This window comes from Pelagimonas sp. (genome assembly GCF_058892305.1).
In genome coordinates, this window is the sequence record NZ_JBZXVN010000037.1 from 1 (window position 1) to 52,071 (window position 52,071).

A 52,071-nucleotide genomic window follows, 5' to 3' on the forward strand; every position below is an offset into this window, starting at 1 on the left:
CGCTATCAATATCTTGCTGAAGCCTGGCATTTGCGCGCTCCTGTTTTGTTTGAATTTGAGAGGGCCTAACCGGAGCTTCCGGTCAGGAGGTCACGTATAGTTTTTGTTGCGCGACATTTTCCCGATTCCGGGATTTAGGCTATTGGTCGGATCAACCGACTGATAAAATGCCGCCAGATCGGGCTTGGCTGGATAGAGATGCCCAACATTGTGTTCCGCGGGGTATTCCGCCCCGCGCTTGTCCAAAATCTCCAACATCGCCGCCTTGATCGCCTTGGGATCACTGCCTTTTTTGACGATGTAGTCCTGATGCAGAACATGGCACATGAAATGCCCGTAATAGAGCTTGCTGACCAGCTGATCGGCGATCTCGGCGGGCAGGTCCTCGAACCAATCCTCGTCATTGCGGCGTAGCGCGATATCCAGCGCAATGATGTCTTCGACCTCGCTGCGATGCACATTCATATACCGCACCGCCGCACCGGCGGCGGCAAAGCGCAACAACCCGGCCATTTTGGCCTCACGTTCATCGCATTCAAAGAAATCGAGCTGCCCTGCCCCAGCCATATCCGACAAAAGCGCCCGCGCTTCATCAATACCGCCATCACGCATTTTCAGGATCAGATGATGGGGAAAGGCATCACGATAGTCTCGCATCCGCGCCGGAACCACATCGGGCCAGAGACGCGCGGCAAATTGCATGAATTTGTCAGTGAAATTCGCCATGCCCGGCACCCGAGACAGCCGCGCATCCACCGAACCTTTGAGCGCAAAGAACATCGGCAAGCGATCGGTGCCAAGCTTGTCGATCATCACCATCGTGTCTTTGCCATAGACGTCCGACAGGTCAAACACATCCTCATGCAGGTACTCGGCGCTTACCGGAAGGGTGTCGAACCCCGCCAAAATCCGCCGTCGCAATGCGCCAAGCGCCGCCGTATCGCGTGAACCGATATAAAAGGTGCGCTCCTCGTCATTCTTGGCATAGGTGTCCAAGCGCACCGCAAATACCGCAAGCTTCCCGGCACAGCCCGCACTTTCATAGAGACGAGATTTGTCGGCATTGAACCGCGCCGGGGTGTCGGCCTCGATATTGCGCACACGCCGGGCGTAATCCGTGTCTGATGCACGGCGATTGCTATCTTCAACCGCGGCCGGATCATAGTCCCCGGATTGCAACCGCATTAGGATGTCTTCGGGTGTCTCGCCCAGATTGATCCCCAAATGATTGACCAGTTCAAGCCGCCCCTCGGCAGTGATCTGCGCATAGAGGGACAGTTCGGTATAGCTTGGCCCCCGTTCCACCAACGCCCCGCCGGAATTGTTGCACACGCCACCAACAACCGACGCCCCGATACAGGACGATCCGATCACCGAATGCGGTTGCCGCCCAAGCGGGGCAAGGATCTTTTCAAGGCGGAATAGGGTCGATCCGGGAAAGGAAATCACCTGATCCCCGCCTTTGATAACCTGAATATCATCCATGCGCCGGGTGTTGATCAAAACCACATCGCGGTCATAGCTGCCCTTTGGGGTCGACCCTTCGGTCAACCCGGTGTTGGCCGCCTGCATGATGACGATTTTATCCGCCGCCACACAGGCCTCAAGCACCTGCCATTGCTCCAACAAAGACCCCGGTTGCACCACCGCCAGCGCCTCACCTTCGCCAGATCGAAAGCCTTTGCGAAACCGCAGGGTCGCCTTGGCGTCGGTCATCACATGTTTGGTGCCGCAAATCTGAGTGAACCGTTTGATAAGGTCTTGATCTGTCATGGCGTCACCCTCCCCTAGTATGCGACCGAGGGCAACCATGTCGCCAGTGCAGGCCACAGGAAGACAAAGGCGAGGCCGGTGAGCTGAAGAAGCACAAAGGGAATGATGCCTTTGTAGATGTCAGTGAGCTTGATCTGCGGCGGGCACACCCCTTTGAGGTAGAAGAGCGCAAATCCAACCGGCGGGGTGAGGAACGAGGTTTGTAAGGTCACCGCCACAAGGATCACGAACCAGATCAACGCCGGTTCATCCATCGCACCAAAGCCCGGAATGTCGAGGCCGAGGCTGTTGATGATCGGACGCATCAGCGGCAGCACGATCAGGGTGATTTCGATCCAGTCGAGCACAAAGCCCAGCAAGAAGACGATGAACAGGATGATCAAAACGGTGCCATTGGGGCCAAGTCCGGTGCCAAGGATCATTTCCTCGATCAAGGCGTCGCCGCCGAGTTCGCGCAGCACATAGCTAAAGACCGTCGCCCCAAGGAAGATCGCAAAGATATAGGCGGTGGTGTTGAAGGTGGATTTCAGCACGTTGACCAGTTTTTGGAAGGTCAGCTTGCGGTATCCCAGCGCCAACAATGTTGCGCCCAAGGCCCCTACCCCACTGGCTTCGGTTGGTGTGGCCAAGCCGCCGAAAATCGACCCTAACACGGCCAAAATCAAGGCCAGAGTTGGCAGAACCGCGACCATCACGTCTTTGATCGCCGCCCAATCGGGGCGTTTTGCGCCTTCGGGAACCGGGGCGACGTCGCGTTTCACCAGGGCGATGACAAAGATATAGGTCAGGTAGAGCACACCGATGATCACACCGGGGAACACGGCGGCCATGAAAAGGTCACCGACACTAAGCGCCATCTGGTCCGCCATGATCACCAACATGATCGACGGAGGGATCAAGATGCCCAAGGTCCCCGATGCCGACACCACACCCGCCGCGAGGCTGGGCGAATATTTTTGCTCCATCATCGAGGGCAGACTCAGCACGCCCAACAAAACCACCGACGCACCGATAATCCCGGTCGACGCCGCAAGGATAATCCCGATCAATGTCACTGTGATCGCCAGACCACCGCGCACCGTGCCAAACAACCGCTGCATCGCGCTCATCAGACGTTCGGCAACCCCGGATTCATCAAGCATCAGCCCCATGAAAATGAACATCGGGAGCGCGACAAGAACCGCGTTCGACATCGTCGAATAGACCCGGTTCACCACCGCGCCAAGCGTAAGGTAATCCAAACCGGTCAGGGTCTCTTCCAACCCGGTCCAATTCATCATGCCGTTGTCAAAGAGATAGGCCAAACCGCAATAGGCCACGCCAACTCCGGCCAATGTCCAAGCCACTGGAAACCCGGTGAACAGCAGTGCGATAAAGGTCAGGAACATCGCGATGACAAGCTTTTCCTCGGTCGTATGCACAAGGAAGGTCAGCGCCGTCGCCACCACGCCAAAGCCAATCAACGCCCAAAGGATCAAGCGCAGATCCTTGCCCTGACGTTCGTCTTCGTAATTCGTCATAATCGCATGCCCGTCATGGATCAGGCGCGCCAATGCCGCCACAGCCAGCAACACAAAGCTCGCTGGAATAACCGCCTTGAGCGCCCAGCGACCCGGCAATCCGGTCGGGCTATCACTGCGTTCATTCACCCGCCAGCTTTCGTAGAAATAATCCCAACCCTGATCGACCATCAGATAGATAAACGGCACCAAAAGCGCCAAAATCCCAATGATTTCAATAACACGCTGCGCCCGGCGGCTTAGCTGCATATGCAGGATATCAACACGCACATGGCTGTCGGTGACCATCGCATAAGAAATGCCGATCATCGTGACCAGCCCGTAGAAATGCCACTGAATCTCATCCAGCTTCGGATAGTTCTGGTTGAACAGGTAGCGCATCGCCACCTGACCAACGATCGCAGCGATCAACAATACATTGGCCCACATGACCACATTGCCGATGCCTTTGACCGTCTTGTCCAGCGCCACGGCAATCTCTTGCGTGTCACGCTCCTCGTGTTCGAGGATATGCTCATAAACATCGACCGGATCGGTCATGTCCACAGCGTTCTGATGCGTATCTTGGGCCATCGTCTCCTCCTCAGAAGTTGGCAAAATGACAAAGGGGGGCAGGAAGGGAGGTGAGCGACCTTTAAGATCGCTCTAAAAATGGGGCGGCGGCCAAAAGCAAGGGAGCCGCCCCAGTGTTGCGCAAGTCGTCGAGAAACTTACTTGCGCGGGAGGAAGGCGTTTTCTTTCCAGACGGCGTAACCGCCACGGAATTCATTCATGTCCGCCAGAACCTTGGCAAAAAACGCATCGCCATCGGCTTCTTCTTTGGCCACGTCTTCCCAAGTTGTGCGGAAGGTCGACAGCATTTCATCGTTCCACTGTTTGATCTGAACACCGTTGTTTTCAACGTTGTCGATCAAAGCCGCGTGTTGGATCGCTTCACCTTCGGCAAAGCTGTCGGTCATGGATGCTTTACAGGCGTTTTCGATGATTGCTTTGTGCTGATCGCTTGCGCCGTTCCATACGTCTTTGTTGACCATAAGTTCAAACACGGTCGCCTGCTGGTGCCAGCCGGGGAAGTAGTTGAACTTGACCAGTTTGTGGAAGCCAAGACGCGCATCAATCGCCGGCATCGAGAATTCGGTCGCGTCAATCGCGCCTTTTTCCAACGCAGGGAAGATTTCACCACCGGGCAAAAGCGATGTCGCAACACCCAGCTTCTGCATGACTTTGCCACCAAGGCCAAAGAAGCGCATTTTCAAACCGTCGAGGTCTTCGGGGGTGTTGATCTCTTTTGCGAACCAACCCGAGGTTTCCGGTGCGATGATCGCGCAGGGCATGACCTTCACGTTGTAACCGGCTTGGTCGTACATCTCTTGATAAAGCGTCATGCCGTTGCCGTAGTAGAGCCATGCCATGTATTCGCCCGCCTCTGGGCCAAATGGTACCGCGCTGAACAACGGAGCCGCCGGGATTTTGCCCGCCCAGTAACCCGCAGTGGTGTAACCGGAATTGATCTTGCCCGACGACACGGCGTCAAGGATCTCGAACGGCTTTACCAGTTTGCCGGGCTCATAGACTTTCATCTTCAATGTGCCGCCGGACATCAGGTCCAGCTGTTCGGCAACGCGTGGGATGGGCGATCCGAGACCGGGCAGTGAGGTCGAGAATGCGATGGGTGTTTTCAACAATAGCTTGTCGGCAGCCATAGCGGCCGGTGCGGTCAAGATCGACGCGGCGACGGCCAGCGTGGTCAGGGTCTTTTTCATGATGTCTCCTCCAGAATGTCTCATGTCCGCTGTTCAACACTCGGTACACAGCGGCATGCATCGGTAAATATTATTGACCATCGAACCTGGTCAACAACTTTCTTTACCACTGCGAGCGGTTGCTGGCCGGGTTGACTGGCATGTCCCCCCTGCCCTTTTGTCAGTGGGTTTTTCACCTAGAAATGCGAATAGTGAGCAAAAACAGCGATCTATACCGCTAACAGCGTCTCCGTAGTTTTGGGTATTTCGCCCTTGCCAAAATGGGGGTCAGTGGTAAAGAATACAGACAACTACTTTTTTGTGTTAACCCTCAAATCCGAGTGTCGAGATGTCAGATACAAGCCCGTTTGACCCCGTTGGCCACGAATCAATCGCCGATGCGGTGGTCGACCAGATCGAATCAATGATCGTTGACGGCATCCTCAAAGAGGGGCGCAAACTGCCATCTGAACGAGAGTTGGCCGAAGCGATGGGCGTGTCGCGGCCAAAACTGCGCGAGGCATTGCAAACGCTGGAATCACGGGGATTGGTCACGGTTCGTCATGGTGAAGGGAGCTTTATCGCGTCTCTCACGGGGCGGGCCATGTCCCCTGCCCTTCTGGCGCTTTATGCCCGTCATGGCCGCGCCTTTTACGACTATCTCGAATACCGCCGCGAACAAGAAGGCTTTGCCGCCCGCATCGCAGCCCAGCGTGCCACATCTTCGGACAAGGAACGCCTGACTGAAATTATCACCGAGATGCAATCGGCTTGGGAAAACGACGACCTCGACGCCAGCCAAGAAGCCGATCTTCGGTTACATGTCGCTGTCGTTGACGCGAGTCAGAACACGACCTTGATCCATATGATGGCCTCTGTTTACGACCTGACTCGCCAGGGTGTGTTTTACAATCGCAAGTTCCTGCGCACCATGGACGGCACTGGTGAGCGGTTGTTGCAGCAACACAAAGACATTGTCGACGCGATCTTGGACGGAGATGCGGAACGAGCCGAGCAGGCTGCGCGCGTTCATATGGATTTCGTCGAAGAAAGCTTTCGCATTGGCGAGGATCAAAAAGCCCGTGAAGAGCGCGCCGCAAAACGTCGGAAGCTATCGGGTTAAAATCCCCCTCTCTGGCCGGTCGGGTTGGTAGGGCGTTCTTCATTCTTCCCCAAGGGGCCGCTTTCTTGAGCTTGAGTCTTGGTCCCGAGTATGGCGCTGCTCTTTCTGGTTCGTGCTCAGACCCATTTCCAACGAAACCGCTGAGAGCCTCAAAAAGTTGACAGCTGTCAACTTTCCTAACTCAGAACCGTAAGCCTCTAAAAAGTTGACAGCTGTCAACTTTTTGCAAAGCCGTCGCGATTGAGCAAAGACATCACCATCGGCCCCGGCGAGAATTTCCCAAGGGCTGCTTTTTGAGTCAAACTCCGAAGATACCCGCCGGGATTTTTGATCTCGTCAATGCGCTGCAACATACCGGCCACCACGGTCGCCGCACAGTCCGGACCCATTGCTCTTGTCGCGTCTGACCAGGTGGAATTATTGATCCCCATCATACCCCGCACCACTTGCGCCACGTCATATAGTCCGTTCCAGTGGCGAATTGGATCGCGTGCGTAAGGATGAATATCAGGGCAGGCTTTCAGAACCAACGACAGAGGAATTCTTAAATCTGCGACTGGTTTCTGTTCTTGCGTGTTTTGGTTTTGCGATTTGGTTGCAATATCTCCCATTTCATTGGTCTGTTCAGATTCAAGAGTATTAGGTTTTGAACTCTGTATGTGCCGCTCATTTTGACTGTCATAGCCGCTCATTTCTTGCGTTTCCGAAAGCACATCCTGGACTTTGATCAGAAGGTTTTCCACGTCCTGATGCAGCACCCCAAGCAATGACAGGTCAAGTTTGCGACGGCCGCGGCGTTGCAGCAAAGCAAGCCGATCAAAGATTTCATCCCAATTCGCGTCGATTCCTTCGGCACGACCAAATTCAGCGAGTTTAAGAGCGTCACGTTTTTTTAAAACAATCAATTCGCGCAATTCTTTCCGACGAGCGGCATCTTCCTCAGCAGCACGACAAGCGCCGCTGATCTCGGCGGCGCGGACGAGCAGGGGGCGTAGATCAAACCCAAAGGCTTGGGCAATGTCGCCACTCTGGTTGCGTCTCACGTATCGTTTGCCGTTGGGGCTATCACGGCGAACAATCAAACCCGCTTTGACCAAGGATGCCACATGCCGGCGCAATGTGCTTTCGGCCATGCCATGGGCGCGGTCAGCCAGCGTCCGGTTTGATGGAAAAACCGTTGTTTGATCCGCCTCGTCCAGCGTTTTTCCCGGGAGAAATGTGAGGAGGGCGTTGAGAACGGTTAAGTCACGGTCGCTGACATTGAACGCCAACCGCGCTGTGCAGAGCTGTCGAAACAATTGCCATTTGTCAGTTCGCGGAATTGCTGCAGGTTGACGGGCCGCCTGCGCGGATTTGATCAAGCCAGCCGTGACCGGCCGCTGCCCAAAGGGCGTCGTTGAATGATAGGTCATAAATTTTCACAAAGCGCAAAAATCTGGCCGCCCAAGGGCGTTCGGCAGTTGACAGCCGTACTAAGAAAGACCTAGATTCGTAATTGTCTAGAGAACGAATGGGCCTTCTGGGATTTATCTCCTGGGGGGCTCTTTCTTTTTAGGGCGCTACCTGTGCCTCCTGTGATTTATCTTTTCTGCTCAGTACCTTAGCCAATTTTATTCGGCTTTATCTTCCGCGGATTGGCTTACCCAACCTTGGTAGATGTCTTGGAGTTGATCGACCAACCAGTCACCGAACTTGTCGTCGCCGGTGCGCGGTAAAGTCAGAACCACCTCGGATTCTTTGTGCAATGCCTTGGCAATCTCAAAGCCATTGGCGCTTGTGATATGGGTTGTTTTCCCGCGCGGGGTAGGGGGCTTTTTGACCTCTGTCCCGAGACCGACACCACAGGCCTTAAGCGCCGCCTCAAACCGTTCCGGGGAAGGGCGATCACCGGCAAGGGTGACAACGGCGCTGGCGACCTGCTTGGGGTCGATAAAGATCTCTTCCATTTGATCGGCCAAAACCGCCCAACGGTCCCGCCCAACTCCGGGCGCGGACCCGACCACTTGGATCACATCAAGGCCAACGCGGTCGACAATAGAAAACATGCGGGAAATCAACGTCTTGTCGATCGAAAGGGCGTCACAGATCACCTTGCGTTTGTACCCGGCCTCGCGCATTTGAAAGGCAAAGTTGCACTTTTCAATAAAGGTCAGATCACGCCGGGCCGAGTTCTCCTGACCCTGGGCCATGACCAAGGCGTCGTCATCGAGATCACGGACCAAAGCTTTGACCGGTAAACCCAAATCACGCAGGGCCAAGACCCGGCGACGGCCGTAGACAATTTGGTAGGAATTCTCTTTTTCGGGATGGGGGCGCACGAGAACCGGCACCTGTTGGCCGTATTCCCGCATACTTTCCATCAAAGCCTGATGCTCATCCTCTTGATGTTCAAGCCGGTCTTTCAGACCGCCATCCTTGATGTCGAAGGGGTCAATTTCGATAACCGAGCGGCTTTTAAGCTGAGCTATAGATTGGCTTACAGCCCCAATCGCCCCGGTCGAACGACGGGGGCGGGCGGGATCAAATTGATCAGTGTCTTTACCGCCATCACGCGCAGACGGGGGCGGGGAGGGGGCAGGCGACTGTGGGGGGTCGGATTTCGCCGCCTCTTCCATCAACCCTTGAAGTAGGTTTTTACGTGCCATCTTTGCGCCCCCATGCCTCTTGCATCAGACCAGCGATTTCATCATTCACCGCATTGATCGATTCAATCGCACGCTCATAAGTGGTGCGGGTGAATTGCGATTTTTCGACCTCGTACAGGGTTTGTTTGGTGATGCCCGCATCGGAAATAGCCGTGGATTTCAACACGGTATTGTTCAGAACATGTTCCCCGAACATCGAGCGCATGAAAGAGACCATCTGATTTTGCGGCCCATCCCCCGGCTCGTAACGGGTGACAACATAGCGAAGCCAATCGTAGGACATATCCCCGCCGGCTTCGGCGACGACGCCAAGCAGGTTTGAGGTCATCAAAAGGAATTGGCACATCGACATCACATCGAGCATTTGCGGATGCACGGTGACCAATACCGCGGTCGCGGCGGACAAGGCCGACATGGTGAGAAAGCCGAGTTGAGGCGGGCAATCCATGACAACAACGTCATAGTCATCTTCGACCGAAGCGAGCGCTTCGCCAACGCGGGTGAAGAACAGGTTGCCTTGATGGGTGACAATGGCGCGCGGCGTTTCGTGTTCAAATTCCATCAGGTCGAGATTGCCAGGGACAATATCGAGATTGGTGAAATAGGTCTTTTGGATGATGTCGCGCATCGGCACGGGATCATCATAGCGGATCGCATCATAAAGCGTCCCGCCATCAACCAGGTCAAATTCCGGTTGGAACCCATGCAGCGCCGAAAAGCTGGCTTGGGGGTCGAGGTCGATCGCCAAGACGCGATAGCCATCAAGCGCCAGTTTCTGGGCCAGATGCGCCGAGGTTGTGGTTTTGCCGGAGCCACCCTTGAAGTTGATGACGGTGATCACCTGAAGCTTGTCGCTTGCGCGGCGACCGGGAAGATAGGTGCCGGGTGATTTCGCCCCTTGTTCGAGCAACACGCGCAGCGCCTGAATATCATCAGGGGAATAATAGCGCCGCCCACCGGCCCGGATTTCCGGTTGGGGGCCACGCCCTTCGAGATGTAACTTGCGCAAATAGGCGTCTTTGACCCCGAGCAGCGTCGCGACCTCACCGGAGGTGAAGGTTCGCAGCGTTCGCTGCGCGTTTGGGGGGAAAAGCTGTGCCCGATGCGCCTGCAAGCGTTCGGATAGTTTTTGCGCATGATCCCCGACAAGAGTATCAATACGACGGGTTTCGTCCTTCATCTGCCCACCACCTTGCCCCAGTTTTTTGGGGTCTCGTTAGGAGCCTCGCGGCGGTTTCATCCGGGGTTAACCAGATCAAAGTTACGCTGCTTGGCGTTTAATTCACTTTTCTCCGTAAATATGTCGCGCAAAATTACGATTCTGGCAAGAGGTTTTCCACAGGCAGGTGGTGCGGCTGTTTTGGGGTGGCCTATGCCGATGGTGGCGGTTCACGCGGTGGGGACGATGGAGATCGTCGCAGCGATGACCGGATATTGTACCAGTTTTCAGGTGATTTAGGGTCTATTTCTGTCGGAAACCTGGAGGCAGGAGCCAAAATGTACAATTTGAAACTTTCATGACGGGCTCTGAAACAATTTGACCAAAAGATAAAACCGCCGCAAACTGGCCCCCTAAGATCATTAGAAATCTTAACAGGGATGCAAAACATGAAACAACACGTGGTTATGCTGTCGACTGCCGCTGTGATCGCCATTTCGGCGGGGGCGGCCTCTGCTGATACATTGCGGCTTTTGACATGGGGTGGCTATGCGCCCGAGGATGTCGTCGCCAAATTTGAAGAACAGACCGGTCACACCGTTGAAGTGACCAAATCCAACAACGAAGAAATGATCGCCAAGCTGCGCGCCACCGGCGGCGGCGGGTTTGACCTTGCGCAGCCGAGCCAAGACCGGATTGCCGGTCCGCAGGCCGAGTTTGGCATTTACAAGCCAATGGATTTGTCCAAGCTCAACGCCGATCTGTTTATCCCGTCTCTGATGCTGGCCACTCAGGCCAACACCACCGTGGACGGTGAGGTTTACGGCGTGCCGCATGTCTGGGGCACAAGCGGTTTGGTTGTCGACACCAAGATGGCGCCGATGGTCAAGGATTACACCGATCTGTGTAGCCCCGACGTGGCGGGCAAGGTGTCTTATCGTCTGAAACGTCCGACGCTGATCGGCTTTGCCTATTCGATGGGTCTTGATCCCTTTGCCGCTTATGGCGACGAAGCCGCTTATACCGAGATCATGGGTCAGGTTGAGGCCAAGTTGATCGAATGTAAGGCCGGCGTCAAAACCTATTGGGGTGGTGGCGATGAGCTGATGGGCCTGCTGCGCTCGGGTGAAGTTGTGGCGTCGATGGCTTGGGATACCGGCGGTTGGAAGCTTAACGCCGACAAGCCGGACATCACATTTGTTGCGCCTGCGGCTGGGGCCTTGGGTTGGGTCGACACATTTGTCTTGCCCGCCAAAGGCAAAGCGGATGACGCGGCCTATGAGTGGATCAACTTTGTGATGCAGCCGGAAATCTCGGCGATGATCACCGCCGCCGCCGGTAACTTTACTGCGTCGCAAGGCGCCGATGAGTTTGCCTCGGACGATCTCAAAGCCCGCTATCAGGCCAGCTTCCCACAGGAAGCCATCGACAACATCAAATGGTATCCACCGGTTCCTGCCGGTCTAGAAGCCATCGAAGGTGGTGTTTTGGATCGCGTTAAAGCGGCCAAATAAACCCATATGTTGTGAACAATGCGCCCGTCACCCTTGGCGGGCGCGTTTGTATTGCCCGAACGACAAACCCGAAAGACCGGAATGACCCCTGACTTGCACTGCTCCGCGCTAACCAAACGGTTTGGCGACACCACCGCTGTTGATGATGTGTCCTTTTCGGTGCCGCCGGGATCGTTCTTTTCCATCCTAGGGCCGTCGGGCTGTGGCAAGACCACGATCATGCGGATGATTGCCGGATTTCTTGAGCCAAGCGACGGCGATATTCAGATCAAGGGCAAGTCGGTTTTAAACGTGCCGCCCAACAAACGGCCGGTGAATATGGTGTTTCAACACCTCGCTCTCTTCCCGATGATGAATATCGAAGAGAATATCGGCTATGGTCTGCGCCGTGCAGGCCTTCCCAAAGGTGAAATCACCACCAAGGTTGGTGAGGCGTTGGAGCGGATCGGCCTTCCGGGGATCGGCAAGCGCAAGGTAGATGAGCTTTCGGGCGGGCAAAAACAGCGGGTGGCGATTGCCCGGTGTATGGTTCTTGAGCCGGATGTTTTGCTTTTGGACGAACCGCTTGGCGCGCTTGATCTGAAACTGCGCGAGCGGATGAAGGTCGAACTCAAGTCACTCCAAGCCGCCTTTGACACCACCTTTGTGTATATCACCCACGACCAATCCGAAGCGCTTGTGATGTCGGACAATATTGCCGTCATGAACGAGGGCCGCTTTGAACAAATGGGCAGCGCACGCGACTTGTATTATCGCCCCGACACCGCCTTTGTGGCCGGGTTTGTTGGCGACAGCAATCGCTGGCAAGGGCGGGTAACGCGGATCGAAGGCGGTCACGTCGAAGTTCAAAGCGAAACCGGCCTGACCCTGCGCGGCGCAAGCCATGGCCGGGCCTTGCAAACCGGGGACATGGCCCAAGCCTTTGTACGCCCCGAAGCCATTCGTATCGCCCATGGCACCGATGAATTGGCCAGTTTTGACACCACAATCACCGGGCAGGTCACATCGCTTTTGTTCAACGGCGCCGCCAGCCGCGTCTTGGTGCAAGGCGAAGCGGGCCACGAAGCTATCGAAGTCAACCTTCCGCAATCGGGAGAGTTTGCCAATCTCGCCAAGGGCGACACGGTGCATATCGGGTGGTCGAGCGATCAGGCCAATGTCTTTGCCGCGGGGGGGCTTTGAATGCGGCGCGAGGCGAAACTTGGGCTTGCTCTCTTGCTGACACCTTTGGCGCTGTGGCTGTCATTGTTGATTTTCATCCCGCATATCGACCTATTCCTCGTGTCGCTGCGCGAACGGGTCGGGGTTGGCAAATACGAGCTGAGCTTTGCTAACTATCTGACATTTTTCAATGAACCGCTCTATCTTTGGACGTTCATGCGCACCGCCGTCATGTCGATCCTTGCCACGATGCTGACGCTTCTGATCGCTTTTCCGGTGAGCTATTACATTGCCAAAATGGTCAAAGGCCGGATGCAAGCGGCGCTTTTCCTGCTGTGTCTTGTGCCGTTTTGGGTGTCGGAATTGGTGCGGACCTTTGGCTGGATGATCTTGTTGCGCGAAACCGGGATTATTTCCAACGTTTTGCAATACACGGGCCTCGCCTCTGGTCCGGTTGAGATGCTCTATAACGATGCGGCGATCATGGTTGGGCTGGTTTATACGTCGATGTTGTTCATGGTGGTGCCGCTTGTCACAACGCTTGAAAGCCTCTCGGATGAGGTGGTCGAAGCGGGTTATGACCTTGGCGGCAATGGGGTGAGCGTTTTGCGCGAAATCATCATTCCCCATGCGATGCCGGGCATCGTGTCGGGCTGTATTGTTGTGTTCATGCTTTGCCTTGGCAACTACCTGACGCCGACCATGTTGGGCGGCAAGGAAAGCCTCTGGTTCACCGAGCTGATCTATTCACAATTCATCGTGCGGTTTAACTGGGAACTTGGCGCGGCCTTTGGGTTCATGCTTTTGATCCTGTCGTCGCTGATCGTCTGGGGGATGCTGCGGCTCACCGGGCAATCGCTTGAAAAGACAATGGGTTAAGGGGAGGCCGATATGATACCATCTATTCCGCAGCCCAAGGTTTTGACCATCGGCTATGCCGCCTATGTCACTCTATTCTTTGTGTTTCTGGCGCTGCCGCTGATTGTTGTGGCGAGCTTTGCCTTTAACGATAGCCAATTTCCGTCGCTGCCCTGGGAAGGGTTTACGTGGAACTGGTTCTTTGGCGATGAGCGTCCGATGATCGGCGTGTTCCACGAACGATCTATCCTGCGCGCGATTGGCACATCGGTCTTTGTGGCGGTGGGTGTGTCGGCGCTGTCGGTGGCGGTTGGCCTATCGAATGCCTTTCTGTTTAACCGCTATACGTTTCGCGGGCAGGGGGTTTTGTATGTGCTGATGCTGTTGCCGCTGGTTATTCCGGGCATCGTGTTGGGAATTTCCATTCTTGTGGCCTCAAGCCGGGTGGCCAATGGGCTATGGGACGGGTTTCGTTGGGATGTTGAGGCGCTCCGACCCGGTTTGACGCTGGTTATTCTGGGGCAGTTTTCCTTTATCACCACCATTGCGACGCTGGTGATCGGCGCGCGGTTGCAGAAATTCGACCGGACCTTGGAAGAGGCGGCGTTGAATTTGGGCGCGGGCAAGTTAACGGCCATTCGCACCATCACTTTGCCCTATCTGGCCCCGGCGATGATCGGTGCTTTTGTGGTGGCGTTTTTGATGAGCTTTGAGAATTTCAACACCACGTTGATGTTGGTTGGCTCGGACGCGCCGTTGACCATTGCGATGTTCGATCGTCTCAAAGAGGGCTCAACGCCGCTTTTGAATGCGGTGTCACTTTTGTTGATGTTGGGGTCGAGCTGTCTGGCGCTGGTGATGATCTTTTTCCAGAAACGCGGACGCTAGGTTTTGTGACAAATCTCGGCCATCGGTGTTGCGTTTGCGGGTGGCGGAGTCAGACCCCGTGGCGGTGTAAGCGCTCGAAGCTCATAGAAATATGGGCGCTTTGCAGTTGCGCGACGGCGTTTAAATCCCTGGCCTGAAGGGCGAGGCGCACGGCCTCCAGCTCGTGTTGGAAGATCTTGTATTCTTGATCAAGGTCCAAGCGGGCGGCGATGGCGGCCTGATGCCAGATGCGTTTGGTCTGAAAATACAGCCGTTCCAAAGTGTCGCGCAGCGGAGCGTTGGCGGTCAACCCGAGCAAAAGCTGAAACACATCCATGTCAAAGCGGGTGAAATCGGCGGCGGTGCCCGATTTGATGATGGCCTCACCACGCGTGATCATTGCGTCTAAGTCGGCCATAAAGGCGGTATCGGGCATGACCGGATCAAGTCGCCCGATCATCGCGGTCAGTTCGACCCGAAGGCGATAGACCTGAGCCAATTCGCGGGCATTGGCATCGGTGACAAGGGTGCCAACACCATGTTGGGATTGAACAAGTCCTTCGTCCTCAAGCCGAGCCAGAACCCGGCGCAATGGTGTGCGGCTGGTGCCAAATTCTTCGGCCAAGGCCGTTTCCGAAAGCCGCATGCCGGGCGGATAGGCCAACAGGCAAATCCGTTGCCGGATTTCACGGTGCATGGCCGCGTGTCGTTGGCCAAGAGGCGATGGGTCAGCCGTCATTCAATTTGGGTCCCAAACGATCCAACATGGTGAGGCATTGCGCCAATTGATCTTCGGCGAGAAATTCGTCAGCCTTGTGGGCCTGCTCGATCGAGCCGGGGCCACAGACCACAACATCCATGCCGAGGGCCTGAAAAATACCGGCTTCTGTACCGAACGCAACCAAGTCTGCCCCGTTGGCCCCGGTGAGCTCTTGCACGATCTGACGGGCTTCGTTGCTTTGCGTCGGGACAAGACCGGCAACCTCACCGATGGTTTCAAGCTCTATCCGCGCGTCTGGAAAAACGGCGCGCATTTGGGGGAGAAGGTCGTTTTCACACAGGCTTTTCAGGGCGGTTTTGACGAAATCCGCGTCCGAAGTTTGGACGGGCCGCATTTCCCAATCGACCTGCGCGCGCGAGGCAATGACATTATGCGCCGATCCACCATGTAACGCACCGGTGTTGAGGGTCGTCCAAGGCGGTTCAAACCGGCTTGTGGAGGGGGCCATGGCGCGCAGCTGGTCTTTGAGTTCCAAAAGTCGCGCCACGTAGCGCACCGCCATTTCCACCGCATTCACCCCAAGGTCTGGGGCAGAGCCATGCCCCTCAAGCCCATGAAAATGCGTTGAATATTCATAACACCCCTTGTGGCCTTCGATGATGCGCATCTGGGTGGGTTCTCCAATGATCGCAGCGCTTGGGGTGAGGCCCCGCGCGGTCAATGTCTCGGCCAGATGTTTGGCCCCGAAACAGCCGATTTCTTCGTCATAGGTAAAGGCGAAATGCAGGGGGCGGGTCGTGGTCTGAGCGGCAAACTGTGGGGCCAAAGCCAAGGTCGCGGCGATAAATCCCTTCATATCGCAGGTGCCACGCCCAAAAAGCCGCCCGTCTTTTTCGACCATCTCAAACGGATTCGTCGACCAGTTTTGATCGGTGACGGGCACCACATCGGAATGCCCGGACAAAACAATTCCGCCATCCTGATCCGGCCCAAGCGTGGCAAAAAGATTGGCCTTGCCGCCACAGGGCGCAGTGATCACATCAACCCGCGCGCCGGCGTCGCGCAATAGGATGGCCATATAGTCGATCATCGCCAGATTGCTGTCGGTGGACACCGTGGGAAAGGCGATTAAATCGCGTAGGATCGCCTTGGTCCGCGCCAGCGCCCCGGTCATGGTTTCACAAAGAGCTTGCGGTCAATGTTGCATAGGGGTTCCGCCGCCCCGGTTTCGGTGATCAAGATGGTTTCCGTGGTTTCCAAGCCCCATGTGTCCATCCACAGGGCTGGCATGAAGTGAAACACCATGCCCGGTTGCAAAACGGTGGTATCTTCGCTGCGGATCGAGGCGCTGCGCTCGCCCCAGTCGGGCGGGTAGCTTAGCCCGATGGGATAGCCACATCGACCTTCGCGTTTGATCCCGTGTTTTTCCAATGTGCCAATAAAGGCATTGGCAATGTCACAGGTGCGGTTTCCGGCGCGAGCGGCTTCAAGCCCGGCGGAGATGCCTTCGAGTTGGGCCGCCTCGGCGTCCAACATCTCTTGGGGCGGGGTGCCAAGGTAGATGGTTCGACACAATGGCGCGTGATAGCGGCGATAACAGCCCGAAAGCTCGAAAAATGTCGCCTCACCACTGCGCATCGGGGTGCCATCCCATGTGAGATGCGCCGCCGTGGCATCAAGGCCGGATGGGGTCAGCGGCACAATCGCCGGATAATCGCCCCAAATGTCATCGACCCCGGTGATCCCGGCGTGGAAAATATCGGCGACAAGGTCGTTTTTACGTACCCCCGGTTCGGCCCGCTCAAGCGCAACCTGCATAACCTTTTCCGAGATGCGCGCCGCTTTGCGGATAAAGTCGATCTCGGGTGCGGATTTGACAAGACGTTGCCAATTGACCAAGGCGGTGGCGTCTTTGAAGGTGGCATTGGGGAGTTCATGGGTGAGCACCGCATGGGCCTTGGCGGAGTAGTAATAATTCTCCATCTCAACGCCGATGCGCGCGCCGTATTGGCCCAAGGCACTGATATGTCCGGCTAAATCCTGCATCGGGTGGCGGTCTGTGGATTGCACGTAATTGTCCGCATAGCCGTGAATATTGTCGGGGCTGATCCAGCAGGTCCGCCCGGCACCAATACTATCCATATGGCGCCCCCACCAGATCGGTTCCCCCTCAAGGCCGAGTAAAACGCCCTGATGCACATAAAAGGACCAGCCGTCGTAGCCCGTTAACCAGGCTTGGTTGGAGGGGTCAGTAACAAACAAAAGGTCAAGGCCGGCTTTGATCATCGCGGTGCGGGTGAGGGCGATCCGACGGTCATATTCGGCGCGGTCAAATGGGGCGTTTGAGTTGGTCATGAACGTGTTTTCCCAAGGTATGACAGGTTGTGATGTGTACAACGAGGAATTTCTATTGGCGTATGCCAGAAAATTGTGACCAATATCGCCGGTAAATCAAGTGATTCACCGACTTGTTGTGTACAAATACGACAGGCGCGCCAAAAATAGGACGACATGATGCTTAGAAATGACCAATTGGACAGTTGGGACCGCGAGAATTTCTTTCACCCGTCAACGCATCTTGCCCAACATGCGCGCGGCGAAAGCCCGTCGCGGGTGATCAAAACCGCGCAAGGTGTTCATATTGAGGATCGGGATGGCAATCGGCTGCTGGATGCCTTTGCTGGGCTGTATTGCGTCAATGTCGGCTATGGCCGCCCCGAAATTGCCGAGGCGATTGCCGATCAGGCGCGCGAGCTTGCCTATTATCATTCCTATGTCGGCCACGGCACCGAGGCGTCGATCACCCTATCCAAGATGATTTTGGACCGCGCCCCGGCCAATATGTCCAAGGTTTATTTTGGGTTAGGCGGATCGGATGCCAATGAAACCAACGTGAAATTGGTTTGGTATTACAACAATATCCTTGGCCGTCCCGAAAAGAAAAAGATCATCTCGCGCTGGCGCGGCTATCACGGCTCTGGCCTTGTCACCGGGTCGCTAACCGGGCTTGAGCTTTTTCACAAAAAGTTTGATTTGCCGGTGGATCAGGTGATCCATACCGATGCGCCCTATTATTTCCGCCGCGCTGAGCAAGGCCAAAGCGAAGCGGAATTTGTCGCGCGATGTGTGGCCAGTTTGGAAGAGCTGATCGCGCGTGAAGGCGCAGATAAGATTGCGGCGTTTATTGGTGAACCCGTCCTTGGTACCGGGGGGATTGTGCCTCCGCCCGAAGGGTATTGGCCCGCGATCCAAGCGGTGTTGAAAAAGCACGACATTTTGTTGATTGCCGATGAGGTTGTCACAGGATTTGGACGTTTAGGAACAATGTTTGGGTCCGATCACTATGGGATCGAGGCGGATATTATCACCATCGCCAAGGGATTGACCTCGGCCTATGCGCCTTTGTCCGGGTCGATTATTTCGGATAAAGTGTGGAAGGTTTTGGAGCAAGGCACCGATGAAAACGGCCCGATTGGCCATGGGTGGACCTATTCGGCGCATCCCATCGGGGCGGCGGCAGGAGTAGCGAACCTGAAGCTGATTGACGACTTGAAGCTTGTCGAAAATGCCGGAACGGTTGGGGCCTATCTCAATAGCGCCATGGCGGATGCCTTGGCCGATCACCCCAATGTCGGCGATGTCCGCGGCGAGGGGATGCTTTGTGCGGTGGAGTTTGTAAAGGATCGTGATGGGCAGCTGTTCTTTGATGCGGCGGACAAAATCGGCCCGCAGATCGCCGCCAAGATGTTGGAGCAGGACAAAGTGATTGCGCGGGCGATGCCACAGGGCGACATTTTGGGATTTGCGCCGCCATTCTGCCTGAGCCGTGACGAGGCCGATCAGGTGGTGGCCGCTACCAAACGGGCGGTGACGGCGGTTTTGGGGTAACGTTTCTGATGTGTTGAGAGGCCTGGGCATATGCCCAATGAGAAGAGCGAGGGGGAACACCCCACGCTCTTTGAATGCCACTCTGTTGGGTAAGCTGGCCGATTTGTGCCGCGGTCCCCTCCGATGAGCGCCTGGTGAACCAAGTGACGGTACCCTTCTTAGTGGACGATATGACATTGCGTTTCTAAGAAAGGTTGCTGAGAATGCAACTTGCGACACAACGCAATCTAGAGCAGAGGAGTGCTCTTGGGTTCGCTGATGGGGCGACCCCGTCGCAGGGTTGGCCCCCATTGCTCGAAGCGCCTGCACCGCTGGACGATGATACGGCGGCGCTTTTTCAGGGCCCTTGATCATCAAATGGCCGAGACCCGTCACGGGATGGCGCAATTGCTTGACTACCACGAGCAAAAATTTGGTGCGCCGCTGTTCGGTTGATTGACTCAGCGCCGTCATCCAGTGTCTGCGGCATCCAAGCTCATGGTGAGACCCTATGTTTGGCGGCCGCGATCGACGCCGGAGGCTCCGCTATCCCACTTGCCGACCGTGACACCAGACGCCGCGCACAACGGGGGTGCCTTGAATTCGGGTGATGCGCACCAAATCGGCATGCAAACCGGGGGCGATGCGGCCGCGATCTGTTAGACCTACGGCGCGGGCCGGGGTTGCGGTGACTGTGGCAATGGCGCGGGGCAGATCATCCCAGAGGTCGGCCAGCAAGAACGCCGAAGTCATCAGCGCCGAGGGCACATAATCCGAGGAAATGATATCGAGAAAACCCAGCTCCGCCAAGTCAGAGGCCGCGACATTGCCAGAGTGTGACCCGCCGCGGATCAGGTTAGGGGCCCCCATCATCACCTTGATATCATGGTCATGGCAAGCACCGGCCGCTTCGACAGTGGTTGGAAATTCGGCCAATTTGATTCCATGCGCGGCGCTGGTGACCACATGGTCGGCGGTGGTGTCGTCATGGCTTGCCAAAACGGCACCATAGCGCGCGGCCTCTGCCACGGCGGCGGCTTCGTGTTGATCGCCATGGGTGTCGCGAAGGGTTTTGAGACGGGTGACGTGATCGTCAAAATCCGCATCCGACATGCTATGTTTGTTTTGGATATAGGTCTTGAGCTTTGAGAGATCGCGGAACTGACGCTGGCCGGGGGTGTGATCCATCAGACTGACAATACCGACGCGATCCTTGGGGCCGAACTCGGCCATTTCTTCGACAAGCGTTTGCGAACACACCTCGGCGCGCAGATGCAAATAGTGGTTGATGCGCAAGGCCCCGGCGGCGCGCAGCTCCCACAACTCGGAGGCTAGGGCGCGGGCGTATTTCGGATACGATCCCTTGCCCTCAGGGATCGAGCCAATGCGCATGGCATCAAACACCGTGGTCACACCGACCGAGGCCAATTCGCCATCATGGGCAAGAATGGCCGCAGCATGGGGCCAATCGACCTTGGGACGTGGTTGAATATGACGTTCGAGATTGTCGGTGTGCAACTCGATCAAGCCGGGGATGAGCGTATCACCTTCAAGATCAATCGCCCCGGTTGGAACGGTTTTTCCGGGGATAACCTCGGCGATATGCCCGTCGCGAATGACCAGACCGGCGCGGATCACTTCGGTGTCGAGAACGACATTTGCATTGGCAAGGATTACATCAATCATCGGTATCTCTCTTGTTCCGGCCAAAGCCTATGACACGCGTGTGTCACACATATGTGACGGACTAGGATTGTCGGGTACGGCGGTGCGCATCGCGGCCAACATGGCCGTTTTTGCCAGATCCAACGTTGTGGAATTGTCGATTGTTGTCACCTTGAGCCCGGCCGGAAGTGGCAAGCGCGCCCGTTCCAGACGTTGGGCGATCTCGGATTGGGATTCACGACGACGGGCCCGCAACCGTTGTTCCAAAATGGTGTCGCTGGCGGTGATGTGTAGCACATGCATCTGGGGAAAGGACTTTGCGGCCTCCAATAGCATCGCGCGCGATCCGTTGAACAAGACCAGTTTCCCTTGCGCTAAATCCTGATGCAGGGTTGAGGGGATTCCGTAGCGCAGCCCATGGGCCTGCCAATGCAGGGCAAAATCGCCAGCGTTTAACCGGGCAGTGAACTCTGCCTCGCTCACCCCCTCAAATTCTTCACCGCCCGCGTCAGAGGGGCGGGTGATCACCCGGCGGATCAGTGTGATACCGGGCATTTCGGCCTGAACGGCGCGCATCAGGGTGTCTTTGCCAACCCCGGACGGGCCGACAACGGCGAATAAAACCCCGGTCATGCCGCCACATCCGGAGTAAAGGCCGAAACGTTGATATCGCGATCCGCGACATGGGTTCGGGCCTCGTGATCGTGAAAGATACCGATGATGGCGGCCCCGCGGGCCTTGGCCTCGTCGATCAGAGCAAGAACCGTGGCGCGGTTGGTGGCGTCGAGGCTTGCCGTGGGTTCATCAAGCAGCAGTGCCGGATAGGTATGGGCAAAGCCACGGGCGATGTTGACGCGTTGTTGTTCGCCACCCGAAAAAGTGGTTGGCGACAGCGACCACAGGGTTTGCGGGATGTTGAGACGCGTCAAAAGTTCGCTGGCGCGGGCGCGTGCCACATCGCGATCGACGCCAAGCGCCAAAAGTGGTTCGGCCACCACATCCAGCGTAGGAACACGCGGCACAACACGCAGGAATTGGCTCACATAGCCCAAGGTGTCGCGGCGCAGAGTTAGAATATCGCGGGGCAGGGCGCGGGTGATGTCGATGTCCTTGACATAAATTGCGCCAGAGGCGGCAAGGTAATTGCCATAGATCATACGCATCAGGGTCGATTTTCCGGCCCCGGAATCGCCGGTAAGCGCCACGCATTCACCGGGTTTAACAGTAAGGTTTGCGCCTTCCATCACCCGGATCGTGGCCCCGCCTTGGTTATGAAGGGTGAAGGTTTTGGAGACATTTTCAACGCGGATCATCGGTTACACCTGCAAGATCGAGGATACGAGGAGTTGGGTATAGGCGTGTTGCGGGTCATCGAGCACCTGATCTGTCAGACCGGTTTCCACCACATGGCCCGATTTCATCACCATCAAGCGATCAGCCAAAAGCCGCACAACAGCGAGGTCATGGGTGACGATAATCGCCGACAGCCCCATTTCACGCACCAGAGAGCGCAACAAATCAAGAAGACGCGCCTGAACCGACACATCAAGCCCGCCGGTGGGTTCGTCCATGAAAACAAGGCGCGGTCCGGTCACCAAATTGCGGGCAATTTGCAAGCGTTGCTGCATGCCGCCGGAAAAGGCGGAGGGGCGATCATCGACACGGTCGGCGGCGATCTCGACCCGGCCAATCCAATCAATTGCCTGCTCGCGAATATCACCGTAATGACGCGCCCCAACGGCCATCAGCCGTTCGCCAACATTGCCCCCCGCTGAGACCGACATGCGCAGCCCGTCGCGCGGGTTTTGATGGACGAAGGCCCAGTCGGTGCGCGATAGCATCCGGCGTTCCGGCTCGCTCATCTTGCGGGTATCGCGGGGGCCATCGGTGCGGGTGTCAAAGAGGACTTCGCCGCGATCCGGATCAAGATGACCGGCAAGGCAATTGAGCAGGGTCGATTTTCCCGAGCCAGATTCCCCGACGATGCCAAGGACTTCGCCGGGGTATAGGTCAAAGCCTACATCGGTACACCCGATGCGGCGGCCATAGGATTTATGCAGGTCACGAACAGATAGCAGCGGGGTCATGCGGCATCCTCGGTCGGGGACAGGCGGCCGCGGTGGCCCTGAGCCTGTCGGTTTGAACAAAAATCGGTGTCCGAACAGACGAACATGCGGCTACCGACGTCATCGGTGATCACCTCGTCAAGGTAGCTGTCGGTGGCCCCGCAGAGATCGCAATCGGCGTTGGCTTTGCTTGGATCAAAGGGGTGGTCATCAAAGTCGAGACTGACGACCTTGGTGTAGGGCGGGATGGCATAGATGCGCTGTTCACGCCCGGCACCAAACAGTTGAATCGCGGCGGATTCCAGTTTGGGATTGTCAAATTTCGGGATTGGCGACGGGTCCATCACATAGCGATCCTCGACCTTGACGGGATAGGCATAGGCGGTTGCAATTTGACCGTGACGCGCGATGTCTTCGTAGAGCTTCACATGCATGAGCCCGTATTCTTCGAGACTGTGCATCTTGCGGGTCTCGGTCTCGCGCGGTTCGAGGAACCGCAGTGGTTCGGGGATTGGCACTTGATAGACAAGAATCTGATCCTCGCGCAACGGTTCTTCGGGGATGCGGTGGCGGGTTTGGATCACCGAAGCCTTGGCGGTTGCTTCGGTTGTGGCGATTTGCGCGGTGCGCTCAAAGAACTTGCGGATCGACACCGCATTGGTGGTGTCATCGGCGCCTTGGTCAATGACTTTGAGCTGATCTTCTGGGGTCAGACAGGCGGCGGTGACCTGTACACCACCGGTGCCCCAGCCATAAGGCATCGGCATTTCGCGGCTGGCAAAGGGCACCTGATACCCGGGGATGGCCACACCTTTGAGAATGGCACGGCGGATCATCCGTTTGGTCTGTTCATCGAGGTAAGCGAAGTTATAGTCAGACATGGTAAGTTCCAACTGCACAAGAGAGGTTGTTTTGGGCGAGAAAACTTTGTTCTCTCTGTTCGGGTTTTTGTTTGTGATTGTTTTGGGCGTCTTTCTCAGACAAAACCTGCGGGCTAAGAAACGCCGAGCCACTCTGCACCAAGATACGAGTGGCAATTGGGTCTGGGTGGATTTCGATGGTTCGGAACGACGAGACTTCATGCATCCCAACAGGCCTGGAGGCGCGTGGTAACAAGAGGCCGATGTCAGCGTTGAAATTGGTGGAGACGATTGACATCACAACAACTCCCGAACCTGTGACGTGATCTCAAGCCCCGCAGGGTCGGCAAAGTGGATCGCATCCATGCTTGCACTAACCCCGTTGGCATTTTTGCCATTCCCAACAAAGATGGTGCTATAGTCACTCATGTCCTGCCCCACGAATTGCGAGTGTTGAGTGAAATGACCAGTGTTTTGATATCTGTTTTCTCTGGGTTCATCGTCGTTTTGGCGGTGTGGCGATGGCGCGAAAAGCGACGCAAAGAACGCAGATGGCAAAGCCTGCGCTCGCTTCCCGGCGGACTCTGGATTTGGACCGAGCATGACGGGACCGAAATGCGATCCGACATACATCCGCAAAGACCTGGTGGCGCATGGTTTAACGAAGGCGGATGGTTTGGCTACACGGGCGTCGTCGATGACAGCGCGCTGAGAGGCATGGATAACTCGCATTAGTGTCACAACAATTCCCGATCTTGTAATGCACTTTCCAACGCGTCTGGGTCGGCAAAGTGGATCGCATCCATGCCCGCCGCTTTGGCACCGGCGACGTTTTTGGGACTGTCGTCGATGAACACACACTCATGCGGGGCGACATTGGCGCGCTGGCACAGGATGTCAAAAATCTCGCGCTGGGGTTTGAGCAAACGCTCCTCACCCGAGACCACTGTGACGCCAAAGGCCGTGGACAATTCAGGATGCGTGCGACGGCCAACCGGCCAGGTTTGCGCCGACCAATTTGTGATGGCGTGAAGCGGAACATCGCGTGAGTGTAGACGGCGCAGAATATCCCACGTACCGGCGATCTTGCCCTGAATGGTGCGCTCGAACCGGGTCACATAGCTTGCCAATAGGGCGCTGTCGGTTGGATCGGCAAGCTCCTTTGCCAGATCAGCAAAGGTTTCGCCACCATCGGCGCGCAGGTTGCGGGCGGCAAAATCGACGCGTTCCATAAAGGCCTCGGCGGCGGCGCGACCACCCAATTCCTCGCTCCAAGCCAGATGCGGCTGCCAATCAAGCAAAACGCCGCCAATGTCGAAAACAACAACGGATGGGGTCATTCTGCGGCCTCCTTTTGCGGTTCCGATTGCGGGGCCATGGCCTCGGCCCGGACCTTGCGGATCAGTTCCAATTCCGATTGAAAATCAACGTAATGGGGCAGCTTGATATGTTCGAGAAAACCGGTGGCTTGGATGTTGTCGGCATGTGACAGAACAAATTCCTCGTCCTGTGCGGGGGCTCCGACATTGTCTTCGCCCAACTCTTCCCAACGCAGAGATCGGTCAATCAAGGCCATGGAAATCGCTTTGCGTTCGTTTTGACCAAAGACAAGCCCATAGCCGCGGGTGAACTGCGGCGGTTCGGTTTTTGACCCCATGAATTGGTTGACGGTCTCGCACTCGGTGACGGTGATGTCACCAATGTCGATGGAAAACCCAAGCTCCGGGATGTCCATTTCGACATCAACCGTGCCGATGCGCAATTCGCCGACAAAGGGGTGGTTGCGGCCATAGCCCCGTTGGGTGGAATAGGCCATGCCAAGCAAGAACCCTTCGTCGCCACGGGTCAATGCTTGCAACCGCAAGGGGCGATCGGCGGGATATTGCATCGGTGTGCGGGTCATATCGGGCGGGGTGTCGTCGCCGGAAAGTTCGGATTGGATCAAGCCTTCGTCATCGAGCAGGCCGGTGATCCGGGGCATGGTGTCATCCACCGCCTCACCCGATACGGCATTAGGGGCGATACCCTCGGCAGCAAGGGCGAAGTCCAACAGGCGATGGGTATAATCAAAGGTTGGGCCAAGGATCTGCCCCCCCGGCACATCCTTGAACGTTGCAGACACGCGGCGAATGCAGGACATGGCATCACAATCGACGGGATGGGAATGGCCAATGCGGGGCAGGGTGGTACGATAGGCGCGGATCAAAAAGATCGCCTCGATCATGTCGCCGCGCGCCTGTTTGATGGCAAGTGCCGCAAGATCAGGATCATAGAGCGAGCCTTCGGCCATGACGCGGGTCACGGCCAGCGCCATTTGTTCGCGGATTTGATCGAGCGAGAGTTCGGCAACATCGGTGTCGCCGCGACGTTCTTCGGCAAGCCACTCATGAGCGTTGTCGATGGCGCGTTCGCCGCCTTTGACAGCAACATACATCAGACGGCCTCCACTTGTGTGCTGCGCGGCAGGGCTGCGAGGTTTGTGCCAGCTGTGAAAAAGAAGTCTAAACCACAAGGGAACAGCATGTGATTGCGTTGAAACACGGCGATGCTTGGCAGCGAGAGATGAGTTTCGGTTTTGATGCCCGGCCCGGTGAGGCGGGCGCCGGATTGCGTTAGCGACGGCATCTCGACAATCAAAGTTGTGGAGCGATCTGGGTATTCGGGGGTGCCCATGGCAAAGGCATCAAGCGGCAAGAGGTGTTCCCATGCTCCAATTGCAAACTGGGCCTGTTTAGGATCGCAAAGTGGGGCACCGGTGTGAAAGGCGATCCAGGCGCGCAATTCCGGAGTGTCGAAATCCGGGGCCAGCCAAAGCGGCGTTTCGCCATCACAAAGCGTGAGTAGCAGACTTGCCGCCGCAGGGGACAAGGGTGCGGGACCCTTGGCAAGATTGAGGGGTTCGATTTTGCCAGGGCGAGCCATGGCCGACAGAGCGGCGCGAAAGGCGTGGGCGGAATCGGTGGATGGGTTTTGAAACCCGCCGTCTAGAGCCGTGTCGAGCATCAATCCTCTCCTCTGACCATAGTGAAAAAGTCGACCTTAGTTGCGCCGGCTTTTGCGGCGCGGTTGGCTTTGGCGGTCTTGAGTTCGCTGGCGAGCGGATCAAGTACGCTGGTGCGTAGGTCACTGGCCCGATCGGTTTGCATCAGCGCATCAATGAGCGCGGCGCGACGGGCATGATCCTTGTTGCGCCCCTGGACATAGGCGTGGCCAGTTTCCCCAGATGCGATGCGCAAAGCACAGCGCGTGACGGTCATTTCACCTAGGTTAAAGGCTGCTCCGGTCCCACCGGCGCGACCGCGCACCATGACGCCGCCGGTTTCGGGGAGGCGCATCCACGCAAATTCCGGGGCCTCTCCGGTCCGGTCAAAAAGCTGTTGAACGCGCTTTGGCGGTGCCTTGGCCAGCAGGCTCATCCAAGCTTTGCGGCTTTGGTGGTCATTTTGCGAAACGCTCATTTAGACACCTTGTTGATTTGTCTATTCTACTATACAACTAGACAAATCATAGTCGGAACCTCTGGGCTTCGGCAACTCAACTTTTGTGAAACTTTGGTAACGCATGGCGCGCACAGCGATTTGGAAATCCATTACTACCCAACTTGAGAATGACATTGCCGCAGGGCATTACGACACCGGTGACAAGCTGCCGACCGAAGCGGAATTGGCCACGCGGTTTGGTGTCAATCGTCATACGGTGCGCCGGGCGTTGGCCGATTTGGGCGCGCGTGGTATTGTGCGTTCCCGTCGGGGGGCGGGGGTGTTTGTGGATGCGCCGCCAACGGATTACCCGATTGGGCGCAGGGTGCGGTTTCACCAGAATATCGCCGCTACGGGCCGCTTGCCGACCCGGCAAACCCTCCGATTGGAAACCCGCCCCTGTGATCAGACCGAGGCCGAAGCGCTGGCGATCTCGCTTGGTGATCCGGTGTTGGTGTTCGAAGGGTTAACCCTTGCAGGAACGGCACCATTAGGGTTGTTTTTAAGCGTCTATCCGCTTGGCCGGTTGCCGAACATGGCACGGGCTTTTGAAACCACTTCCTCGGTCACCGAAGCGCTGCGCCTAAACGGTGTATCGGATTACACCCGCCGTGATACCCGCATGACAGCCGATTTGGCCACAGCGACCCAAGCCTTGCATTTGCGGATTCGCGAAGGGGACCCGGTACTCAAAACCGTGGGTATCAATGTTGATCCCGACGGTCAGCCGGTGGAGTACGGTACGGTTTGGTTTGCCGGGGAACGCGTCACGCTTACTGTTGCGGCGGACTAAGCGCCGTCGGAGGCAGAGCCCTCGTATTTCTCCAAAAACGCTTCAATCGGCATGTGCCGGAAATCCGCGATGCGGCCGCGGATCACGGAATGATCCCAATCCCACCACGCAAGGTCCAATAGTCGATCCGCGATCTCCGATGGAAACCGGATGCGCAGGGGGGTGGCCGGGACGCCGGCGACGATTTGATACGGGCCGACATCCTTGGTCACCACTGCACTTGAGGCGATCACAGCGCCATGGCCAATCGTGACCTCGGGTCGGATGACGGCGCCGTGGCCGATCCAAGTGTCATGGCCGATGGTGGCAACGCGGCTGTGGCGGTGTTCAAAAAATGCCTCATCCCGCCCGATACCGTCCCAATAATCATCGCTGCGATAAAGGAAGTGATGCAGGCTGGCCTGATCCATCGGGTGATCGGTGGGGCCGATGCGGGTAAAGCTGGCGATATTGGCGAACTTGCCGATCCGCGCATTGGCGATGTCGGCGTAGCGATCACAATAGGAGAAATCATCCATATGGGTATGGGTGATACGGCTGCCTTGACCGATTTCGGTAAAGGCGCCGAAGTCAGATTTAGTGATCGTACAATCGGGATGGATAAACGGGGTGTCGGGGGACAGGCGCGCCATATCAATGCCCCTCGTCGGTGCCGCGGATCAAACGATTGCGCAGCAGGCCAGAGAGCCAATCCATGAACATCACCATCAGGATCACAAGGATGATATAGTAACTCACCTCTTCCCAATCCTTTTGGGTAATCATCGCTTGCGTGAGTAAAAGACCAATCCCACCGCCAGTAATTGCCCCGATAATCGTGGCAGAGCGTGTATTGGATTCAAAGAAATAGAGGATCTGGCTAAGCAAGACTGGCGTGATTTGCGGGATCACCCCAAAGCGATACCGTTGCAGCGGTTTGGCACCGGTGGATTGAATGCCTTCGATCTGTTTGTCATCGATGTTTTCCAAGGCTTCGGAAAACATTTTGCCGAAACTGCCTGTGTCGGTGATCAAGATCGCCAAAGCCCCGGTGAGCGGGCCGGGCCCAAAGGCGCGGGCCAGAACGATGGTCCAGATCAGCGCATCAACACCGCGGAAAAAGTCAAACATCCGCCGCATGGCAAAGCGTAAAACCCGCAGGGGCGCAAAGTTGCGCGCCGCCAGAAAGGCCAGCGGAAGGGCAACAATCGCAGCGCCAAAGGTGCCCAAAAAGGCCATCAAAATGGTTTCAAAAATTGCCCAGACAACTTGGCTGTGCTGCCACATGCGGTTGTTCCAAAAGTCGTGCCAAATCTCAGATGCTTCGCCGTTGAACGCGCGCTCCATGAGGGCGACCGGACCAAGGCCGTGATAGGGGCTATCCAGAGTGAAAAAGAATAGCTCCCAGCCAAGCGCATAGCGGAACACCTCGGCTTTGGTTTTGGTGACGTTTAAACGCCCCGCCTCGGTGGTGAGGCTAAAGCGAGATTTCGACAGGCTAACCCAATCGGGCACAACCCCATCAGGAAAGGTCGCCTGCACCCCGTTGGCGCGACTGGCGGTGATGGTAATGTTACCGTATTTGGGATCACGATAGGTGGTCGTCTCACCCAAAGTAACGGTGACCCCATGTTTGAGATGAACAAGCGTCTCGTCACCGGGGGTGACCCAATCCGGGAAGGTGCCGTCGGGATAGGCCCCTTTGCGTTCACCTTCGATGGCGGCGGTGACGGTACCACTGCGAAAATCACGGGTGATGTGGGTTTTGTAGGAGTAGCTATCGGCCACCAAGGTGCGGGCATTTTTGAGACTGGCGCGCTCACTTAGCCCAATGATGTCGAAGCTAGTGAAGATATAGGCCAGATAGACAAGGATCAGCACCGGAACGGCCAAGGCAAAAAGACGTTTGCGGGCAAAGATTTGTTCCGCCTGAAGATGCAGTGCCGTGTTGGTTGTTGCGGCGCTCATAGGGTTGCCTCCAATTTGCGGTTACCGTGGGTTAGACGGTCGCGCAGCGCCGATGACAGCTGATCGACGATGACAATGGTGATGAAGAGCAAGACAAAAATCGCGGCGGCTTCGTCGTATTTGCCCTTGCCCCAGGACATGGCGTTTTTGAGTTCGTAGCCAATGCCACCCGCGCCGACAAAGCCCAGGATGGCCGAGGCACGGATGTTGATTTCAAAGCGCAACAAAGCATAGCTAAGGTAGTTTGGCGCGACCTGAGGGATCACCCCCAAAACCATTTGCTGGCCCCAAGTGGCCCCGACCGATTGCAGCCCTTCGACGGGTTTGAGCGAGGCGTTTTCGTTGACCTCGGAGAACAATTTGCCAAGGGCGCCGACGGTGTGCAGTGCAATCGCGATCATGGCCGGAACCGGGCCACCGCCCAGAACAAAGATTAAAACCAGAGCAATGACGATTTCGGGCATGGCGCGCATCACGTCCATGATCCTGCGGACCAAAGGAATGGCGCGCGGCCAACGCGCGAGGCCGCGTGTTGCCAAAAGTGACAGCACAATGGCCAACAAGGCGCCAATCAACGTCGCCGCCGCCGCAATGTTAAGCGTCTCGATTAAGGCGGGCATAAAGCGGACGAAATGGGCCGGAAATTCCGCCAGTTTTTGCGAAGCCTCGCCCAGAACTTCGGCTGGGAAGTCGAAAAAGTTCCGCCAACCGTCAACAAAACTCCCGGCGTTGCGATCATCAGCGGTGGCAAAGCCGGCCATCATCAAGACCACAAAGAGGACAAGGAAAATGCTATTGTAGAGACGTTTTCGTTGGGTCAGCGCTAGGTATTCGCTGCGCAGGTCGGTTGATAGATCGGTCATGGCGGCCCTGATGTAAATTGACGGGCTCCGCAGGAACGGAACCCGTCAGACAGTGTTGAAAATCGCTTAGTTCGATTTCAGTTTGCGCGCCTGAACGATCACGTCATAGGCTTCGTGGGTGATGGGCATAAAGCCTTTGGCTTCGCCCGCGGCGACACCGTAAAAGCATTCGTCATCCATGGATTTCAACGAAGCCATCAGACCAGTCATTTTGAGTTTGACGTCTTCGGGCAGGGCTTTGCGCAGAACAACGGGGCCTTCTGGGATCGGCTTGGACTGCCAGATTTGGACCATGTCGTTCATGTCGACCAGACCGGCGTCAACAGCGCGGCGCAGAGCACCGGAGTTGAAACCGTCTTCCCAGTTGCCAAGGCCATCGGCCCAAGTCACGCCGCCATCAACGTCGCCATTGTTGACTGCAACGATGGTCTGTTCGTGGCCACCGGTGAATTTGACTTCGCCGAAATAGTCACCCGAGGTCATGGTCGAACCGGTCGCCTGAGGGATTTCGATGGAGGGGATTAGGAAGCCGGAAGTCGAGTTTGGATCACCAAAGCCGAACACTTTGTCCTTCATGTCGTCAAGCGACGCAATGCCGCTATCTTTGCGGGCAAAGCCGATGGAATAGTAGCCATAACCGCCATCATTGTTGACCTTAACAAGGATCGGCTCAACGGCTTCTGGATCGGATAAATAGGTTTTGGCATAACCAGAGGCACCGAGCCAGGCCATGTCGATGGTGCCACCCAAAAGACCTTGGATCACGCCGTTGTAATCGGCTGGGGCAAACAGTTTGGTTTCAACGCCCAAAAGATCTTCGGTTTTGGCGCGCAGGCATTCGTTGTTGTTCAAACGGTCCTGAGCGTTTTCGCCGCCCAGAATGCCGATGCGGAATTCTTTGACGCCTTCGGCGGCCAAAGGTGTGGTGAGGGCGGTGGTTGCCAGAACGGCAGCAATCAGCTTTTTCATCGTGGGTCTCCAGTTGGATGTTGTCCCCGGTCGCAACTGCGCCGGGGTGCTGAGATGTCGATCAGGCCGGGATGGCCTGGTGTTGGGTTTTGGGTCGTTTCAGGGTGTCGATGCTGGTGCTAGTCGCGGCTTCGGAAAAGCTGGCATCAGCCCCGTAAATATCGCGCGCCACGCCGGTGGTGAGTTGGTCAGGGGTGCCGTCAAACACCACGCGCCCCATGCGCATCCCGATCACGCGGTCGCAATAGGTGCGGGCGGTATCAAGCGTGTGCAGGTTGGCGATCACTGTGCGGCCATCTTCGATGTGAATACGGCGGAGCGTGTCCATCACCACCTTGGCATTCATCGGATCAAGCGAGGCAATCGGTTCATCCGCCAGAATGATTTTGGGGTCTTGCATCAAGGCGCGGGCAATGGCGACGCGCTGTTGTTGACCACCAGAGAGTGCCGAGGCGCGCTTGGCGGCGTGGGCCTCGATGCTAAGGCGTTCAAGAATGTCGATGGCGCGATGGATGTCGGATTTGGGGTAGAGGTTGAACAATGTCGACAAGGTCGACCGCCGGTTCAAGGTGCCGTGCAACACGTTGGACACAACATCCATACGCGGCACAAGATTGAACTGTTGAAAGATCATCGCGCATTGCGATTGCCAATTGCGTTTGTCATGCCCCTTTAGGCCAAGAACATCGCGCCCGTCATAGCGCAAGGCACCGCTTGTTGCATCGGTCAGGCGATTCATCATCCGCAACAGGGTTGATTTCCCTGCCCCAGAGGCACCAATAATCCCAATCATCATCGGCTTGTCGATGGTCAAAGTGACCTTGTCTACCGCCACGTTGGACCCGAACTGTTTTGTCAGGTTTGAAAATTCGAGCATATTGCCCCCCTGTTCATCGCGGGGAGCAAGACCCGATTCAGATCACCGCGAGATGACAGTGACGAAACAGATTTGTGAAAAGGAACATTGCGATGGCACCAGAGTCCGAAAAGCCAACTTCCCGCCGTCTCATGCAGGTGCGCACAGAGCGCGGAGGACTCTTGCGTTGCTAAACAAGACCAAAATGCGCCACAACCAAAGGGGTTAGGCGGTTTGCATGTCGGAAGGATCGCCAAAGTGTTGCGTCCCAAACCGGTGGTGCGCTATGCGGCGATGTCTGAATTGTGGAATTACACCGCCATTTGGGGCCTTCGTTTCAGATGGACCCGAACCCAAGTATACCGTATTGAACCGCCCCGGCGACAGCGGACATAGGAGTTTACAGTGGTGCGTCTCTATCTTCTTGCTTTCAAAGACGCGTTGATCCGATTTGAGGCGAAGAAAGGCTGGGAGCGCAGCAGTCATATTGCGCTTTCGATGATGTTTGCCCTTTTCCCGTTTTGCATTTTTGTCTTGTCTCTGGCCGGTATGCTGAGCAGCGGGCTGGATTCCGAAAAGGTCATCAATCTGGTCTTCGGGGCTTGGCCTGATGTTTTTGCCGATCCGATCGTCAAAGAACTTGAAGCTGTTTTAACGCAAAGTGATGGGAAGACCGTGACCTTTAGTGGGTTGTTGGCGGTATTTTTCGCATCAAATGGGGTGAATGCCATTCGTGTGTCGATTACAGAAGCCTACCGAGAAGAAGACAAGCGCCCAATTTGGAAAACCCGATTGTTGTGCATCGGTTTCGTCTTGGCCGGAGGGGCGGTTTTAATCGGTGTTACAGCGTTGTTGTTCGCGATCCCGTTGTACATGGATTTGTTGGATGCGATAAAAATGAACGCCTTGCCAGATGTGCTTCGTGTTTGGAAAACCCCGTGGCTTGGGGCGTTGGCTTTTCTGATTATTGCGGTGATTGCCTGTCACAAATGGTTGCCGGGCGTGCATCGACCGGTCAAAGAGATTTTGCCAGGTGTTCTTTTGACCGTTCTGCTTTGGGTGAGCAGTGCCAAGATTTTTGAACTCTATCTGGTAAATTATTCAACCTATAGTGTTACCTACGCGGGTCTGGCCGGAATCGTCGCCACCTTGCTCTTCATGTATATGATGGCGGTGATCTTTATTTTTGGTGCCGAGTTTAATGGCCGTTTGGCGCGACGGAAATCTCCCCCTAGGGTTTGATCGACGGCGACAGTGCCGGAACCTTTGGGCTCAAGTGTCCCGCCACAATGCGGGTCTTTGGGGTTTGGACCGGGCTTGTCGCTTGGGTTAAATCTGCACCGGGGCCCGGTATGGACAGCCCGGTATGAACAGCCCGGTGCGGGAAACCCTAAAGACGATCTGAGAGGTCAATTGGGCGTTTCAATTGCCAGGATTCCGTTGCCGCATCCGCCAGAACTTGGGCCCCTAAACCATCCAAGAGGCATGGTGACGGAGGGGTCCCGCCCTGAACCGAGCGCACGAAATGCGTCATTTCTGCGCGATAGGCGGCCTCGTATCGTTCCAAGAAGAAATGTTGCGCCGGGGCTTTTCTAAATCCCTCTTTGGTTGCAACTTCGACGGTGTTTTCCAGCATATTCTCTGCCCTTAGCATCCCTTTTGAGCCGTGCACTTCGATCCGTTGGTCATAGCCATAACTGGCCCGTCTTGAGTTGGATATTTGACAGATCTTGCCGCTGGCGGTGGTTAGAGTCACAGCGGCGGTGTCGACATCACCGAGCTTGCCAATCTCGGGATCGACAAGAGACGACCCAACCGCGAAGAGGCTAACAGGGTCTTCGCCGAGTAAAAACCGCGCCATGTCCAAATCGTGGATCATCATATCGCGAAAAAGCCCGCCCGAGCTTTGGACATAAGACAATGGAGGTGGGGAGGGGTCACGAGATTGGATATTGACCAACTCAACAGAGCCGATTTCACCGGCCTCAATCCGGGCCTGCACATTTGCAAAATTCGGATCAAATCGGCGGTTGAAGGCGGTCATAAACGGCACGCCGGCTTTGGCGACAACTTTGGCACAATCGCGAATGCGATCCGCCGACATATCAACCGGTTTTTCGCACAAGATCGCTTTGCCCGCTGCGGCGGCGCTGTGGATCAGATCATAATGCGTATCGGTCGGGGTTCCGATCACCACCGCGTCAACCTCATCCGATGCAATCAAGGCTTCTGGCGTCATGACCTGAGCGCCCGATTGGGCGGCCAGAGCTTGGGCCGGTTCGGCAAAGGCATCGGCCACGGCGGCAACCGTTGCCCCGTCGATTTGGCCGATCGAGCGCGCGTGGACAACGCCAATCCGGCCACAGCCAAGTATTCCTAATCGCAGCATTTTAAGCCCCCTTGAATGCGCTAAGCACACGGCGGGCCGCTTTCACCACCGGATCGTGCGTTTCACTTAAGATTTGTACCCGGTCAAAGCGATCTGGGTCGCCGGTGACCGCCTCGCGCAGGGCGGCACCAAAGGCCATCCGCAGCTCGGTTCCGATGTTGAATTTGCAGATATTTGACCCGCGCGCCAAAGCGGTACGTTGGGCCGTTGGAACACCCGACCCGCCGTGAATTACCAAGGGAACCGATGTGACGGCTTGAATGGCGCGAATGCGATCTTCGTCGAGACCGGCGCCATCTTGTTGTTGCAAATGAACATTGCCGACGGAAATGGCCATCGCATCGACGCCGGTTTCCACGGCGAATTGCGCGGCCTCTTGGGGGTCTGTTCCGGCCGAGTTTTCGCCACCCGAATAGCCGACAAACCCAATCTCGCCCTCACAGGACACACCCGCAGAATGCGCCATCTCAACAATGGCGCGGGTTTCGGCAATATTCTCGGCAAGCGGTTTGCGTGATCCGTCAAACATCACCGAGGTAAAGCCGCTGTCGATGGCTTCGCGGCATTCGTCCGAGGTGTAGCCATGGTCCAAATGGGCAACCACCGGCACGCTGGCAGCTTCGGCCAAATGGCGGAACATTTTTCCCAGAACCGGCAGTGGGGTATGGGCCCGGCAACTTGGCCCGGCTTGCAAGATCACCGGGCAGTTTTCGGCCTCGGCGGCGGCAACAAAGGCCCGCATATCTTCCCAGCCAAGCGTGACCAAACCGGCCACTGCATGGCCATTTTTCAGAGCGGGTTGCAGAACGTCTGCTAGTGTAACAAGGCTCATTTGAATTTGGCCACCATGTCCATGATGCCCGGTATCGTATGCAGCTGTGCCTCATGTGTGGGTTGGAAATATTGCTTCAAACTGCGCTGCGTGAGCCCACCCAGAATGGTAAAATAATACATTTGATATCCGGGAAGCACCGCACAGGGGTGATAGCCTTTGTCGATCATCACCGTGGACCCATCCATGATGTGATAGGCATCACCGGGTTTGTTGTCTTCGCGCTGCAACATCTGAACACCCGAGCCGTAGTTGGGCTTGAACCGAAAGTTGTAGGTTTCGTCGTGCCGGGTTTCATCGGGAAGACGATCGGTGTCGTGTTTATGGCTTGGAAACCCAGACCAGCCGCCTTCGCCGACGGTGAACAATTCGGACACCAAGAGACGGCCGACCTTGTCATGGTATTTTGTGCCAAGGATGTGTTTGATTTTGCGGTGGGTTTTGGTGTCGTCCGACCCGTATTGTACGGTGTCAAGATCGGCGGCGCGCACGTCAAAGGGTTCGAGAACCTTGTCGTATTTCGCCCCGGCGATAAAGGTTTCGGTGGCGTCGGTTTTACAGGTGATGCGCACCTTGGCCCCCACCGGCACATAGACCCCTTCGGGGTCACCATCCCAGACGTCTTCGGTACGCAGGCCGAGATCGGGATAAGATGCGCCGTCAACCTCGACATCGACAGTTCCGGTGGCGGGCACCACACAGGTTTCATAGCCCGGCACCGCATATTCAAAGGTCTCGCCTTTGCGCAGCTTGACGATGTTGAAGTAATTCAGCGGCACCAGATCGTGCCCGGCATCAACGATGGGTTTGTTTTGGTTGTCAAACGGCGCAATGTGCATAGCGTTTCCTTTAAGATCCTGTTGGACCGGACTGCGTGGCAAGAAACGCGTCCAGCTGAGATGTTGTTGGCATGGAAGGGGCGCAGCCCGGCTTGCTGACCACAATCGAGGCGCAGGCAGACCCACGTAGGACCGCTTCTTTTATTGGGCGGCCTTCGGCGATACCGGCCAAAAGACCGGCCATGAAACTGTCACCGGCCCCGTTGGGTTTTACCGCAACGGCCGGGTAGATTCCGGTGCGAATTTCTTCACCGTTCCAAAGTGTTATCGCCCCTTCTTGACCCATTTTGTAAATGATGAATTTGCCCTTGGCGGCCAGTTCACGGGCCTTGTCCAACCCTTTGTCGATCCCACCGGCCATAAATCCGAACTCTTCGTCATTGCCGACAATCAGATCGCTTTCTTCGCCAGCGCGCGACAGGACGTCCGCCGCCACTTCGGCCGAGGGCCAGCTATAGGGGCGATAGTCGATGTCAAAAATCACCGGAATGCCGGCGGCGCGCGCGTTTTCAAACGCCTTGAAAGTTGAGCTGCGCGAGGGCTCGGCGGCAAAAACCGTTCCGGCGGTTATCAGCGCGCCGAAACTGCTATACTCAACCCGATCCACGTCTTCGTTGGTGACCTGAAAATCCACGGCGTTGTTGCGGTAAATACATAGCTGAAAGTCATCCATCGTGCTTTCATAAACGGCGAGGGAAATGCGATATTCGCCATCCAGAACCCGGATATATTGCGTATCAACACCGTATCCGTTGAGCTTGTTGGTGCAAAACCGCCCCACCGTATCGTTGGATACAGAGGTGACAAGCGCCGATTTCATGCCAAGTTTGCACAGGCCCGCGCAAATATTGGCCGAGGAACCGCCCAAGTCGGCTTTGAAGGTTTCGGCGTGTTCGGCCTTGGTGCCCGGTGGGTCGGCGAACATGTCCATGCCCGCGCGTCCAAAGACGGCGAAGTTGCCTTGGCGAATGCCGTCGATCAGGTTCATGTGCGGCCCTCTGTATTGCCCGCTTTTGCGGCATCCAGAACCTCTGGATAGGGGTAATTCAGGCCGAGCAATTGGCGCATGTCCGGGCTGGCTTGATCAAGAAAGGATTGGGGGAGCGCCGCTGGCATGTCTTCCATGGGTTTGACCCATTTCGGCAGATATTGGATCAACACCGCACTACGATCATGATCGGCTTTGTTGGGCATGGCGCAATGCCAAGTCACCCCATAAAACAACGCGACATCGCCCGGCTCACCGAGCATTTGCTCACAGCGATCAAAAAACTTGTCCTCGGCGGTGGGATAACGCAGCTCTTTTTGGCTTCCGGGAAGGTATCCGGTGGCGCCGCTTTCTTTTGTGAAAGGGTCAAGGAGAACGGAGACCTGCGCATTCATCGGAAAGGACCCGTTAAAACCAACCGGGTGTGTTTCGGGTTTGTGAAAATCCCAATAGGGATAGTCGACATGGGGTTCTTGGCCGGGGCCACCGGGCAAAATGCGGTTGGCCGCAATCGACCCCATGATGAATTCAGTGCCAAGAAAGGCCCGCAGGATATCCATCAAAACCGGATGCGCCGCCATACGCGAAAACACGTCGCCCTTGGCCAATAAATTCCAAACCCGGCGTTGCAGATTGAGCTGACCGGTTTCTTCGGCGGAGCCCTGAAAATGTGTGACCTTGGGGGTTTCTGCCTCGGAATGCTCCATGATGATGGCGCGGGCGTCGGCGATCTCCTCTGGCGAAAACAGGCCGGAAATCGCCACGGCCCCACCGCCATGCAACAGCTCATGAACAATGTCATCGGGGGTGGCGGTTTGGGCGGTAAAGCGGCGCATTAGACACCCCTCCGTTGATTGGCGCGACCCTGTTCCCACTCCATATGGGCCTCGCGGACACGGTCGCTTTCGGTGATATGAGGGGTGCCGCATTCCCACCATGTGTGGCCTTCGGTGGTCCAGCCTTCATAGGCATCGACATCCATGACGATGACATAGGTTTTGTCGCTGGCTTTGGCGCGTTTGAACGCCTCGGCAAGGTCGGCGGGGGTTTCGGCACGCTCGGAAACGGCCCCCATTGACGCCGCATGCGCCACGAAATCCACGGCAAACGGGTTGGTTACGGTCGGGCAATCGGCAATCAGGTTGTTAAAGCTTTCATTCCCGGAATTGTTTTGCAGCTTGTTGATGACGGCAAAGCCGCCATTGTCGAGCAGCATCACAATCAGTTTCTTTTGGCTAAGAACCGAAGAGTACAGATCGGAATTCAGCATCATATAGGACCCGTCACCGCAAAAGGTGATGGTGTCGCGGTCTGGTTCCTGTTCGGCTTGGGCAATGCGGGCGCCCCAGGCCCCGGCGATTTCATAACCCATACAGCTAAAGCCGAATTCGACATCAACGGTCCCGGTGTCCAATGTGCGCCAATTGGCGGTGACTTCGGCGGGCAAACCACCAGCTGCGGCAACCACACGATCACGCTTGTCACAAAGGGCGTTCACCACGCCGATGGCCTGAGCATAGGAATTGGGCCGATTGCCGGGCGTGACGTTTTCCGCGACATAGGCGTCCCACGACTTGCGTTCGTCTTGGGCCAGTTGGGTCCAGTCTTGCGGGGTTTGATATCCAGAAACAGCCGCGGCCAAGGCGTTAAGCGCCAACTTGGCATCCCCAACAACCGGCAAGGACATGTGCTTGCCCGCATCATGGCGCGCCGCATTGATCGAGATAAACCGGGCATCTTGGGCAAATGCCGTCCAAGATCCGGTTGTAAAATCCTGTAACCGGGTGCCAACTGCGACAATCACATCGGCTTTTTCGGCAATAGAATTGGCGGAGTTCGAGCCGGTGACACCAATAGGCCCGATGTTTAAGGCGTGCTCGTTGACCAAATTGGCCCGACCGGCGATGGTTTCGACAACCGGTATCTGATGCGCTTCGGCGAATGCGGTGAGTTCGGCCACGGCGCGCGAGTACTGAACACCGCCCCCGGCGATGATCATTGGGCGCTTGGCGGATTTGAGCAACGCGGCGGCGTCAGCGATTTCATCGGCATCTGGGGTGACGCGGCGAATGCGGTGTAGCTTTTTCTCAAAGAACACTGCCGGGTAATCATAGGTCCAGCCTTGCACATCCTGAGGCAAGCCAATGAATGCCGGGCCACAATCGCCGGGATCTAGCAGGGTTGCGATCGCGGCGGGCAGGGATTGGATGACTTGTGCCGGATGGGTGATGCGATCCCAATAGCGCACAACGGGTTTGAATGCGTCATTGACCCCAAAGGTCGGGTCATTGAAATTCTCCATCTGCTGCAAGACGGGATCGGGCAGGCGGGTCGCATAGGTATCCCCGCACAAAAGCAACATAGGAAGGCGGTTGGCATGGGCCAAGGCGGCGCTGGTTACAAGGTTGGACGTGCCCGGTCCGGCGCTGGCGGTGCAGAACATAAAACGTTGGCGCAACCACTGTTTGGCATAGCCCGCTGCGGCGAATCCCATGCTTTGTTCGTTTTGACCACGATAGAGCGGTAGCGCGTCTTGGACGTTGTATAGGGCCTCGCCCAAGCAGGTCACATTGCCGTGGCCAAATATGCCAAATCCGCCACCGCACAGGCGCATTTCCGTGCCATCAATCTCAATGAACTGATTGGAAAGCCAGCGAATAATCGCCTGCGCCGTCGTTAGGCGAATGGTGTCTGTTGTCGATGTCATGTCAGCGCGACCCCTTTGGGAAATTTCGGCGCAATGCCGAATGCAGCTTGCGAGATTTCGAATCTCACGATACTGATTTTGCAACCGGTTGCAAGAAATTGCAAAGCGAATTTCAAAATGGCGAGGTCAAGATGACGGAAATCGGCGTCGGAATCATAGGTGGCGGCTATATGGGCAAGGCCCATTCGGTTGCCATGTCTGCGGTGGGGGCGGTGTTCAACACCGGATTGCGCCCCCGGCTTGAGATGATCTGTGCGTCAAGTGAGGCGAGCGCAGAGCGATACCGCGCCGCCTATGGCTTTGCCCGTGGGACTGGCGATTGGCAAATTCTGGTCTCTGATCCGAAGGTCGAGGCGGTTGTGATTGCCTCGCCACAGGAAACCCATAGGGCCATCGCCGAGGCGGCCTTTGCGCTTGGCAAGCCGGTGTTTTGCGAAAAACCTCTGGGGGCATCGAACGAAGACAGCGCCGCGATGATGCAGGCCGCAGAGGCGCATAAATGCATCAATATGATCGGATTTAACTACATCCGCACCCCGGCAAGCCAATTTGCCCGCCAGCTGATTTCGGACGGGGCCATTGGGGACATCACCATGTTCCGCGGCGAACATACCGAGGATTTTCTAGCCGATCCCAAGGCCCCGGCCACCTGGAGAACCAGCGGTGATGCCAATGGGACCATGGGCGATTTGGCACCGCATATGATCAACGGAGCCTTGGCGCTGATGGGGCCGATGACACGGGTGATGGCCGAGATCGAAACGGTTCATGCAACGCGCCCCGGTGGCACCGTTACCAATGACGATCACGCGCAAATGATGGTGCGGTTTGAAAATGGGGCCATGGGGCAGATGTTCTTTAGCCGTGTCGCAACCGGTCGCAAAATGGGCTATGCTTATGAGGTTACAGGCACCAAGGGCGCGATCCGCTTTGATCAAGAAGACCAAAACGCGCTTTGGCTTTATCGGCGCGAAGGCCCCGAGGCCACGCAGGGGTTCACCAAAATCCTAACCGGTCCTGCGCATCCGGATTATGAGCCCTTTTGCCTTGGGCCGGGTCATGGCACCGGCTACCAAGATCAAATCATCATCGAGGCGCGCGATTTTTTGCGTGCCATTGAGACCAAAACCAACATCTGGCCAACCTTCCGGGATGGTCATGAGGTCAATCAAATCATCGCCGCAGCGCGTGCGTCTCATACGCATGGCACATGGCAAGACATCGCAACGTTTTGAGCATCGGAGACGCCCAAGATGACAATCAAAATAGGTAATGCACCCTGTTCCTGGGGCGTGGAGTTCGCACAGGACCCGCGCAATCCCGCCTGGAAATCGGTGCTGAAAGACTGTGCAGAGGCAGGGTACAAAGGCATCGAACTGGGCCCGGTTGGCTATATGCCAGAAGACCCGGCCGAGCTGGGTGAGGCCCTTGCTGAACATGATCTCGAGCTGATCGGTGGCGTGGTTTTCCGGGCCTATCATGACCCGGATGCATGGGATGACGTTCTTGACGCCACCCATCGCACTGCCAAGGCGCTCAAAGCGCATGGGGCTCAACATTTGGTGTTGATCGATTCCATTTCGCCGCGCCGGGCCCCGACTGCGGGTCGCGTCAGTGAGGCAGAGCAAATGGATGCCGGGGAATGGGCCGCCTATCGAGGGCGCATCGCGGAATCCGCCCGTATTGGGGCCGAAGAATATGGGCTCACCGTTGGCATTCATGCCCATGCGGCGGGCTTCTTGGATTTCGAACCCGAGCTAGAGCGGTTGTTGGATGAAGTGGACGAAAACATCCTCAAGATTTGTTTTGACACCGGCCACCATTCCTATGCTGGCTTTGATCCGGTGGCGTTTATGAAGAAACACATCAATCGCATTTCCTATATGCATTTCAAAGATATCGACCCCAAAGTGAAGGCGGATGTCATTGCCAATCGGACCGGGTTTTATGACGCTTGCGGTCAGGGCATCTTTTGCAAATTGGGGCAGGGGGATGTTGATTTTCCTGCGGTGCGTCAGGTGCTTTTGGAGGCCGGTTTTGAAGGCTGGTGTACAGTTGAACAGGATTGTGACCCCAATCTTGACGTGACACCAATGGAAGACAGCCGTTTTAACCGTGAATATCTACAAAGCATCGGCTTTTAAGGTTTAGGGAGACATCACCATGACCAAATTGAAATGGGGTATGATCGGTGGCGGCGAAGGCAGCCAGATCGGCCCAGCCCATCGTCTCGGTGCTTTGGCCGATGGCCGCTTTGAAATGACGGCGGGGGCGCTTGATCATCGTCCTGATGTCGGGCGCGAATACGCGCAACGCCTTGGGGTGGCTGCGGACCGGGCCTATGGCGATTGGCAAGAGATGTTGGCAGGGGAAAAGGGCCGCGATGACCGGATTGATCTTGTCACGGTGGCAACGCCAAATTCCACGCATTTCGAAATCACCAAATCCTTTCTTGAGGCCGGGTTCAACGTGCTCTGTGAAAAGCCGATGACCATGACGGTGGACGAAGGCGAAGAGATCGTCAAAGTCGCAGAGAAGTCGGGGAAAATCTGTGCCGTTAACTACTGTTATAGCGCCTACCCGATGGTGCGGCAGGCCCGCGCAATGGTGCGCAATGGTGAGCTTGGCAAGGTGCGGTTGGTCGTGACCAACTTTAGCCACGGCCACCACGGCGACGCGACCGATGCCGACAATCCGCGGGTGCGTTGGCGCTATGATCCGGCGATGGCTGGGGTGTCCGGACAGTTCGCCGATTGCGGGATTCATGCGCTTCATATGGCTGGATTCATTGCCGATGATGAGGTGGAAACCCTCTCTGCGGATTTCGCCTCGACGATTTCGAGCCGAGAGTTGGAAGACGACGCGATGGTCAATTTCCGCATGGCCAAAGGCACGGTTGGTCGGCTTTGGACGTCATCCGTGGCGATCGGGCGCCAACATGGGTTTGATATTCAGGTGTTTGGTGAAACGGGCGGGCTTCGCTGGGCATCGGAACAGCCGAACCAGTTGATTTATACTCCGGTTGGCGGCCGCACGCAGATCATTGAAAAGGGCGAAGGCGGGCTTCACGAAGATGCGCAGCGCCTAAGCCGCGTGTCCATCGCGCATCCCGAGGGGTTTCCTCTCGCTGTGGCGAACATCTATTGCGATCTGGCCGATGCGATTTCCGGCGAAACCCGTGACGGATTGCCAAATGCCGCGGATGGTGTGCGGTCAATGGCGGCCGTACACACGGCGGTTGCCTCGGCTGAGGCAGAGGGCAAATGGATGGACGCGCGGCCGTCGATCTTTCGCTAAGAAATAGGGTCCAGACCCTAAGGAGCGGGGCGCAATGTGCCCCGTTCGACCACCGAACACGGGAATATTCGCACCTCTGGATAGCGATCCGGTTCGTCCAGCATCGCAACCATCAGTTCGATGGTCGAGGTGATGATTTGGCGGATTGGCTGATGGATTGTTGTTAGGTCGATGCTTTCCCAACGCGCCATTTCCATGTCATTCAACCCGATAACGCCGACATCTTCGGGGACATTCATGCCGCTGTCTTTTAACGCTGATAGGACGCCAATTGAGAGCACGTCATCGCCACAGAAATAAGCCTCTGCTGGTTCGGCTTTCAAGAGGCGCAGCATCTCTCGCCGCCCGGCATCAAAACTGTAGGCCGTGGCAAAGGAGTAGGTGGTTTTCACACCGGTGTACGCGGCCATTTCCGACATGAAACCGGTGTAGCGATCTTGGGTTGATGTCGCGCTTTCCGGTCCGCCTAAGAACGCAACGTTTTTGTAACCGCGAGCGACCAGTGTTCTAGCGGCCATGCGCCCGCATTCAACGTTGTCGATCCCGACAACATGAACCTGTGGTGCCGCCGAGTAGCGCCCAAAGCTGTGAACAACAGGGACACCGGCATCGCGAAACGCCTTGGCAAACCCCGGTGATAGGGTCGAGGACGCGACCACCACGCCATCAACCGAATACTGGCGCAGCATGCGCACCGATGTCTCGGGGTCGGTTTCGTCCGTTAGGTTGACCAGCAGGGGGCGCAAGCCACGGTCTTGCAGGCCACGTGTGAACAGGTCGAAAACCTGAAGGAAAATCGGGTTGTGAAAGTTGTTGGAGACAAGGCCAATCAACTTGGTGCGCCCCGTCGTCAAAGACGAGGCCAAAGCATTGGGGCTGTAGCCCAACTCCTGTGCTGCTTTCTCTACTTTCCGGCGCATTTTTTCGGAAACGGATGCGCCATCGGTAAAGGTCCGTGACACGGCAGAGCGGGAAACCCCCGCTTTTTCTGCAACCTCTTTCAATGTCACGGCCATAAGGAGCGTCTTTCTATTGCTTATTTTTGCTTGTTTACCTTGCTTTCCCTCCAATCGCACTCAAAAATCTGCCGCCCGGTTTTGCAACCGGTTGCAAAATGGGTCGACCTATGGTTTAACTTGAGTCGGAGAGGCGGAGAGAAACGGCTCTTGCACCTGAACAAGGTGATTTCTGGGAGGAAAATATGACGTCTTTATTCAAGAAACTGATGCTGGCAACCGCGATGGTATCGGCCCCATTATTGGCGGCGACCACGGCCACGGCGGAGGGTGAAAAATACATCCTAGTCAGCCATGCGCCAGATAGCGACAGCTGGTGGAACACAATCAAAAACGGCATCGCTTTGGCCGGCGAACATGTGAATGTTGAGGTAGAGTATCGCAACCCGCCGACCGGTGATTTGGCCGATATGGCCCGGATCATCGACCAAGCGGCGGCCTCTGGTCCCAACGGTATCATCACAACCTTGGCAGATTACGATATCCTCAAGGGACCGATCATGGCGGCCGTCGATAGTGGCGTCGATGTGATCATCATGAACACAGGATCCCCCGATCAAGCGCGCGAAGTTGGCGCTTTGATGTATGTTGGCCAGCCTGAATATGATGCGGGTTATGCGGCAGGTCTGCGCGCCAAAGGCGACGGCATCGGTAGCTTCTTGTGCGTTAACCACTACATCGTTCAGCCGTCTAGCCAGGAGCGTTGCCAAGGGTTTGCTGATGGTTTGGGCATCGAGCTTGGCAGCCAAATGATTGACGCGGGCCAAGACCCTGCCGAAATCAAAAATCGCGTTATGGCGTATCTCTCCGCCAATCCAGAAACAGATGCCGTTTTGACGCTTGGCCCAACCTCTGCCGATCCAACTCTCTTGGCTCTGGAAGAAAACGGTATGGCCGGTGACATCTATTTCGGCACTTTCGACTTGGGTGGTGAAATTGTCAAAGGCATCAAATCCGGTGTGATCCAGTGGGGCATCGACCAACAGCCAATGCTTCAGGCCTATATGCCGGTTGTTGTGATGGCAAACTACCATCGCTACGGTGTTTTGCCCGGCAATAACATCAACTCGGGCCCCGGTTTCGTAACCGCAGATGGCCTTGAAAAAATCGAAGAATTCGCTGGCGAATACCGGTAATTCCTTTCCTTCGGGCGTCCCATGTTGGACGCCCGTTTTCTAACTGTATTCACGTCACATTCTGAATTTAAAAAGGGGCGCGCTCATGGGCGAGACGGCTCAATCTACATCTGTAACTGATGAACGGATCAAGGAGATTTCTCCTCTGCGCAAGGCGCTGATCCGCCCGGAACTGGGCGGTATGGTCGGCACGGTTGCGGTCTTTACCTTCTTTTTGCTGTTTGCGCACGACAGCGGAATGTTCAACGCCCAAGGCACGATGAACTGGTCGATTGTGTCCGCCCAATTCATGATAATCGCCGTCGGTGCCTGCCTTTTGATGATCGCGGGTGAATTTGACCTGTCGGTCGGCTCGATGATCGGTTTTGCCGGAATGATGATCGCTATTTTCAGTGTGACTTTGGCGTGGCCCGTTTGGATCGCAATCCTTGTGACCTTTGTCTTGTGCACGGCCATCGGAGCCTTGAACGGTTGGATCGTGGTGCGAACTGGGTTGCCTAGCTTTATTGTGACGCTTGCCTTTTTGTTCATCTTGCGCGGTTTCACGATTTTCCTTCCCCAAACCATCGAACGCAAAACCATCATTGGCGGCATCAAAGACGTGGCCGAAGGCGATTGGCTTGCGCCTGTCTTTGGTGGCAAGATTTTTGGCGGGCTGTTCGAATGGCTCGGCGAGGCCGGGCTCATTGCGGTGTTTGAACGCGGCAGCCGCAAAGGTCAGCCGATTGTCGACGGGCTGCCAATGCTCATCGTGTGGGCCATTGTGTTGGTGATCTTTGGCCATATCCTATTGACCAAAACCAAGTTCGGGAATTGGATTTTTGCGTCGGGTGGCGATGCCGAAGCGGCGCGCAACTCTGGTGTTCCGGTCAATAAGGTCAAAATCCTGATGTTCATGTTCACCGCCTTTTGCGCCACGGTTTTTGCGGTCTGTCAGGTGATGGAGTTTGGATCTGCTGGTGCGGATCGCGGGTTGCTCAAGGAGTTTGAAGCAATCATTGCGGTGGTCATCGGGGGCGCGCTTTTAACCGGTGGCTATGGGTCCGTTTTAGGGGCCGCGCTTGGGGCATTGATCTTTGGTGTTGTGCAACAAGGTCTCTTCTTCGCTGGCGTCGAAAGCTCGCTCTTCCGCGTCTTCTTGGGTGTGATCCTGCTCGGAGCGGTCATTTTGAACACCTATATTCGTCGCATTATCACAGGGGAGCGTTGATATGAACCCGGAAAAAGCCCCGATCATCCAGATGAAAAACATCGAAAAGCATTTCGGAAGCGTGATTGCCTTGGCCGGGGTATCGGTCGATGTGTTCCCTGGGGAATGCCACTGTTTGCTTGGTGACAACGGCGCGGGCAAGTCGACTTTTATCAAAACCATGTCAGGGGTCCACAAACCCACGGCTGGTGAGATTGAGTTCGAAGGACAGCCCATGTACTTTAACGATCCGCGAGATGCCATTTCTGCGGGTATCGCGACGGTGCACCAACATTTGGCGATGATCCCGCTGATGTCGGTTAGCCGCAACTTTTTCATGGGCAACGAGCCGGAGAAAAAAGTTGGGCCGCTCAGCTTTTTTGACCATGATTATGCCAACAAGGTCACCATGGAAGAGATGCGTAAAATGGGCATCAACTTGCGTGGACCGGATCAGGCGGTCGGGACCCTCTCGGGTGGTGAACGTCAGACGGTTGCAATCGCCCGCGCGGTGCATTTCGGGGCCAAGGTCTTGATCTTGGATGAACCCACCTCGGCGCTTGGGGTGCGCCAAACCGCCAATGTTCTTGCCACGATTGATAAGGTGCGCAAACAAGGCATCGCCGTGGTGTTTATCACACATAACGTCCGTCACGCTATGGCGGTCGGTGATAGATTTACGGTTCTCAATCGCGGCAAAACGCTTGGCACCGCGCAGCGTGGTCAGATCACGCCTGAAGAGCTTCAGGATTTGATGGCCGGTGGTCAAGAGCTTGTCGCTCTCGAAGGCTCATTGGGCGGCACCGTGTAATTAACATTCTGCTGCGCCGCCTTTGGCATGGATCTGGGCGGCGCAGCTCGTGACGTTTATTTTGGTATACCATTTCCCTGTTTTGCTATATCCATTCTCTGAATGGAGAGAGAAAGCATAAACCGGATACATGTGCAGAGCACTAAAACCGGGCTTTGGGGGGACGTATGTCAATAATTCCAGCTTCAGGCTGCCTTGTTGGGCGTGTCTGGAATCCGGAGGCCAATGGGCCGTGTGTTGTCACAGTGCGCAAAGGCCATGTCTGGGACATTTCAAGCAAGGACGCGCCGTTGGTGCGCGATATTTGCGAAATGGCCGATCCAGTTGGCTATGTGACCAACGCGCCCGGTACCAACCTTGGCTCTGTTGAGACGATTTTCCAAAATGACGTTTCAGCATCCAATGTCCACCTGATAGCACCCTGTGATTTACAAGCGATCAAAGCGTGCGGTGTTACCTTCGCCGGGTCGATGGTCGAGCGGGTTATCGAGGAACAAGCCGCCGGTGACCCGGACAAAGCACAAGACATTCGGGCCCGAATTGGTGAACGTATAGGCATGAGCCTGTCCAACATTGAGCCGGGGTCCAAAGACGCCGAGGGTGTCAAATCTGCCCTCATCGAAGAAGGGCTTTGGAGCCAGTACCTAGAGGTTGGAATTGGCCCCGATGCCGAAGTGTTTTCCAAGGCGCAAACCCTGTCGGCCATGGGGCCGGGGGCGCAGGTTGGGTTGCACCCGATGTCGTCTTGGAACAACCCAGAACCAGAGGTGGTTTTAGCAGTTTCAAGCACCGGCCGCATTGTCGGCGCGACGCTTGGCAATGATGTGAACTTGCGGGATGTCGAAGGACGGTCGGCCTTGTTGCTATCTAAAGCCAAGGACAACAACGCTTCGGCGGCCATCGGTCCGATGATCCGGCTTTTCGATGATGATTTCACATTGGATGACGTGCGCCGGGCTGAGTTGACTTTGAAAGTGACCGGGGCGGATGGGTTTGTTTTGAACGGGGAGTCCTCAATGGCTGAAATCAGCCGGGATCCCACGGATTTGGTGCGTCAAACCATTGGCCGGCACCATCAATATCCAGATGGCTTCATGCTTTATCTGGGAACGCTATTTGCGCCAACGCAAGACCGTGACACGCCGGGGGGCGGCTTTACACATAAAATCGGCGACCAAGTTGATATCTCATCACCCGATCTTGGTTGTTTGAAAAATACTGTTGAGCTGTCAACCACTTGCCCGGAATGGCGCTTTGGCGTTAGTCATTTAATGCGAAATCTCGCGGCTCGTGGGCTGCTGTAAGTTGGGGAAAAAACCATGCTCAAGGGCACACATCTGATTGCTGGCGAATGGATCAGCGGCGAAGGCACATTTGCCAACGCCCCTGTGATCGGAACCGCAGATACGTTTAGCGCCGGGACGGTTGATCTTGTGGATCGTGCGTGCCAGGCAGCCGAGGATGCGTTCTGGAGCTATGGCTATTCCAGCCGCAGTGAACGCGCCACTTTCCTGCGAAGCATTGCCGATGAAATCGAGGCGCTCGGTGCTGAGCTCACCGAGATTGGCACCAAGGAAACCGGCCTGCCAGAGGCGCGCTTGAACGGTGAGCGCGGGCGGACAACCGGCCAGCTGCGGCTCTTTGCGGATCACATCGAAGCGGGGGAATACCTAGACCGTCGTCATGATGTGGCCCTGCCAGATCGCGCGCCGCTGCCGCGCCCGGATATTCAAATGGTCCAGCGCCCGATTGGTCCGGTTGCGGTGTTCGGGGCCTCGAACTTTCCTTTGGCCTTTTCAACTGCGGGTGGCGATACAGCGGCGGCTTTGGCGGCGGGTTGTCCCGTGGTTGTCAAAGGACATCCGGCCCATCCCGGCACAGCCGAGATTGTCGCCCAAGCTATTGACAAGGCAGTACAGAAATGTGGGTTACACGCCGGTGTCTTTAGCCTTGTTCAAGACGGTGGGTTGCCCGTAGGGCAAGCGTTGGTTCAGCATCCGTTGATAAAAGCCGTCGGCTTTACCGGCAGTTTGCGCGGCGGTCGCGCGCTGTTTGATCTATGCGCCCAACGCTCCGAACCCATCCCGTTTTTCGGAGAACTGGGGTCAGTCAATCCGATGTTCTTGCTGGATCAGGCCATGGCCTCGCGTGGGGATGATATTGCCAATGGTTGGGCCGTGTCACTCACCATGGGGGCAGGGCAGTTCTGTACCAATCCGGGTATTTCCGTGGTCAAAGCAGGTGAGGCCGCCGATCAGTTTGTTGCAACAGCCGCCAAGGCGCTTGAGCAGACCGGCGAGCAACCTATGCTCACGGCAGGAATAGCCCAGGCCTATGACGCTGGGCAGGCCAAATTCGCTGGGGCAGGGGAAGTAGAGGCGGTGCTGACATCGCCGACCAAACCACGGGCGGCCGGTCCGAACTTGTTCAAAACAACTGCGCAGGCGTTTCTTGCAAACGAAGTCTTGTCGCATGAGGTCTTTGGGCCGCTGGGCCTTGTGGTTGTTGCCCAAGATGATGCCGAGGTTTTGGCCGTCGCAAAATCGCTCGAAGGGCAGCTGACCTGCACCTTGCAGATGGACGATGATGATACCCCAGCGGCCAAGACCTTGTTGCCGGTGTTGGAGCGCAAGGCCGGTCGGGTATTGGTCAACGGCTTCCCAACCGGGGTCGAGGTGAGCGAGGCTATGGTGCATGGCGGGCCATACCCCGCCTCAACCAATTTCGGCGCGACGTCGGTTGGCACATTGGCAATCCGGCGGTTCCTACGCCCCGTTAGCTATCAAAACCTCCCCGAGGGGTTGGTGTCACTAGATCGTTAAAGTGGGGGAGGCCCGTCCGGTTTTGGGACGGGCCTCGTTTCCTAGATTGATGCCTCAAGCAGGCTTTGGGAATAGGGGTGTTGCGCTTGATTGGCGCGCAGGGTGTCTGTTGTCATGACCTCGACAATTTCACCGCCGCGCATCACCGCCAACCGATCACACATATGCCCGACAACCGACAGATCATGGGACACCATGAGATAGGTCAGCCCGTGTTCGGCCCGCAGATCGGTCAGCAGGTTGAGAATTTCCGCCTGTACCGACACATCAAGCGCCGAGGTCGGTTCATCCAACAACAAGAGCGTCGGTTCCGGGGCGAGGGCGCGGGCGATCGCAACGCGTTGGCGCTGCCCACCGGACAATTGATGCGGATAGCGAAAGCGAAATTTCTGACCCAACCCAACATCGTCCAACAAAGTGACAACGCGGTTGTCGATGTCTTTAAACCCGTGCAAATGCAGGGTTTCGCCAAGGACCTGATCCACGGAATGGCGCGGATGGAGCGAGGCATAGGGGTCTTGAAAGACCATCTGGACCGTTTTGAAAAAGCTTTTCGGGCGCTTTTGATCAATGCGGTCGCCATTGACGGTGATATCGCCGGACCACGTTGGGGCAAGCCCGGTGATGGCGCGTAGGATGGTGGATTTGCCCGACCCGCTTTCGCCGACCAAGCCAAAGCTTTCGCCCTTGGCGACCGAGAAACCGGCATCCTTGACCGCATCGACGCGATCACGTGCGGTTCCAAACCAGACGTTGAGGTTTTTGATGTTGAGCATGGTCATGTGCGGCCACTCACGCTTGGGGCGGTTGCCCAGTCCGGATCACGTTGCAAGACCTCGAGCCGGTCGCGCGGTGCGTCGAGCCGCGGTAGGGAGTTGAGCAATCCACGGGTATAGGGGTGTTTTGCCTCGTGCAACTTATCGGCCTCGCAAACCTCAACAATACGACCGGCATACATGATCAAAACCCGGTCACAGAAGTCGGCGACAAGGTTAAGGTCATGGCTAATGAAGATCAGGCCCATGCCACGTTCGCGAACCAGTTTATCCATGATATCAAGGACCTGCCGTTGAACCGACACATCAAGGGCCGAGGTCGGTTCATCCGCAATCAGGATTTCAGGGTTGGGGATCAGCATCATGGCGATCATGATCCGCTGGCCCATGCCCCCGGACATTTCATGCGGATAGGCCCGCATCACCCGTTCCGGATCACGGATCGAGACGGCATTGAGCATTTCGATTGATTTGGCATAGGCGTCGGATTTGGAGGCGTTGTTATGAAGGCGATAGGCTTCGATGATCTGATCCCCAATGGTTGTCACTGGGTTTAGCGAAAACTTGGGGTCTTGCATCACCATCGAGATTTTTTGCCCGCGGACGGCCCGCATGTCCTTTTCCGATTTGGCGAGCAAATCCTCGCCATGCAGATTGACGTAATCGGCCTCAACAATGCCGGGGGAGCGGATCAGCCGAAGAATGGCGCGGCCGGTCATGGATTTACCCGACCCGCTTTCCCCGACAATGCCAAGACGTTCGCGCCCAAGGCTAAAGGACACACCACGGACCGCGTCAAACACACCCTGACGGGACGGGAA

General features: G+C 56.3%; 51 protein-coding genes. 18 read left to right on the forward strand and 33 right to left on the reverse strand.

What is annotated here, in order from left to right; genetic code table 11:
* Positions 1-90: 90 nt before the first annotated feature.
* From dld to AC5EFR_RS15620, 3 genes are all read right to left on the reverse strand, one after another.
* The gene (gene dld / locus AC5EFR_RS15610; RefSeq protein ID WP_493576715.1) at positions 91-1,773 is read right to left on the reverse strand and encodes a D-lactate dehydrogenase; all 1,683 of its coding nucleotides are present in this window, start codon (positions 1,771-1,773) and stop codon (positions 91-93) included.
* A gap of 14 nt (positions 1,774-1,787) precedes the next feature.
* On the reverse strand, positions 1,788-3,866 hold the full coding sequence (locus AC5EFR_RS15615) for a TRAP transporter large permease subunit (RefSeq protein ID WP_493576716.1): 2,079 nt from the start codon (positions 3,864-3,866) through the stop codon (positions 1,788-1,790).
* A gap of 137 nt (positions 3,867-4,003) precedes the next feature.
* Positions 4,004-5,056 (reverse strand): TRAP transporter substrate-binding protein, encoded by a 1,053-nt coding sequence (locus tag AC5EFR_RS15620; RefSeq protein WP_493576717.1) that lies wholly within the window; start codon positions 5,054-5,056, stop codon positions 4,004-4,006.
* Between the two features lie 328 nt (positions 5,057-5,384).
* Between AC5EFR_RS15620 and AC5EFR_RS15625 the strand changes: the two genes are divergently transcribed.
* On the forward strand, positions 5,385-6,158 hold the full coding sequence (locus AC5EFR_RS15625; RefSeq protein ID WP_493576718.1) for a FadR/GntR family transcriptional regulator: 774 nt from the start codon (positions 5,385-5,387) through the stop codon (positions 6,156-6,158).
* 215 nt (positions 6,159-6,373) lie between these two features.
* Here AC5EFR_RS15625 and repC read toward each other — a convergent pair whose 3' ends face one another.
* The 3 genes from repC to repA form a co-directional block, all read right to left on the reverse strand.
* Positions 6,374-7,570 (reverse strand): plasmid replication protein RepC, encoded by a 1,197-nt coding sequence (gene repC / locus AC5EFR_RS15630; RefSeq protein WP_493576719.1) that lies wholly within the window; start codon positions 7,568-7,570, stop codon positions 6,374-6,376.
* Between the two features lie 198 nt (positions 7,571-7,768).
* Entirely contained in the window at positions 7,769-8,803 is a 1,035-nt protein-coding gene (repB, locus tag AC5EFR_RS15635; RefSeq protein ID WP_493576720.1) for a plasmid partitioning protein RepB, read from the reverse strand.
* Complete coding sequence (gene repA / locus AC5EFR_RS15640) at positions 8,793-9,983, reverse strand: plasmid partitioning protein RepA (RefSeq protein ID WP_493576721.1); 1,191 nt, start codon at positions 9,981-9,983, stop codon at positions 8,793-8,795. The genes repB and repA overlap by 11 nt, the downstream gene beginning before the upstream one ends.
* Before the next feature lie 120 nt (positions 9,984-10,103).
* On the opposite strand from repA, the gene AC5EFR_RS15645 reads away from it, so the two are divergent.
* From AC5EFR_RS15645 to AC5EFR_RS15665, 5 genes are all read left to right on the forward strand, one after another.
* Complete coding sequence (locus AC5EFR_RS15645) at positions 10,104-10,262, forward strand: hypothetical protein (protein ID WP_493576722.1); 159 nt, start codon at positions 10,104-10,106, stop codon at positions 10,260-10,262.
* A gap of 149 nt (positions 10,263-10,411) precedes the next feature.
* On the forward strand, positions 10,412-11,476 hold the full coding sequence (locus tag AC5EFR_RS15650) for an extracellular solute-binding protein (protein WP_299923601.1): 1,065 nt from the start codon (positions 10,412-10,414) through the stop codon (positions 11,474-11,476).
* Between the two features lie 81 nt (positions 11,477-11,557).
* On the forward strand, positions 11,558-12,658 hold the full coding sequence (locus tag AC5EFR_RS15655; protein WP_493576723.1) for an ABC transporter ATP-binding protein: 1,101 nt from the start codon (positions 11,558-11,560) through the stop codon (positions 12,656-12,658).
* Positions 12,659-13,516, forward strand: coding sequence for an ABC transporter permease (locus tag AC5EFR_RS15660; RefSeq protein ID WP_299923597.1), 858 nt, complete (start codon positions 12,659-12,661; stop codon positions 13,514-13,516).
* Between the two features lie 12 nt (positions 13,517-13,528).
* Complete coding sequence (locus AC5EFR_RS15665) at positions 13,529-14,383, forward strand: ABC transporter permease (RefSeq protein ID WP_299935136.1); 855 nt, start codon at positions 13,529-13,531, stop codon at positions 14,381-14,383.
* A 49-nt stretch (positions 14,384-14,432) separates the two neighbouring features.
* Here AC5EFR_RS15665 and AC5EFR_RS15670 read toward each other — a convergent pair whose 3' ends face one another.
* The 3 genes from AC5EFR_RS15670 to AC5EFR_RS15680 are packed head-to-tail and all read right to left on the reverse strand — an operon-like array spanning position 14,433 to position 17,438.
* Positions 14,433-15,059 carry a GntR family transcriptional regulator gene (locus AC5EFR_RS15670; protein ID WP_493576724.1) on the reverse strand — a complete coding sequence of 209 codons (627 nt, stop codon included), beginning with the start codon at positions 15,057-15,059 and terminating at the stop codon, positions 14,433-14,435.
* Between the two features lie 31 nt (positions 15,060-15,090).
* Positions 15,091-16,257, reverse strand: coding sequence for an acetylornithine deacetylase (gene argE / locus AC5EFR_RS15675; protein ID WP_493576725.1), 1,167 nt, complete (start codon positions 16,255-16,257; stop codon positions 15,091-15,093).
* Entirely contained in the window at positions 16,254-17,438 is a 1,185-nt protein-coding gene (locus AC5EFR_RS15680; RefSeq protein ID WP_493576726.1) for a M24 family metallopeptidase, read from the reverse strand. The genes argE and AC5EFR_RS15680 overlap by 4 nt, the downstream gene beginning before the upstream one ends.
* A gap of 159 nt (positions 17,439-17,597) precedes the next feature.
* Here AC5EFR_RS15680 and AC5EFR_RS15685 point away from each other — a divergent pair, with 159 nt between their 5' ends.
* Positions 17,598-18,971: an aspartate aminotransferase family protein gene (locus AC5EFR_RS15685; RefSeq protein WP_493576727.1), complete on the forward strand. Its 1,374-nt coding sequence runs from the start codon at positions 17,598-17,600 to the stop codon at positions 18,969-18,971.
* 525 nt (positions 18,972-19,496) lie between these two features.
* Here the strand turns inward: AC5EFR_RS15685 and AC5EFR_RS15690 are convergent.
* The 6 genes from AC5EFR_RS15690 to AC5EFR_RS15715 form a co-directional block, all read right to left on the reverse strand.
* On the reverse strand, positions 19,497-20,636 hold the full coding sequence (locus AC5EFR_RS15690; protein ID WP_493576728.1) for an alpha-D-ribose 1-methylphosphonate 5-triphosphate diphosphatase: 1,140 nt from the start codon (positions 20,634-20,636) through the stop codon (positions 19,497-19,499).
* 27 nt (positions 20,637-20,663) lie between these two features.
* Entirely contained in the window at positions 20,664-21,248 is a 585-nt protein-coding gene (gene phnN / locus AC5EFR_RS15695) for a phosphonate metabolism protein/1,5-bisphosphokinase (PRPP-forming) PhnN (protein ID WP_493576729.1), read from the reverse strand.
* A complete protein-coding gene (phnL, locus tag AC5EFR_RS15700) occupies positions 21,245-21,928 on the reverse strand; it encodes a phosphonate C-P lyase system protein PhnL (protein ID WP_493576730.1) in 684 nt (227 codons plus the stop codon). Before phnL ends, phnN begins: the two co-directional genes overlap by 4 nt.
* 3 nt (positions 21,929-21,931) lie before the next feature.
* Positions 21,932-22,702, reverse strand: a complete 771-nt coding sequence (gene phnK / locus AC5EFR_RS15705; protein WP_493576731.1) for a phosphonate C-P lyase system protein PhnK — start codon at positions 22,700-22,702, stop codon at positions 21,932-21,934.
* Positions 22,699-23,562, reverse strand: a complete 864-nt coding sequence (locus AC5EFR_RS15710) for an alpha-D-ribose 1-methylphosphonate 5-phosphate C-P-lyase PhnJ (protein ID WP_493576732.1) — start codon at positions 23,560-23,562, stop codon at positions 22,699-22,701. The genes phnK and AC5EFR_RS15710 overlap by 4 nt, the downstream gene beginning before the upstream one ends.
* A gap of 276 nt (positions 23,563-23,838) precedes the next feature.
* Complete coding sequence (locus AC5EFR_RS15715; RefSeq protein ID WP_493576733.1) at positions 23,839-23,970, reverse strand: hypothetical protein; 132 nt, start codon at positions 23,968-23,970, stop codon at positions 23,839-23,841.
* 33 nt (positions 23,971-24,003) lie between these two features.
* On the opposite strand from AC5EFR_RS15715, the gene AC5EFR_RS15720 reads away from it, so the two are divergent.
* Positions 24,004-24,276, forward strand: coding sequence for a hypothetical protein (locus AC5EFR_RS15720; RefSeq protein ID WP_493576734.1), 273 nt, complete (start codon positions 24,004-24,006; stop codon positions 24,274-24,276).
* A 2-nt stretch (positions 24,277-24,278) separates the two neighbouring features.
* On the opposite strand, the gene AC5EFR_RS15725 is transcribed toward AC5EFR_RS15720, so the two are convergent.
* Genes AC5EFR_RS15725 through phnG form a run of 4 tightly spaced genes read right to left on the reverse strand, consistent with a single transcriptional unit; the run spans position 24,279 to position 26,999 of the window.
* Positions 24,279-24,881: an HAD family hydrolase gene (locus tag AC5EFR_RS15725; protein ID WP_493576735.1), complete on the reverse strand. Its 603-nt coding sequence runs from the start codon at positions 24,879-24,881 to the stop codon at positions 24,279-24,281.
* Positions 24,878-25,975: a carbon-phosphorus lyase complex subunit gene (locus AC5EFR_RS15730; protein WP_493576736.1), complete on the reverse strand. Its 1,098-nt coding sequence runs from the start codon at positions 25,973-25,975 to the stop codon at positions 24,878-24,880. The genes AC5EFR_RS15725 and AC5EFR_RS15730 overlap by 4 nt, the downstream gene beginning before the upstream one ends.
* Positions 25,975-26,544 carry a phosphonate C-P lyase system protein PhnH gene (gene phnH, locus AC5EFR_RS15735; protein WP_493576737.1) on the reverse strand — a complete coding sequence of 190 codons (570 nt, stop codon included), beginning with the start codon at positions 26,542-26,544 and terminating at the stop codon, positions 25,975-25,977. The genes AC5EFR_RS15730 and phnH overlap by 1 nt, the downstream gene beginning before the upstream one ends.
* The gene (gene phnG, locus AC5EFR_RS15740; RefSeq protein WP_493576738.1) at positions 26,544-26,999 is read right to left on the reverse strand and encodes a phosphonate C-P lyase system protein PhnG; all 456 of its coding nucleotides are present in this window, start codon (positions 26,997-26,999) and stop codon (positions 26,544-26,546) included. The genes phnH and phnG overlap by 1 nt, the downstream gene beginning before the upstream one ends.
* Before the next feature lie 103 nt (positions 27,000-27,102).
* Between phnG and phnF the strand changes: the two genes are divergently transcribed.
* Positions 27,103-27,813, forward strand: coding sequence for a phosphonate metabolism transcriptional regulator PhnF (gene phnF / locus AC5EFR_RS15745; protein WP_493576739.1), 711 nt, complete (start codon positions 27,103-27,105; stop codon positions 27,811-27,813).
* On the opposite strand, the gene AC5EFR_RS15750 is transcribed toward phnF, so the two are convergent.
* The 5 genes from AC5EFR_RS15750 to phnC all read right to left on the reverse strand — a co-directional run bounded on the left by AC5EFR_RS15750 (position 27,810) and on the right by phnC (position 32,469).
* Positions 27,810-28,445 (reverse strand): LbetaH domain-containing protein, encoded by a 636-nt coding sequence (locus tag AC5EFR_RS15750; RefSeq protein ID WP_493576740.1) that lies wholly within the window; start codon positions 28,443-28,445, stop codon positions 27,810-27,812. The genes phnF and AC5EFR_RS15750 overlap by 4 nt on opposite strands.
* 1 nt (position 28,446) lies before the next feature.
* Positions 28,447-29,760, reverse strand: coding sequence for a phosphonate ABC transporter, permease protein PhnE (phnE, locus tag AC5EFR_RS15755; protein WP_493576741.1), 1,314 nt, complete (start codon positions 29,758-29,760; stop codon positions 28,447-28,449).
* Positions 29,757-30,623, reverse strand: coding sequence for a phosphonate ABC transporter, permease protein PhnE (gene phnE / locus AC5EFR_RS15760; RefSeq protein WP_493576742.1), 867 nt, complete (start codon positions 30,621-30,623; stop codon positions 29,757-29,759). Before phnE (AC5EFR_RS15760) ends, phnE (AC5EFR_RS15755) begins: the two co-directional genes overlap by 4 nt.
* Before the next feature lie 66 nt (positions 30,624-30,689).
* Positions 30,690-31,592 carry a phosphonate ABC transporter substrate-binding protein gene (phnD, locus tag AC5EFR_RS15765; RefSeq protein WP_493576743.1) on the reverse strand — a complete coding sequence of 301 codons (903 nt, stop codon included), beginning with the start codon at positions 31,590-31,592 and terminating at the stop codon, positions 30,690-30,692.
* A gap of 61 nt (positions 31,593-31,653) precedes the next feature.
* Entirely contained in the window at positions 31,654-32,469 is an 816-nt protein-coding gene (gene phnC, locus AC5EFR_RS15770; protein WP_493576744.1) for a phosphonate ABC transporter ATP-binding protein, read from the reverse strand.
* Between the two features lie 384 nt (positions 32,470-32,853).
* On the opposite strand from phnC, the gene AC5EFR_RS15775 reads away from it, so the two are divergent.
* Positions 32,854-33,690 (forward strand): YihY/virulence factor BrkB family protein, encoded by an 837-nt coding sequence (locus AC5EFR_RS15775; RefSeq protein WP_493576745.1) that lies wholly within the window; start codon positions 32,854-32,856, stop codon positions 33,688-33,690.
* A gap of 148 nt (positions 33,691-33,838) precedes the next feature.
* Here the strand turns inward: AC5EFR_RS15775 and iolG are convergent, their stop codons facing one another.
* The 6 genes from iolG to iolD are packed head-to-tail and all read right to left on the reverse strand — an operon-like array spanning position 33,839 to position 40,203.
* Positions 33,839-34,837 (reverse strand): inositol 2-dehydrogenase, encoded by a 999-nt coding sequence (iolG, locus tag AC5EFR_RS15780; protein ID WP_493576746.1) that lies wholly within the window; start codon positions 34,835-34,837, stop codon positions 33,839-33,841.
* Position 34,838: 1 nt separating this feature from the next.
* Complete coding sequence (locus AC5EFR_RS15785) at positions 34,839-35,669, reverse strand: class II fructose-bisphosphate aldolase (RefSeq protein WP_493576747.1); 831 nt, start codon at positions 35,667-35,669, stop codon at positions 34,839-34,841.
* Positions 35,666-36,508 carry a 5-deoxy-glucuronate isomerase gene (locus tag AC5EFR_RS15790; protein ID WP_493576748.1) on the reverse strand — a complete coding sequence of 281 codons (843 nt, stop codon included), beginning with the start codon at positions 36,506-36,508 and terminating at the stop codon, positions 35,666-35,668. Before AC5EFR_RS15790 ends, AC5EFR_RS15785 begins: the two co-directional genes overlap by 4 nt.
* A 10-nt stretch (positions 36,509-36,518) precedes the next feature.
* Positions 36,519-37,496 (reverse strand): 5-dehydro-2-deoxygluconokinase, encoded by a 978-nt coding sequence (gene iolC, locus AC5EFR_RS15795; RefSeq protein ID WP_493576749.1) that lies wholly within the window; start codon positions 37,494-37,496, stop codon positions 36,519-36,521.
* Positions 37,493-38,332, reverse strand: coding sequence for a phytanoyl-CoA dioxygenase family protein (locus AC5EFR_RS15800; protein WP_493576750.1), 840 nt, complete (start codon positions 38,330-38,332; stop codon positions 37,493-37,495). The genes iolC and AC5EFR_RS15800 overlap by 4 nt, the downstream gene beginning before the upstream one ends.
* Positions 38,332-40,203: a 3D-(3,5/4)-trihydroxycyclohexane-1,2-dione acylhydrolase (decyclizing) gene (gene iolD / locus AC5EFR_RS15805; protein WP_493576751.1), complete on the reverse strand. Its 1,872-nt coding sequence runs from the start codon at positions 40,201-40,203 to the stop codon at positions 38,332-38,334. Before iolD ends, AC5EFR_RS15800 begins: the two co-directional genes overlap by 1 nt.
* A gap of 131 nt (positions 40,204-40,334) precedes the next feature.
* Between iolD and AC5EFR_RS15810 the strand changes: the two genes are divergently transcribed.
* From AC5EFR_RS15810 to AC5EFR_RS15820, 3 genes are read left to right on the forward strand one after another with little or no spacing between them, the layout of a single operon-like run.
* Complete coding sequence (locus AC5EFR_RS15810) at positions 40,335-41,438, forward strand: Gfo/Idh/MocA family protein (protein WP_493576752.1); 1,104 nt, start codon at positions 40,335-40,337, stop codon at positions 41,436-41,438.
* 18 nt (positions 41,439-41,456) lie between these two features.
* The gene (locus AC5EFR_RS15815; protein WP_493576753.1) at positions 41,457-42,347 is read left to right on the forward strand and encodes a TIM barrel protein; all 891 of its coding nucleotides are present in this window, start codon (positions 41,457-41,459) and stop codon (positions 42,345-42,347) included.
* Between the two features lie 19 nt (positions 42,348-42,366).
* Positions 42,367-43,500 carry a Gfo/Idh/MocA family protein gene (locus tag AC5EFR_RS15820; RefSeq protein ID WP_493576754.1) on the forward strand — a complete coding sequence of 378 codons (1,134 nt, stop codon included), beginning with the start codon at positions 42,367-42,369 and terminating at the stop codon, positions 43,498-43,500.
* A gap of 17 nt (positions 43,501-43,517) precedes the next feature.
* Here AC5EFR_RS15820 and AC5EFR_RS15825 read toward each other — a convergent pair whose 3' ends face one another.
* A complete protein-coding gene (locus AC5EFR_RS15825) occupies positions 43,518-44,516 on the reverse strand; it encodes a LacI family DNA-binding transcriptional regulator (protein WP_493576755.1) in 999 nt (332 codons plus the stop codon).
* A gap of 185 nt (positions 44,517-44,701) precedes the next feature.
* On the opposite strand from AC5EFR_RS15825, the gene AC5EFR_RS15830 reads away from it, so the two are divergent.
* The 5 genes from AC5EFR_RS15830 (at position 44,702) to AC5EFR_RS15850 (ending at position 50,474) form a co-directional block, all read left to right on the forward strand.
* Positions 44,702-45,652, forward strand: coding sequence for a sugar ABC transporter substrate-binding protein (locus tag AC5EFR_RS15830; protein ID WP_493576756.1), 951 nt, complete (start codon positions 44,702-44,704; stop codon positions 45,650-45,652).
* Positions 45,653-45,737: 85 nt separating this feature from the next.
* A complete protein-coding gene (locus tag AC5EFR_RS15835) occupies positions 45,738-46,862 on the forward strand; it encodes an ABC transporter permease (RefSeq protein ID WP_493576757.1) in 1,125 nt (374 codons plus the stop codon).
* Between the two features lies 1 nt (position 46,863).
* Entirely contained in the window at positions 46,864-47,652 is a 789-nt protein-coding gene (locus tag AC5EFR_RS15840) for an ATP-binding cassette domain-containing protein (protein WP_493576758.1), read from the forward strand.
* Positions 47,653-47,819: 167 nt separating this feature from the next.
* The gene (locus AC5EFR_RS15845; protein WP_493576759.1) at positions 47,820-48,956 is read left to right on the forward strand and encodes a fumarylacetoacetate hydrolase family protein; all 1,137 of its coding nucleotides are present in this window, start codon (positions 47,820-47,822) and stop codon (positions 48,954-48,956) included.
* A gap of 15 nt (positions 48,957-48,971) precedes the next feature.
* Positions 48,972-50,474 carry an aldehyde dehydrogenase (NADP(+)) gene (locus tag AC5EFR_RS15850; protein WP_493576760.1) on the forward strand — a complete coding sequence of 501 codons (1,503 nt, stop codon included), beginning with the start codon at positions 48,972-48,974 and terminating at the stop codon, positions 50,472-50,474.
* A 41-nt stretch (positions 50,475-50,515) separates the two neighbouring features.
* Here the strand turns inward: AC5EFR_RS15850 and AC5EFR_RS15855 are convergent, their stop codons facing one another.
* Together AC5EFR_RS15855 and AC5EFR_RS15860 are read right to left on the reverse strand one after the other, a co-directional pair.
* Positions 50,516-51,256, reverse strand: a complete 741-nt coding sequence (locus tag AC5EFR_RS15855; protein ID WP_493576761.1) for an ABC transporter ATP-binding protein — start codon at positions 51,254-51,256, stop codon at positions 50,516-50,518.
* A partial coding sequence (locus AC5EFR_RS15860; protein ID WP_493576762.1) for an ABC transporter ATP-binding protein occupies positions 51,253-52,071 on the reverse strand: 819 nt, incomplete at its 5' end. The genes AC5EFR_RS15860 and AC5EFR_RS15855, both read right to left, overlap by 4 nt.

Bases quoted from the DNA above. Each gene is read 5' to 3' on its own strand.
- phnK (WP_493576731.1), bottom strand. From the start codon at position 22,702: ATGACCCCGCTGCTATCTGTTCGTGACCTGCATAAATCCTATGGCCGC.
- phnE (WP_493576742.1), bottom strand. From the start codon at position 30,623: ATGACCGATCTATCAACCGACCTGCGCAGCGAATACCTAGCGCTGACC.
- AC5EFR_RS15730 (WP_493576736.1), bottom strand. From the start codon at position 25,975: ATGTATGTTGCTGTCAAAGGCGGCGAACGCGCCATCGACAACGCTCAT.
- AC5EFR_RS15850 (WP_493576760.1), top strand. From the start codon at position 48,972: ATGCTCAAGGGCACACATCTGATTGCTGGCGAATGGATCAGCGGCGAA.
- phnN (WP_493576729.1), bottom strand. From the start codon at position 21,248: ATGACCGGGGTTTTATTCGCCGTTGTCGGCCCGTCCGGGGTTGGCAAA.
- AC5EFR_RS15830 (WP_493576756.1), top strand. From the start codon at position 44,702: ATGACGTCTTTATTCAAGAAACTGATGCTGGCAACCGCGATGGTATCG.
- AC5EFR_RS15660 (WP_299923597.1), top strand. From the start codon at position 12,659: ATGCGGCGCGAGGCGAAACTTGGGCTTGCTCTCTTGCTGACACCTTTG.
- AC5EFR_RS15840 (WP_493576758.1), top strand. From the start codon at position 46,864: ATGAACCCGGAAAAAGCCCCGATCATCCAGATGAAAAACATCGAAAAG.
- repC (WP_493576719.1), bottom strand. From the start codon at position 7,570: ATGACCTATCATTCAACGACGCCCTTTGGGCAGCGGCCGGTCACGGCT.
- phnC (WP_493576744.1), bottom strand. From the start codon at position 32,469: ATGCTCGAATTTTCAAACCTGACAAAACAGTTCGGGTCCAACGTGGCG.
- AC5EFR_RS15620 (WP_493576717.1), bottom strand. From the start codon at position 5,056: ATGAAAAAGACCCTGACCACGCTGGCCGTCGCCGCGTCGATCTTGACC.
- AC5EFR_RS15715 (WP_493576733.1), bottom strand. From the start codon at position 23,970: ATGAGTGACTATAGCACCATCTTTGTTGGGAATGGCAAAAATGCCAAC.
- AC5EFR_RS15615 (WP_493576716.1), bottom strand. From the start codon at position 3,866: ATGGCCCAAGATACGCATCAGAACGCTGTGGACATGACCGATCCGGTC.
- AC5EFR_RS15710 (WP_493576732.1), bottom strand. From the start codon at position 23,562: ATGTCTGACTATAACTTCGCTTACCTCGATGAACAGACCAAACGGATG.
- AC5EFR_RS15650 (WP_299923601.1), top strand. From the start codon at position 10,412: ATGAAACAACACGTGGTTATGCTGTCGACTGCCGCTGTGATCGCCATT.
- AC5EFR_RS15725 (WP_493576735.1), bottom strand. From the start codon at position 24,881: ATGACCCCATCCGTTGTTGTTTTCGACATTGGCGGCGTTTTGCTTGAT.
- AC5EFR_RS15855 (WP_493576761.1), bottom strand. From the start codon at position 51,256: ATGACCATGCTCAACATCAAAAACCTCAACGTCTGGTTTGGAACCGCA.
- AC5EFR_RS15670 (WP_493576724.1), bottom strand. From the start codon at position 15,059: ATGCACCGTGAAATCCGGCAACGGATTTGCCTGTTGGCCTATCCGCCC.
- phnD (WP_493576743.1), bottom strand. From the start codon at position 31,592: ATGAAAAAGCTGATTGCTGCCGTTCTGGCAACCACCGCCCTCACCACA.
- AC5EFR_RS15645 (WP_493576722.1), top strand. From the start codon at position 10,104: ATGTCGCGCAAAATTACGATTCTGGCAAGAGGTTTTCCACAGGCAGGT.
- iolD (WP_493576751.1), bottom strand. From the start codon at position 40,203: ATGACATCGACAACAGACACCATTCGCCTAACGACGGCGCAGGCGATT.
- repA (WP_493576721.1), bottom strand. From the start codon at position 9,983: ATGAAGGACGAAACCCGTCGTATTGATACTCTTGTCGGGGATCATGCG.
- AC5EFR_RS15820 (WP_493576754.1), top strand. From the start codon at position 42,367: ATGACCAAATTGAAATGGGGTATGATCGGTGGCGGCGAAGGCAGCCAG.
- AC5EFR_RS15785 (WP_493576747.1), bottom strand. From the start codon at position 35,669: ATGAGCCTTGTTACACTAGCAGACGTTCTGCAACCCGCTCTGAAAAAT.
- AC5EFR_RS15835 (WP_493576757.1), top strand. From the start codon at position 45,738: ATGGGCGAGACGGCTCAATCTACATCTGTAACTGATGAACGGATCAAG.
- AC5EFR_RS15810 (WP_493576752.1), top strand. From the start codon at position 40,335: ATGACGGAAATCGGCGTCGGAATCATAGGTGGCGGCTATATGGGCAAG.
- AC5EFR_RS15625 (WP_493576718.1), top strand. From the start codon at position 5,385: ATGTCAGATACAAGCCCGTTTGACCCCGTTGGCCACGAATCAATCGCC.
- phnG (WP_493576738.1), bottom strand. From the start codon at position 26,999: ATGAGCGTTTCGCAAAATGACCACCAAAGCCGCAAAGCTTGGATGAGC.
- dld (WP_493576715.1), bottom strand. From the start codon at position 1,773: ATGACAGATCAAGACCTTATCAAACGGTTCACTCAGATTTGCGGCACC.
- AC5EFR_RS15690 (WP_493576728.1), bottom strand. From the start codon at position 20,636: ATGATTGATGTAATCCTTGCCAATGCAAATGTCGTTCTCGACACCGAA.
- iolG (WP_493576746.1), bottom strand. From the start codon at position 34,837: ATGCTGCGATTAGGAATACTTGGCTGTGGCCGGATTGGCGTTGTCCAC.
- AC5EFR_RS15825 (WP_493576755.1), bottom strand. From the start codon at position 44,516: ATGGCCGTGACATTGAAAGAGGTTGCAGAAAAAGCGGGGGTTTCCCGC.
- AC5EFR_RS15815 (WP_493576753.1), top strand. From the start codon at position 41,457: ATGACAATCAAAATAGGTAATGCACCCTGTTCCTGGGGCGTGGAGTTC.
- phnF (WP_493576739.1), top strand. From the start codon at position 27,103: ATGGCGCGCACAGCGATTTGGAAATCCATTACTACCCAACTTGAGAAT.
- argE (WP_493576725.1), bottom strand. From the start codon at position 16,257: ATGACCGGGGCGCTGGCGCGGACCAAGGCGATCCTACGCGATTTAATC.
- AC5EFR_RS15790 (WP_493576748.1), bottom strand. From the start codon at position 36,508: ATGCACATTGCGCCGTTTGACAACCAAAACAAACCCATCGTTGATGCC.
- repB (WP_493576720.1), bottom strand. From the start codon at position 8,803: ATGGCACGTAAAAACCTACTTCAAGGGTTGATGGAAGAGGCGGCGAAA.
- AC5EFR_RS15845 (WP_493576759.1), top strand. From the start codon at position 47,820: ATGTCAATAATTCCAGCTTCAGGCTGCCTTGTTGGGCGTGTCTGGAAT.
- phnE (WP_493576741.1), bottom strand. From the start codon at position 29,760: ATGAGCGCCGCAACAACCAACACGGCACTGCATCTTCAGGCGGAACAA.
- AC5EFR_RS15720 (WP_493576734.1), top strand. From the start codon at position 24,004: ATGACCAGTGTTTTGATATCTGTTTTCTCTGGGTTCATCGTCGTTTTG.
- phnH (WP_493576737.1), bottom strand. From the start codon at position 26,544: ATGCTCGACACGGCTCTAGACGGCGGGTTTCAAAACCCATCCACCGAT.
- iolC (WP_493576749.1), bottom strand. From the start codon at position 37,496: ATGAACCTGATCGACGGCATTCGCCAAGGCAACTTCGCCGTCTTTGGA.
- phnL (WP_493576730.1), bottom strand. From the start codon at position 21,928: ATGATCCGCGTTGAAAATGTCTCCAAAACCTTCACCCTTCATAACCAA.
- AC5EFR_RS15680 (WP_493576726.1), bottom strand. From the start codon at position 17,438: ATGACCAACTCAAACGCCCCATTTGACCGCGCCGAATATGACCGTCGG.
- AC5EFR_RS15750 (WP_493576740.1), bottom strand. From the start codon at position 28,445: ATGGCGCGCCTGTCCCCCGACACCCCGTTTATCCATCCCGATTGTACG.
- AC5EFR_RS15655 (WP_493576723.1), top strand. From the start codon at position 11,558: ATGACCCCTGACTTGCACTGCTCCGCGCTAACCAAACGGTTTGGCGAC.
- AC5EFR_RS15665 (WP_299935136.1), top strand. From the start codon at position 13,529: ATGATACCATCTATTCCGCAGCCCAAGGTTTTGACCATCGGCTATGCC.
- AC5EFR_RS15685 (WP_493576727.1), top strand. From the start codon at position 17,598: ATGCTTAGAAATGACCAATTGGACAGTTGGGACCGCGAGAATTTCTTT.
- AC5EFR_RS15800 (WP_493576750.1), bottom strand. From the start codon at position 38,332: ATGCGCCGCTTTACCGCCCAAACCGCCACCCCCGATGACATTGTTCAT.